Source organism: Nostoc sp. DedVER02 (assembly GCF_034530675.2).
Lineage (GTDB): Bacteria > Cyanobacteriota > Cyanobacteriia > Cyanobacteriales > Nostocaceae > Nostoc.
In genome coordinates this window covers 1-57,671 of record NZ_JAVRCP020000035.1, presented here as the reverse complement: position 1 = coordinate 57,671, position 57,671 = coordinate 1, and the positions used below count along the sequence as shown (strand labels likewise).

General features: G+C 40.7%; 47 protein-coding genes and 2 pseudogenes (1 of these 49 running past the window's edge). 34 read left to right on the top strand and 15 right to left on the bottom strand.

Annotated features, from left to right (window positions below; genetic code table 11):
- Nucleotides 1–410, bottom strand: the beginning of a protein-coding gene (gene ald / locus RMZ41_RS25540) for an alanine dehydrogenase (protein WP_322642442.1). It extends 682 nt beyond the left edge of the window; the window shows 410 of its 1,092 coding nt (coding positions 1–410); the start codon lies at nt 408–410; its stop codon lies beyond the left edge, outside the window.
- A 418-nt stretch (nt 411–828) separates the two neighbouring features.
- Between ald and RMZ41_RS25535 the strand changes: the two genes are divergently transcribed.
- The 6 genes from RMZ41_RS25535 to RMZ41_RS25510 all read left to right on the top strand — a co-directional run bounded on the left by RMZ41_RS25535 (nt 829) and on the right by RMZ41_RS25510 (nt 6,874).
- Nucleotides 829–999 carry a hypothetical protein gene (locus RMZ41_RS25535; protein WP_322642443.1) on the top strand — a complete coding sequence of 57 codons (171 nt, stop codon included), beginning with the start codon at nt 829–831 and terminating at the stop codon, nt 997–999.
- A 326-nt stretch (nt 1,000–1,325) separates the two neighbouring features.
- A complete protein-coding gene (locus RMZ41_RS25530; RefSeq protein WP_322642444.1) occupies nt 1,326–1,619 on the top strand; it encodes a hypothetical protein in 294 nt (97 codons plus the stop codon).
- A gap of 168 nt (nt 1,620–1,787) precedes the next feature.
- Entirely contained in the window at nt 1,788–2,795 is a 1,008-nt protein-coding gene (locus tag RMZ41_RS25525) for a WD40 repeat domain-containing protein (protein WP_409875955.1), read from the top strand.
- Between the two features lie 612 nt (nt 2,796–3,407).
- A complete protein-coding gene (locus tag RMZ41_RS25520) occupies nt 3,408–4,463 on the top strand; it encodes a permease (RefSeq protein WP_322642446.1) in 1,056 nt (351 codons plus the stop codon).
- 92 nt (nt 4,464–4,555) lie between these two features.
- On the top strand, nt 4,556–5,329 hold the full coding sequence (locus RMZ41_RS25515) for a TIGR03943 family putative permease subunit (RefSeq protein ID WP_322642447.1): 774 nt from the start codon (nt 4,556–4,558) through the stop codon (nt 5,327–5,329).
- Between the two features lie 45 nt (nt 5,330–5,374).
- On the top strand, nt 5,375–6,874 hold the full coding sequence (locus RMZ41_RS25510) for an Ig-like domain-containing protein (protein ID WP_322642448.1): 1,500 nt from the start codon (nt 5,375–5,377) through the stop codon (nt 6,872–6,874).
- Nucleotides 6,875–6,896: 22 nt separating this feature from the next.
- On the opposite strand, the gene RMZ41_RS25505 is transcribed toward RMZ41_RS25510, so the two are convergent.
- The 3 genes from RMZ41_RS25505 to RMZ41_RS25495 form a co-directional block, all read right to left on the bottom strand.
- Nucleotides 6,897–7,736, bottom strand: a complete 840-nt coding sequence (locus RMZ41_RS25505) for a sulfite exporter TauE/SafE family protein (RefSeq protein ID WP_322642449.1) — start codon at nt 7,734–7,736, stop codon at nt 6,897–6,899.
- A 112-nt stretch (nt 7,737–7,848) separates the two neighbouring features.
- A complete protein-coding gene (locus RMZ41_RS25500; RefSeq protein ID WP_322642450.1) occupies nt 7,849–9,135 on the bottom strand; it encodes a sulfite oxidase in 1,287 nt (428 codons plus the stop codon).
- 250 nt (nt 9,136–9,385) lie between these two features.
- Nucleotides 9,386–10,840, bottom strand: coding sequence for an aminotransferase class V-fold PLP-dependent enzyme (locus RMZ41_RS25495; protein ID WP_322642451.1), 1,455 nt, complete (start codon nt 10,838–10,840; stop codon nt 9,386–9,388).
- A 982-nt stretch (nt 10,841–11,822) separates the two neighbouring features.
- Here RMZ41_RS25495 and RMZ41_RS25490 point away from each other — a divergent pair.
- Complete coding sequence (locus tag RMZ41_RS25490; protein WP_322642452.1) at nt 11,823–13,364, top strand: hypothetical protein; 1,542 nt, start codon at nt 11,823–11,825, stop codon at nt 13,362–13,364.
- 72 nt (nt 13,365–13,436) lie between these two features.
- On the opposite strand, the gene RMZ41_RS25485 is transcribed toward RMZ41_RS25490, so the two are convergent.
- Nucleotides 13,437–15,569, bottom strand: coding sequence for a flavin-dependent dehydrogenase (locus RMZ41_RS25485; protein WP_322642453.1), 2,133 nt, complete (start codon nt 15,567–15,569; stop codon nt 13,437–13,439).
- Nucleotides 15,570–15,729: 160 nt separating this feature from the next.
- Here RMZ41_RS25485 and RMZ41_RS25480 point away from each other — a divergent pair, with 160 nt between their 5' ends.
- Nucleotides 15,730–15,963 carry a hypothetical protein gene (locus RMZ41_RS25480; RefSeq protein WP_322642454.1) on the top strand — a complete coding sequence of 78 codons (234 nt, stop codon included), beginning with the start codon at nt 15,730–15,732 and terminating at the stop codon, nt 15,961–15,963.
- A 289-nt stretch (nt 15,964–16,252) separates the two neighbouring features.
- Here RMZ41_RS25480 and RMZ41_RS25475 read toward each other — a convergent pair whose 3' ends face one another.
- Complete coding sequence (locus RMZ41_RS25475) at nt 16,253–16,819, bottom strand: exonuclease (RefSeq protein WP_322642455.1); 567 nt, start codon at nt 16,817–16,819, stop codon at nt 16,253–16,255.
- A 332-nt stretch (nt 16,820–17,151) separates the two neighbouring features.
- Nucleotides 17,152–18,813 carry a citramalate synthase gene (gene cimA / locus RMZ41_RS25470; RefSeq protein ID WP_322642456.1) on the bottom strand — a complete coding sequence of 554 codons (1,662 nt, stop codon included), beginning with the start codon at nt 18,811–18,813 and terminating at the stop codon, nt 17,152–17,154.
- A gap of 75 nt (nt 18,814–18,888) precedes the next feature.
- Between cimA and RMZ41_RS25465 the strand changes: the two genes are divergently transcribed.
- The 9 genes from RMZ41_RS25465 (at nt 18,889) to RMZ41_RS25425 (ending at nt 30,635) form a co-directional block, all read left to right on the top strand.
- Nucleotides 18,889–19,227: a 2Fe-2S iron-sulfur cluster-binding protein gene (locus RMZ41_RS25465; RefSeq protein WP_322642457.1), complete on the top strand. Its 339-nt coding sequence runs from the start codon at nt 18,889–18,891 to the stop codon at nt 19,225–19,227.
- Nucleotides 19,228–19,244: 17 nt separating this feature from the next.
- Entirely contained in the window at nt 19,245–19,643 is a 399-nt protein-coding gene (locus tag RMZ41_RS25460) for a hypothetical protein (RefSeq protein WP_322642458.1), read from the top strand.
- 90 nt (nt 19,644–19,733) lie between these two features.
- Nucleotides 19,734–21,773: a glycine oxidase ThiO gene (gene thiO / locus RMZ41_RS25455; protein ID WP_409875948.1), complete on the top strand. Its 2,040-nt coding sequence runs from the start codon at nt 19,734–19,736 to the stop codon at nt 21,771–21,773.
- 189 nt (nt 21,774–21,962) lie between these two features.
- On the top strand, nt 21,963–22,142 hold the full coding sequence (psb34, locus tag RMZ41_RS25450) for a photosystem II assembly protein Psb34 (protein ID WP_322642460.1): 180 nt from the start codon (nt 21,963–21,965) through the stop codon (nt 22,140–22,142).
- A gap of 263 nt (nt 22,143–22,405) precedes the next feature.
- Nucleotides 22,406–24,568 (top strand): tetratricopeptide repeat protein, encoded by a 2,163-nt coding sequence (locus RMZ41_RS25445; protein WP_322642461.1) that lies wholly within the window; start codon nt 22,406–22,408, stop codon nt 24,566–24,568.
- A 289-nt stretch (nt 24,569–24,857) separates the two neighbouring features.
- Nucleotides 24,858–25,592, top strand: a complete 735-nt coding sequence (locus tag RMZ41_RS25440; protein WP_322642462.1) for a choice-of-anchor K domain-containing protein — start codon at nt 24,858–24,860, stop codon at nt 25,590–25,592.
- A gap of 513 nt (nt 25,593–26,105) precedes the next feature.
- Nucleotides 26,106–26,897: a basic amino acid ABC transporter substrate-binding protein gene (locus RMZ41_RS25435; RefSeq protein WP_322642463.1), complete on the top strand. Its 792-nt coding sequence runs from the start codon at nt 26,106–26,108 to the stop codon at nt 26,895–26,897.
- A gap of 269 nt (nt 26,898–27,166) precedes the next feature.
- Nucleotides 27,167–29,161: a serine/threonine phosphatase gene (locus tag RMZ41_RS25430; protein ID WP_322642464.1), complete on the top strand. Its 1,995-nt coding sequence runs from the start codon at nt 27,167–27,169 to the stop codon at nt 29,159–29,161.
- Between the two features lie 205 nt (nt 29,162–29,366).
- Nucleotides 29,367–30,635 carry a protein kinase domain-containing protein gene (locus RMZ41_RS25425; RefSeq protein ID WP_322642557.1) on the top strand — a complete coding sequence of 423 codons (1,269 nt, stop codon included), beginning with the start codon at nt 29,367–29,369 and terminating at the stop codon, nt 30,633–30,635.
- Between the two features lie 103 nt (nt 30,636–30,738).
- Here the strand turns inward: RMZ41_RS25425 and RMZ41_RS25420 are convergent, their stop codons facing one another.
- On the bottom strand, nt 30,739–30,957 hold the full coding sequence (locus RMZ41_RS25420; RefSeq protein ID WP_012407469.1) for a DUF4327 family protein: 219 nt from the start codon (nt 30,955–30,957) through the stop codon (nt 30,739–30,741).
- Between the two features lie 1,009 nt (nt 30,958–31,966).
- Here RMZ41_RS25420 and RMZ41_RS25415 point away from each other — a divergent pair.
- The 10 genes from RMZ41_RS25415 to RMZ41_RS25370 all read left to right on the top strand — a co-directional run bounded on the left by RMZ41_RS25415 (nt 31,967) and on the right by RMZ41_RS25370 (nt 42,806).
- The gene (locus RMZ41_RS25415; protein WP_322642465.1) at nt 31,967–32,377 is read left to right on the top strand and encodes a tetratricopeptide repeat protein; all 411 of its coding nucleotides are present in this window, start codon (nt 31,967–31,969) and stop codon (nt 32,375–32,377) included.
- 27 nt (nt 32,378–32,404) lie between these two features.
- On the top strand, nt 32,405–33,160 hold the full coding sequence (locus RMZ41_RS25410; RefSeq protein ID WP_322642466.1) for a hypothetical protein: 756 nt from the start codon (nt 32,405–32,407) through the stop codon (nt 33,158–33,160).
- 1 nt (nt 33,161) lies between these two features.
- Nucleotides 33,162–33,845 carry an acetyltransferase gene (locus RMZ41_RS25405; protein ID WP_322642467.1) on the top strand — a complete coding sequence of 228 codons (684 nt, stop codon included), beginning with the start codon at nt 33,162–33,164 and terminating at the stop codon, nt 33,843–33,845.
- 3 nt (nt 33,846–33,848) lie between these two features.
- Nucleotides 33,849–34,763, top strand: a complete 915-nt coding sequence (locus RMZ41_RS25400; RefSeq protein WP_322642468.1) for a hypothetical protein — start codon at nt 33,849–33,851, stop codon at nt 34,761–34,763.
- Between the two features lie 38 nt (nt 34,764–34,801).
- Nucleotides 34,802–35,773: a GNAT family N-acetyltransferase gene (locus tag RMZ41_RS25395; RefSeq protein WP_322734486.1), complete on the top strand. Its 972-nt coding sequence runs from the start codon at nt 34,802–34,804 to the stop codon at nt 35,771–35,773.
- Between the two features lie 12 nt (nt 35,774–35,785).
- Complete coding sequence (locus tag RMZ41_RS25390; RefSeq protein ID WP_322642470.1) at nt 35,786–36,217, top strand: FdtA/QdtA family cupin domain-containing protein; 432 nt, start codon at nt 35,786–35,788, stop codon at nt 36,215–36,217.
- Complete coding sequence (locus RMZ41_RS25385; RefSeq protein WP_322642471.1) at nt 36,198–37,301, top strand: DegT/DnrJ/EryC1/StrS family aminotransferase; 1,104 nt, start codon at nt 36,198–36,200, stop codon at nt 37,299–37,301. Before RMZ41_RS25390 ends, RMZ41_RS25385 begins: the two co-directional genes overlap by 20 nt.
- Before the next feature lie 182 nt (nt 37,302–37,483).
- Entirely contained in the window at nt 37,484–41,986 is a 4,503-nt protein-coding gene (locus tag RMZ41_RS25380; RefSeq protein ID WP_322642472.1) for a glycosyltransferase, read from the top strand.
- A 123-nt stretch (nt 41,987–42,109) separates the two neighbouring features.
- Nucleotides 42,110–42,502 (top strand): type II toxin-antitoxin system RelE/ParE family toxin, encoded by a 393-nt coding sequence (locus tag RMZ41_RS25375; RefSeq protein ID WP_322642473.1) that lies wholly within the window; start codon nt 42,110–42,112, stop codon nt 42,500–42,502.
- Complete coding sequence (locus RMZ41_RS25370) at nt 42,480–42,806, top strand: helix-turn-helix domain-containing protein (protein ID WP_322642474.1); 327 nt, start codon at nt 42,480–42,482, stop codon at nt 42,804–42,806. Before RMZ41_RS25375 ends, RMZ41_RS25370 begins: the two co-directional genes overlap by 23 nt.
- 197 nt (nt 42,807–43,003) lie before the next feature.
- Here RMZ41_RS25370 and RMZ41_RS25365 read toward each other — a convergent pair whose 3' ends face one another.
- The 3 genes and pseudogenes from RMZ41_RS25365 to RMZ41_RS25355 form a co-directional block, all read right to left on the bottom strand.
- Nucleotides 43,004–45,232 (bottom strand): tetratricopeptide repeat protein, encoded by a 2,229-nt coding sequence (locus RMZ41_RS25365; RefSeq protein ID WP_322642475.1) that lies wholly within the window; start codon nt 45,230–45,232, stop codon nt 43,004–43,006.
- Between the two features lie 188 nt (nt 45,233–45,420).
- Nucleotides 45,421–45,996, bottom strand: coding sequence for a type IV pilin-like G/H family protein (locus RMZ41_RS25360; protein WP_322642476.1), 576 nt, complete (start codon nt 45,994–45,996; stop codon nt 45,421–45,423).
- A 205-nt stretch (nt 45,997–46,201) separates the two neighbouring features.
- Nucleotides 46,202–46,713, bottom strand: a pseudogene (locus RMZ41_RS25355) (Uma2 family endonuclease).
- 467 nt (nt 46,714–47,180) lie between these two features.
- Between RMZ41_RS25355 and trxB the strand changes: the two are divergent.
- The gene (gene trxB, locus RMZ41_RS25350) at nt 47,181–48,551 is read left to right on the top strand and encodes a thioredoxin-disulfide reductase (RefSeq protein WP_322642477.1); all 1,371 of its coding nucleotides are present in this window, start codon (nt 47,181–47,183) and stop codon (nt 48,549–48,551) included.
- A gap of 220 nt (nt 48,552–48,771) precedes the next feature.
- Here trxB and RMZ41_RS25345 read toward each other — a convergent pair.
- A pseudogene (locus RMZ41_RS25345) lies at nt 48,772–48,990 on the bottom strand (four helix bundle protein); the annotation flags it as partial.
- Nucleotides 48,991–49,195: 205 nt separating this feature from the next.
- On the opposite strand from RMZ41_RS25345, the gene RMZ41_RS25340 reads away from it, so the two are divergent.
- The 3 genes from RMZ41_RS25340 (at nt 49,196) to RMZ41_RS25330 (ending at nt 51,347) form a co-directional block, all read left to right on the top strand.
- The gene (locus RMZ41_RS25340; protein WP_322642558.1) at nt 49,196–50,092 is read left to right on the top strand and encodes an ABC transporter permease; all 897 of its coding nucleotides are present in this window, start codon (nt 49,196–49,198) and stop codon (nt 50,090–50,092) included.
- A gap of 75 nt (nt 50,093–50,167) precedes the next feature.
- On the top strand, nt 50,168–50,377 hold the full coding sequence (locus RMZ41_RS25335; protein ID WP_322642478.1) for a hypothetical protein: 210 nt from the start codon (nt 50,168–50,170) through the stop codon (nt 50,375–50,377).
- 61 nt (nt 50,378–50,438) lie between these two features.
- Nucleotides 50,439–51,347, top strand: coding sequence for an ROK family protein (locus RMZ41_RS25330; RefSeq protein WP_322642479.1), 909 nt, complete (start codon nt 50,439–50,441; stop codon nt 51,345–51,347).
- A gap of 196 nt (nt 51,348–51,543) precedes the next feature.
- On the opposite strand, the gene RMZ41_RS25325 is transcribed toward RMZ41_RS25330, so the two are convergent.
- Nucleotides 51,544–51,966 (bottom strand): hypothetical protein, encoded by a 423-nt coding sequence (locus RMZ41_RS25325; RefSeq protein ID WP_322642480.1) that lies wholly within the window; start codon nt 51,964–51,966, stop codon nt 51,544–51,546.
- A gap of 137 nt (nt 51,967–52,103) precedes the next feature.
- Complete coding sequence (locus tag RMZ41_RS25320; protein WP_322642481.1) at nt 52,104–53,741, bottom strand: CTP synthase; 1,638 nt, start codon at nt 53,739–53,741, stop codon at nt 52,104–52,106.
- A gap of 84 nt (nt 53,742–53,825) precedes the next feature.
- Here RMZ41_RS25320 and RMZ41_RS25315 point away from each other — a divergent pair, with 84 nt between their 5' ends.
- From RMZ41_RS25315 to RMZ41_RS25305, 3 genes are all read left to right on the top strand, one after another.
- A complete protein-coding gene (locus RMZ41_RS25315) occupies nt 53,826–55,601 on the top strand; it encodes an N-acetylmuramoyl-L-alanine amidase (RefSeq protein ID WP_322642482.1) in 1,776 nt (591 codons plus the stop codon).
- Nucleotides 55,602–55,783: 182 nt separating this feature from the next.
- Entirely contained in the window at nt 55,784–56,194 is a 411-nt protein-coding gene (locus tag RMZ41_RS25310; protein ID WP_322642483.1) for a hypothetical protein, read from the top strand.
- Nucleotides 56,195–56,205: 11 nt separating this feature from the next.
- Nucleotides 56,206–56,649 (top strand): type II toxin-antitoxin system VapC family toxin, encoded by a 444-nt coding sequence (locus tag RMZ41_RS25305; protein WP_322642484.1) that lies wholly within the window; start codon nt 56,206–56,208, stop codon nt 56,647–56,649.
- 282 nt (nt 56,650–56,931) lie between these two features.
- Here RMZ41_RS25305 and RMZ41_RS25300 read toward each other — a convergent pair whose 3' ends face one another.
- Complete coding sequence (locus tag RMZ41_RS25300; RefSeq protein ID WP_322642485.1) at nt 56,932–57,636, bottom strand: hypothetical protein; 705 nt, start codon at nt 57,634–57,636, stop codon at nt 56,932–56,934.
- Nucleotides 57,637–57,671: the final 35 nt, after the last annotated feature.

Sequence of the window (57,671 nt, the reverse complement as noted above, 5' to 3'; positions counted from 1 at the left end):
GCAATCACGCTCATGGGGGTGAGCAAAGGGAGTTTGTTAGCACCAGGTTGTTCTACAGTTTCGTAAGCGATCGCAGTTGTGCCACAATCAATTAAATGCTCTGTCAATTTGCGATCGGCTGCTAAATGTAAATACGTAAATAATATTTGCCCTTTCTGCAAAAATTTATATTCTGATGTCAACGGTTCTTTGACTTTTACAACCAATTCCCGATTCCAAGCCGTCTCTGATGTGGGGACAATTTCGGCTCCAGCACTTCTGTAATCGTCATCTGAGAATCCAGCGCCATTACCTGCTTGCGTCTCAACGAAGATGCTATGACCATTTTCTCGCAGCACCCGCACACTAGAAGGACTTAACCCTACACGAAATTCCTGATCCTTATTTTCCTTCGGAACGCCGATTTCCATATAAAACCTCTGATAATTTTTTTGTTTAACTTTAGCCTGCGAATCGCAAGCATGCTACTGACTTAATTACAGATAGCTGTATTAGAGATAGTTAATCTGTGTTCTAAGTTTCTTAATTTAATCTGAGTAGCTTCAAATTCCAGCCCTTGACTATTACCCCAGTGTTTATACAATATATAAAGAATAGTAACAATTTATTAAAAGGGTAATTGTATAGCTCCTTACTAAGAAGCTTTTGCTGAATTTATCAAGTCATCTTGGTATTCAAGCACTGCAATTAACTCATAAGTTACCAAGTGTAGGGTAAAGGTTAAGGGAAAAGAGCCAGTCAATTCCTTTAACCTTTACCGCTTATCCACAACTTCTGTTGTCAAGTCTCATATCAACTCCCGTTTGCCGAAAAAAAGGTTTCTTAAAAATGACACAAACACAACCAACGATTACACCTAAACTAGAGGAGCCAAAGTTTGGCTTTAACGAGTATGCTGAACGCTTAAATGGTCGAGCAGCTATGATAGGCTTCGGTTTGCTGCTGGTGATTGAATATGTCACCAATCAAGGGGTGCTATCATGGCTGGGTCTACAGTAGTACTACCAACCAGCAGAAGGTAGAAGTTCTAAGCTAGTAGTTAAAGGAGTTTCAACCAGCTGGAACAACCAGTTGGTTTTGACTTTGACAATTGATAGCGAACTACTTTGTCTTAGAATGTAAGCAAGAGAGGAATCGAAATACCTATTAGTGATGGAAATATCATAGACTTGCAACTACTATAGGCAAGGCGATTAATGAGTATACTTCCTACCCTACTAAAGAAAATCATAATTAGTATCTGCCTTAGATGAGAAAGGCAAATTACGGGTGAGGTATTCTTGGTAAATATACACAAAAGCTGAACTGGAACCAACCAAGCTGTGATGAATGCTGTATTACCTCGTTTTTTGAAGTCAACCTACCGAAAAGAGCCACTAATCAGTGTATTGGTGACGATGGGCACTATAGATGCCCTGATTGGCGGATTGAATGATAGCTGGTCGTTGTTCGCTTTTGGTTTGGGAACAACAGGCGTAGCGCTAGCCTTTAAATTGTGGCGTTCCCAGCAGCGCCGGACTCTACCAGAAGAACCTGTAGTGCAACATTATTTGCCCTCTCGTTCTTCTAGTGCGCCTTTACCAATGTTAAGCGTTTCTAAGAAAAAACCACCTCTTTAAGAGTGCTGAGTAGGAGAGATGCGAAAAATCTTTGTCTGTACAGGAGTTATGAGTTGATAATTCATAATTCTAAGTTGTTTGTTTCTATATATAAAGTGAGGCAAAAGTGTGAGTAGTGAGGGAAGAGGTGGGGGTAATGTTCTGCGTCCGTATATTATCCTGGCATTTATGGCAGCTGTTGCCCTTCCAGTGACTACCTGGGAAGGATTTTATATTCATCAAGCTCATGCTGCCGTTGAAGTAATACCAACCTCCCAAACTACTAATAGCTTTAGTAATGCCCAACTACTTTACACACTTAGAGGACATAACGGAACTGTTAAATCTCTCGCTTTCACTCCAGATAGCAGAGTTCTTGCAAGTGGAGGTGCAGAAAACGAGGGGATTATTCGCCTGTGGAATCCAGTAAATGGCAAAAAGTTAGGGAATATTAACAAAGCACATAAAGCAGCCGTAGAGTCTTTAGTGATTTCACCAAATGGGCAAACCCTTGCTAGTTGTAGTGATGACAACATAATTAACCTCTGGAACCTGAAAAATTTTAAATTTACCCGCTCTTTTGTCGGACATACCAGCAATGTATTATCTTTAGCTGTGTCTCCTGATAGTAAAGTTCTCATCAGTGGAGCTTTGGATGGGATTCGGATATGGGATTTGCTACAGCAACGCCCTCTAGGGACTCTGGTAAGCTTTGATAATTTGATTTATACTCTGGCTATTAGCCCTGATGGACAAACCTTGGCTAGTGGTGATAATAAGGGTGTAATTAAGCTGTGGAGCTTGACTACTGGTAAATTAATTAGTGAATTTGTCGCTCATTCTAATGTTGTTAGCGCTGTCATCTTTACACCAGATGGAGAAAAATTAGTTAGTGCTAGCCGCGATCGCACTGTCAAAGTGTGGAATATTAATACTGGAGAATTAGTCCGTACCCTCACAGGACATAATAACTGGGTAAATGCGATCGCCATTAATCCCGATGGACGAACCCTTGCTAGTGCCGGCAGAGATGGAATTAAGTTGTGGGATATAACTTCAGGTGAGTTAATAAATACACTAACTGGACATACAGACTGGGTAAGTGCGATCGCTTTTAGTCCAAATGGTAAAATTCTTGCCAGTGGCGGATTCGATCGACAAATCAAAATTTGGGGAACTCCACAAAAACTTAATTAACAGTAAATACTAGAACCCTAATTTTTTAAATAAGTTGGGGTTCTGAATGGCTTTTTGACAAGGTGATAAGTTATGGATAAAGAACAAGGTCTTGCAAGCATTTACCGGGTTTGCTAAACTTTTGTCTTGCCTTTTTAAAGTTTTTATAGTAAAAAATCAACCAAAGCTCAGATTAGATTTTGCTATAACTACCCAAAATCAATAATTGTAGCAAGCAAGAGCGATGTCTATGATGGGCTACGCCTAAGCTAATTGTTGAATAACTGTGAATACTTGATGAAAATACAGCCGAGCTAATATCTTATCCAGCAAATTACTGTAAGTATAAACATAGGTAAATTCAAATTATGTATGCAGCTACTTGCCCTCTAAAATCGGAACAAATTCTGAACTTAGGCAATCTTAGAACTGGTCATCGTCAGTAAATGCACTCAGGTAAAAATTACTATCTTGGCTGAAGCAAAGGTTTGTAGCGCTTAAACGCTATTTAAAAGGTAATATAACTTGCTACTTAAATGATGTTTAATTGTCCCGAACTGCTTTTGATCCCCATTTCGATAGAATTACTAGGCAGAACCCTAAAACTAAAAACCGCTTTTGACTGCGACGCACATGAATCAACTCAACAATGGTTTTACGATATTTCTAAGTCTGCTAGTCGAGGCGATGCCTTTTTTGCTTCTTGGGGTTTTATTCTCCAGTTTGCTGCTATTTTTTGTTGATGAGCGCAAATTAGTAGAAAGAATGCCCAAAAATCCTCTGCTGGGTGCTTTAGTTGGCAGCATGATTGGCTTTTTATTTCCGGTGTGTGAGTGCGGGAATGTACCGGTAGCGCGGCGGTTCCTGATTCAGGGAGTACCCACACCAGTCGCCATTGGTTTTTTGCTAGCAGCACCAACAATTAACCCAATTGTAATTTGGTCAACTTGGACAGCGTTTCGAGATCAGCCAGAAATAGCAGTCTTACGAGTCGTATTTTCCCTAGCAATTGCTACAATTGTTGGTTTTGTTTTCAGTTTTCAAAAGGACTTAAATCCTATAATCCAACCTGCGATCGCTCGGTATATGAAGTTTAATCCACTTGCGCAGCCTGAAACCAAACGCCGTGGTAAACGTTACCAAGTAGAACAGCAAGAAGCAATACCAAATATCTTGCAATCCGGGACTTATATCTTAGGAGGAAAAGCCAGTGTACCTCTGCGGATAGATGCTAATTTTGTACAGGCGACTACCCCAATTTCTAATACCAAGAAACCCCTTGCAGATAAACTACGCCTAGTAGTAGATAATAGCGTCCAAGAATTCCGAGAATTGGGCGGAGTGATGATTTTAGGAAGTGCGATCGCAGCTGCTATTCAAGTCCTAGCTCCCCGCGAAACGATCCTAACTTTGGGTGCTGGGCCTATTAGCTCGATTGTAGTCATGCTGATATTAGCAGTAGTGGTGTCAATTTGTTCTACAGTCGATTCTTTCTTTGCCCTGTCTTTTGCCTCAACTTTTAGTAGTGGTTCATTGTTGGCATTTCTGGTATTTGGGCCAATGATTGACATCAAAAGCGTTGGTTTAATGTTATCTATTTTTAAGCCCAAAACTGTCTTTTACTTATTTGCTTTAGCAGCACAATTAACATTTGTGTTAACTCTTTTCCTCAACTTGCATGTTTTTTAAAAAATTATTTGTCATTTGTCATTTGTCCTTTGTTTAATGACCAATGACCAATGACCAATGACTAATGACCAATGACCAATGACCAATGACTAATGACCAATAAAAATCCAAAATTTAAAATCCAAAATCTGTTATTCCCTTGGCTGGATGCCCTAGCAATTGCAGCTTGGGGCATTTTGATGTTGAGATACTGGTTAACTAACAAGCTGAACCTGTTGATTCACCCAAATTACATTTGGTTTGTGGTTGTAACTGGTATCGGCTTGATAGTTATTGGTTTCTTCAAAATGCAGGAACTTTGGCAGCGCCGTCGCCATGATGTTACGCCAAACGGCCAGCATATTAGTTTATTTCCCCCTGGTTGGGGCAGTGTTTTATTATTAATTACAGCAATTCTTGGTTTTATCATTACACCGCAAGTTTTTGCTAGTGACAAAGCACTTCAAAGGGGCGTAACGGCTGATTTATTAGGAACTACACGTGTCAAACCTCAAGCTTTTCGGGCTACTGTTCGTCCAGAGGAGCGATCGCTTGTAGACTGGGTACGCACTGTCAATGTCTATCCAGAACCAGACACATATACAGGTCAAAAAGTCAAAGTTCAGGGATTTGTCATCCATCCGCCAGATATAGGAAAAGAATATTTGTTCTTAGCCCGATTCGTCTTAACTTGCTGTGCAGCAGATGCTTACCCAGTAGGATTACCCGTCAAACTCCCCAACAATCAAGAACCTTATTCTGCTGACACTTGGTTGGAAGTAGAAGGACAAATGATGACAGAAAATTTGGCAGGAAAACGCCAACTTACCATTGCCGCTACCTCTCTTAAAAAGATTCCTCAACCCCAAAATCCTTATAGTTATTAGTTATTTGTTGATACCCAATTCCCAATTCCCAATTCCCAATTCCCAATGACAAAATCTAAAGCATTTATCCAACCATTGGATCGGATAGCGATCGCACTGATGCTACTGCTAAGTGTGCTGATTGGGTTAATTATATTGCAAGGTGATGTGGTAACTGCTCGTGTGCGGGATTTTACCTGGCAAAATCAACAGATTGGGGCGGAAGATAACTCTTTCACCCTCACCTTCAGCCGCCCAATGGAAACAAAAAGCGTAGAGAATAACTTGAAAATCGAGCCACCTCTAGCAGGTAAATTCAGTTGGGCAGGACGGCGAATGGTTTATACGCTGCTAACACCAGCACCTTATGGCACGAATTATAAATTGCAGTTACAGGGAGCCAAAGATAAGTTTGCACAGCAAGAAGGTAAAAATCGGTTTATCCAGCCTTTTACAGGGAGTTTCCGCACACGCGATCGCGTCATTCTTTACATAGGAACCGATAAAGAAGAACAGGGACGATTAGTTTTATACAACTTAACCCAAGAGCAAAAAAAGATACTTACTCCCAAAGACTTGATAGCAATGGATTTCGAGTCATTTCCAGAGGGGGAGAAAATTTTATTTTCGGCTCGCGCCAGCAATAATGAAGACTTACTTTCAGCCCAACTATACACAGTGACAACAGGTGTTTCTAGTAAATCTGGACAAGAAGCACAACCAGGAGGCAAAGTAGACCTAGTTTTAGATAGTAAAGATTATCAAAACCTGAAATTTGATTTATCCCCTGATGGGCAAACTATTGTCATCCAGCGCGGAAACAAAAATAATCCTGGCGACTTTGGACTATGGTTTATGCCAGCAACCAGCGACGGTTCAGCAGAAAAACCCACCCCTAAACGTCTGAAAAGTCAGCCAGGGGGAGACTTTATGATTACCCCAGATAGTAAAGCTGTAGCAGTTGCTCAAGGACAGGGAGCAGCAATTTTACCACTGCAAGGTGATGCCAGTAAACCCTTAGATTTTCTGCCACAATTTGGTTTGGTACAGGCTTTCTCTAAAGATGGCTCTCAAGCAGCGATGGTAAAGTTTAATACAGATTACACACGAGATTTGTTTTTGGTGACAAATCAAGGTGTACAGAAACAACTATTAAAAACAACAGGCTCAATTGTCAGTTGCCAATTTGATATTGCCTCACCCACCCTCTACTGCTTGCTAACACAGCTAGTATCCAAAGAACAATACATAGAACAGCCTTATGTGGTGGCAATTGATCTGAAAACTGGACAACAGAAACCACTGCTAGTACTGCCTCCCGCTCAACGAAATGTGCAAATGAGTTTATCTGCTGACGGTTTAGGCTTGTTATTTGACCAAGTAGTACCGCAGACAAGCCCCCCAGCATCATTACCCAAAAATACTTTAAAAACGGATGATGGAGATGTCATTGCTACTAGTAGCCTGTGGTTAATGCCTTTGTTGCCCATTGCTGATGCTGCAACTGTTGAAATTAGACCAGAACAACTCCCCTTAGCTGGGTTTCATCCCCGTTGGCTACCTTAAAGAAGTTTAGATTCCCGATTTATTAAACAAGTCGGGAATTTTGTTGGTAAAAAGCTAACAATTTCTCATTGATTGGATCTGAAACTATAAATTGATAATTTGTCCAAGCTTCCCAAAAAAGATAGATTGATAGTACGCCTAAGAAGATACGAAGCACTAAATTTACAGTTGAATCTGGTAGTTTTGGCAATGTACGAGTACTCATTTGAACGCCTAAAAGACCACCACATCCTAAAACTAGACCTTGAGTAAATAGAATATTTCCTTCTAATGTATGCCCTGTGCAGGCAGCTAAAGCAGTTATAACAATTACACCCAAACTAGTCTGAATTGCAACTTTAATTTCTTCTCCAAGTAGCAACATTTGAAGCGGTACCATGATTGTACCGCCACCTAAGCCAAATAAACCTGCTAAAATTCCTGCTGCTCCACCAGTGCCAATTTTAGAAACTAATGGGTTAAAAATTGGTTCTGTATTCTCTTTCTCTTTGAAAGCTAGTTGTTTACGAAGCTCAATCAAATAAATGTTAGCAAGTAGTATTATGCCAAATGTAAACAGTATTATATAAGATGGGATTTTATTGGCGAAATATACACCTATTCCAGTAGTTAAAAAGGCGGGAATTCCTAAATAAATTACTCGTTTAAAGTCAAAGTAACCCATCCACCAATTCTGCAAACTTCCAGAAATTGAAGTAATCACAATTGCAAGGCTACTAGTAGCGATCGCCTGAACGGGAGTATAACCTAGTGTGACTAAAAGAGGGATTGTAATAATACCACCACCTATTCCTAAAAGTCCAGCTATAACTCCAGATATTAAACCCCCAGCTACTAAAATCAACCAACTAAAATCAATCATAAATAGGAATTGGGAATTGGGAATTGGGAATTGGGCATTAATTACAGACGCGATTAATCATGTCTCTACTCCCACCTTTTGTACAGACACAATTAATCGCGTCTCTCATCTCTTATCCCTGTACTGTCACTGGGTGGCTAACAACGGCACCGTAGAGCAAGCCAGAATCATTCCACGGAACTGTACTCGGTTGTGTATTACCTAAATTGTCGGTAGCACGAGCTTGGATAAAATATTCGCCAGGAGTTGGGTTCCATTCAATGTCCCACCGTGTCCATGCAAATGGAAAGTTTGGTTCTCTTAGTCGAGCAAATTGCCAAGTTTTACCACCATCTAGACTGACTTCTACACGGACAATTTTTCCTTTCCCAGACCAGGAACGTCCACGTAGTAAATGGGTTTTAGCTGAAAGTGTAGCGGGCCAAGCCAACTCAAAAGCGCTTTTAACATTTTGATAGGTAATCAGCTTACCTTTATATGGTGCGATCGCTGGGTAATCTGCACCAATCAGCACCATTTGTTCTGTTACCCACTGGGTATATATCGGTGTTTCAGAAACCTCAATCCGCTCTATCCATTTAACGTTGGCGTTTCCTCCCCAACCAGGAAATAAGGCACGGCATGGCTGGCCATGATCTGGAGGTAATGGTTCTCCGTTCATGGCATAGACGACGAGGGAGTTATCTGCTAATGCTTTGGCAATGGGAACTACATTACTGAATTTGGATTTATTCGCCTTCTTTGAATCCAGCGAATCAAAATCTGCACCTTCAACGAGTACATCTTTGGCTGTGGATTTCAATCCAGCCTGCTCTAATAATAGGCTCAGTGGTACACCAGTCCACTCAGCCACACCAATAGCCCCAAGCCTCCACCGGGTTCCAGGGAGTGGTATGTTGTAAGCTTCTTCAAAGAACCGCCGACCATTAGCAGCACACTCTATGGCACAAGTGACTGAGATGGACGGCATACCAATGATTTCATCGTAAGTGAACTCACAAGGCGCAGAAACCCCAGTTCCATGAATTTGCAAACGCCACGTAGATGGGTCAAAGGGTGGAGGTGTACTGCGGTTGTGAACATAGAACCAATCATTTGGCACTAAATAACCACGCTCATACATTGCTTCCCAGTTCATCTCTAATGTGCCTTTGCTATGAGATATATACCCTGGTGGCAATGGTTTAAGTATTTTACTGCCTTTAGTTTTAACAGCCGCTTGACTGTGAGCAGGCGCAGGTTTAGCTAAACCCCCAATGGCTGTTGCACCAACCATTGTGGCTAATATTTTCAGAAAGCGTTGACGCGAAATACCTGCATCTGCACTTTTTTGCCAGATGCACTCATCAACCCGTGCGTGTAGATAATCCTCCTGGTCAAAGAGGTTTTCATCGCTCAAGCTATACTCCCTTTTAATTCATAATTTGTAATTAGCAGATAGAGATGAAGGAGGGCAATGGGGAGATAAGGAAGATGAGTCAGACAAGAAAGACAACAAAAATAATCCATGCCCAATACCCCATGCTCCATGCCCTAAAAAGACTAGTACAGGTCGGCGTAAATAAACAACCCATTCAAAATCTCTGAAAGCCTTATACTGTCTTCATTTTTAATTTTTAATTTTTAATTTTTAATTCCGCCTTGCGGTACTAGCTATTTATCGCTGTCCAAACACCAGTGATTTCATCTTGTGTGTAGTTGGGTAAATAGTGGTCAAATCCGTTTTTAGCTATTTGAGCGATCGCATCAATAAAGCGATCGCAGTCTTGCAATGTATTATATACTGCAAAACTAGCGCGGATAATACTAGGAATGTTGCGCGTAATTCCTCTGTCTACTTCTTGAGCAATTTCGTAGTCTCGCTCATCCGAAATATTCTTGAGTTTGCGAATGTATTCATAAGTGCAGAAAGCCCCAGCCCTAACGCCAATGCCGTATTCTTGTGCCAAAATTTCTGCTACTAAGCGTCCATCAAACCCATCAATATCAAAGGGAATAACATGGGCTAAATTATCTCCTGGGATATGTAATTGAACTTCAGGAATCAGCCTAAGCCGTGTATATGTGAATTCAACTAGAGAGTGTTCATACTGAGCAATGCGATCGCGCCCTACTGCTTCGATAATTTCAATGGCCTTAGCAATTGCGATCGCACCCATTGCATTTGGTGTTCCAGGGTCATGGGCGCGTTCTGTATAAAAACGCTTGATTTCTAGGTTTCTGGTGATATAAGGCAGGTTCCCGCCACCAATTTGATAAGGATAAGAACTATCAAAAAATTCCTTTGGCCCCAGCAAAACGCCAGTTCCATAAGGTGCATACATTTTGTGTCCAGAGAAAGCTACAAAATCTAAATGACATGGGTCATCATCAGCACGCATATCTACTCGTTCGTGCTGAATTAACTGACACACATCAGCAAAAATCTTAGCGCCGTACCGATGTGCTAAAGCTGCAATTTCGTAAATCGGCGGTCTATAACCTGTAATTGTCGAAGCACCTGTAATTGTTACTAACTTAATTTGCTCGGCTTCGGGAAGGTTTTGGTGTGCCTTGAAGATATCTTCAATTTCTGCGACACTTACACTTCCATCTGGCTGGGTTCTGTACTGCACAACTTCGTCTCTAGTAACCCAAGGTAGCAAGTTTGATGAATGCTCAATATCAGAAACTAAGATTTTTCCAGGTTTTTTTGCCCAAAGTGTAGCAGCCCCATTAATTGCTTCTGTTGTATTCTTCGCAAAGATTACATAGTTGTTTAAAGATGACCCTACAAAGTCTCGAATGACGTTCCGGCTAGCGTCATATTCTCGTGTAGTGATGATGGACTTTTGCCCAGAACCTCTATGCACGCTGCCATAAGTATCAAGCATCTCATCCACATGCTGCTTAAGGGTTGCAAAGGGAGTGGTAGTAGCTCCATTATCCAAGTTGACATACTCAACATAGCTTCCTTTAAGAGTCTTCACCTGAAAAGATAGAGACTCATCTGTGAATAACGGTCTAATTTCTTTGTCCCAAAAACTGTCAAAATTTTCTGCAACTAGCGGTAATTGGACAGCTTCTTGCTTTGTATTTACACCCATTGCAAGTATGTCGGTCATCTTTAGCACCCCTATTTTAAACTTGGAATTTCTAGAAAAGCCTAACTGCAACACAGCTTTTATAATGCAACAATCACATTAATAGTTAGTAATCATAGTCTTTATAACTACTTTGCTGCTAGTAGAAAACTCGGTTGCTACAATTATTCTTTAATAAATTAATAAAAAACGATATCCGTACTAACCCGTAAATTAAATGTTCTTTATGTTAATTAAAGTACTTTGTAACAAAAACTTATAAGTATTAAAGTATACTTTAAACAATTTTCTTGCCGTCATTAAACAAACTTGATGTATTGAAGGCAATTTGAGAGAACAGCCTCTAACTAACTAAGGCTAAAATTGCCTACTAGAAATGTTTTGAGCGATAAAAAGGTCGTTCTAAGTTGAGATTATGCTTTAAAAAAGTTTCATAAATACACTGATATAAATTATTACTGCTTTAAAATCACTTTATGCGTGTTTACCCGTGCATATCAGATTTTCGTAATATTTTAGTCTTAGCAGAAACTCTTAGTTGTTTGCTGATATTAAATAGCGATCGCTCAAAATAACAGAACGCTCGTTAAATAGGAGATACTTGTACTGACATCTATACCTAAGTAATAAATAATTCAAAATAAAATGTAGTGAAGAATACATTTTAAATTAATATCTTAAGATAGATGCGATTAGAGAAAATAAAGTGTATGCTGATGGCGCATTTTCATGTAAAAAAACTTCTGTGGGACAGAGCCATTACTCTATTAATCTCCCCTGCTCCCTGCCCTGTTCCCCCGTGCCTCTTCTTGACGGGGAAGAGCATCATAGTGTTATAACGGCATCAGTCTAAATACAAAATGGGGAACACCAATTGATGATTAATTGCTGGTGCCTGGAGAGAGTTAAACTTAGCTTCTAGAGCAAACCCTGATTAGACAAAGTTGATAAGCAATGCTAATGCCAGCACTGCTGATATTTTTAGGCAGGTGGGTCAAGAGTGATGAATGAAGCTGACACCTCAAACAAGGGGGCTGTGATGGAATCCCTAAATTCTGCTAATTCGCCACAATCGGAGCAGGCGAGTTGTCCCTTTTACTCAGTTGTGCCTAATGACAATATGACAGTTAAACAACTGCCACTGCTCATGCCAGCTGAAGATAGACAATTTTCAAAAGATACCACCCAGCAGGACTGGGTTGCAGAGCCGGAAAGCGGCAAGCAAGCACTTATTGACTCAGAGTTTCAAAACCTGCTGGCATTGAACCAAGAATTACGGGCGGCTAATAATAACTTGTATGAACAAGTGGAGCAGCTAAAAGACAACCTAGCTGAGTCTGAAAAGGTTTTACAGTGGCAGAAAACGCGCTCCAGCGTTACTGAGTCCATGTTCAACCAACATACTCAAGAATTGGCTGCGGCTCAAGAACAGATAAAATCCTTATTTCAACAATTAGAAATTGCTGTACAAACTCTTCAACGCCAGGAAATTGTTGCTGATAGTTATAAAGCACAGCTACAAATTAGCCAGCAACGCCTTGCCCAGCTAGAGCGAGAATGTACATTGTTACATACTAATAACAGCGAACAATCTGAGCAGTTATTACAGTCAGAAACTGTTTGTCGGGAATTGCGTACTAGACTGATGCGACAACAACGCCAGACGCTGCAATTTAAAGCGGCTCTAGAAAAATGTTTAGATACATCGGTTCCTAGCTATGACTCCTTAGAAGATACTGCAAAACACCCCAAAGACATAACTAGCAGACAAGGAAGATTTTCTAGAAAAGCTCGGTCTTTGTTTCCTAATGCCCAGCCAATTCAACCTTGGTCAGCAGAATCAGAATCCTTGACTGACAATGAAGATGATTCTTGGGGCGAACCCTCAACACCAATCCCATTCCAAAGAAATGAACCGACTCCACCGCCATCATCTTCTTGGAACTGGTCAGTTAAGCAAAAGACCCCAAAACCAGCAGAACCTCCTGCCCCGTCTCCAAAAATTGACGCTCCAGCTACACCAGAAGCTGTTTCAACTTCAGGGTCATCCAATTTAGATCAGCAATTGGATAGTCTAATCCAAATGTTTTTCATTTCCCAGCCTGAATCTGCATCACCACCGCCTGCGGCAAAAAAAGATGTGGATGCTGTGGATGCTAATAATGCCCCTATCTGGGAAACTTTAGCAACAATCCTAGAAGATGATGAGGAAGTAGAAAATCCCCGGGAGGCGTATTTAGAGGTAGAAATCAATCCCCCTGCAACTACCTCCACTTCTGGGACGGCAGATTCTGTAACTTCACCAGCCAATAACTTACTAGTTTCTTCTACCTCCTTCCACACTGAGCCGCCTGTTGGAGAAACTGAAGATTACTGGTCAGAAGTTTCTCAATTGTCAGAAAATGATTTTCCCCCAGACTTACTAAGCGATAACACTGATGATGCCAATTCACCTTCACCAGTAGTTTATCCTCAGCGTCCACCCAAGGGGCGTAAGTCATTGGCATCTGTGGAACTACCTAATTTTCGCCCCAAAGGTCAATAGAGACGCGATGAATCGCGTCTGTACAAGAGACGCGATTTATCGCGTCTGTGATTAATGCCCAATGGCCAATGCCTAATTAAGAATCCTGGCTTCTGATTTCGGAATTATGGCTTCTGGATTCGTTTTTGTTACTTGAGAGCGCGATCGCGGTTTGCCTGTGGCGATCGCATAATTAATCGCCAGCAGCCACAGCCACAAGCCCGGATTCCGGGGTTCTAGCCAATGACCTGCCCGATTCAAAAAGCGTCCGAACCAGGGACTTAGCAAAGCGCTAACGAGGGCATGACGACCAAAGTTGAAATAACTACCAAGCCATCGCATTAAATCTCTAGGGCCAGCAAGTTCCCAAATCCATAAAAGTAAGGCAGGATTTTTCCTAGCAGCTTTCAGTGCTAGGCGGTTAAAGGTTAACCAATCACACCTATCTTTGATGAAGTTATCTGCTACTTCTTGGGGTTCGTCTGCTAACAGTCCAAAGAAGGTGTTGAGCATAGAGTTAATGCGCTGGGGCGGTAAAAATTTTCCGGTGGGAACCATCATCCCTTTGGAAAATAGCCAAGTCACGGAAACGTTACTTTGGTAAGCGCGAATCTTATTCAAGTGGCGGAAACTCAACAAGTCATGTTTGAGAGCAATATCCAATAGGGTTGTTAAGCGCTCTAAGTTACGAACTAGGGAACCAAAACCGGTGAATACTAGGGGAGATTGGAGCGATGCAGCATCACCGATCGCAATTAATCGATCGAAGGCAACTGTGCGATCGCTACTTCCCACACTAAAATGTCCTGGTATATACCCAAATGTCGGCTTCTTCCACACTAATTTGTCCATATCGCACCTGCGATACTCTGGCAAAATCGTGAAAAAGTCCTCGTACATCTCTAGCAAGGAACCGGGATTTTCAGCATTGACTTCGTGGTAATGAAATAAATAAATCGTCAGTTCATCATCTGCTCCAGGAAACAGTTCCCAAATTAACTGCCTTCCCCGCGAAATATCTCCATGACTATAAAGTACATCCCCATATTGGGAATCCCATACTCCCGGCTCAAATCCGCTCTCAATTGCCGCTCCTACCGTCGGACATACACTATCAAAGGCACGACCACCATTTAATTGCCAAGCGATGGGTGAGGCCGTTCCCATTGCATCTATTAGCAGCCTTCCACTTACTTGTTTTTCAACCTGGCTAGGTAAGTGCTTGACTTGCAATAGAACTTGTGATATATCAATATCTGCACGGATAAACTCTGTTTCATCCCAAATTTCGCCGCCTGCGGCTTGCAGTTTTTGCCCACACATAAGGAGCCATTTTTCGGAATCTAAGCCTAAATTTAGGACTGTGGGTGTGTGCAGAACGGGCGATCGCAGTTTGGATGGGTTATTCGCATCAAAAAACTTATTGAATCCATCTTTGTATTCTCTGGCAATGATGGTTTCTAACTCTACGGGGGTGACTAAACCCAGGTCAAGCAAGCTTTGAATCTCATCGCGGGAAATATTCCATTCTCGGTTCATCTTGCCAAAAGGCATTCGTTCCACCAGCAGGACTTTATATCCTAGTTTTGCCATCAATGCTGCATGAATCGCGCCTAATGCGCCACCGATATAGATGATGTCGTACTGGGGAATTGGGAATTGGGCATTGGGAATTGGGGATGGGACATTGGTTATTTCCCCTTGACTCTGCTGCGAAAACACAACCTGACGCGGCTGCTGCGGATTTCGTACTCCTTCACGCCATCGTTGTTCCCACCAGTAGGCGCGTGTTAAATCGTATTCACCGTTGGGCATTTTCTGAAAATACTTGACAGTGAGCGGATAAGCAGAGGCTAACGCGGCAAAAATCGATTGCTGGGATAAATCAATTGTTGGCGGTTCTGGGTAATGATGCGGAAAACGGTTTCTGATTTCTTTACTTAGGCGTTGCAGAATTTGTCCCTCATTAGGAAAGGGTTGTTCTGCCCAACGAAAAACTTTTAAATAGGTAGTTCGTTGCACCGACCAGATAAATACCGAAAGTTCCGCAGGCAAGTTTTCGGAAACAGCCGCCCCAGCAGATGTAGTAGCACTGGGTAATTTGAGGCGAAAGCCTTCCGAAGTAAGCACTTTTTCTCCATTTCCAGGTTCAAAATCTGTTTGTAGCCAGCTACGCACAGTTTCTATATCTGGAGTTGGAACTTCTAAATAAAGGATCTCTTTCATTTTTTCCTGACATCTCACATCAATCTACTCACTAAGACAGATTTTCTTAAGGCACAAAGTAAGGTAAACTCCGCCCTATTAGTTTCATAAAGATTCAGTGAAGAAATTTTAAGAGTTTGTCAAATTTATTGTTCATTTTGTATTTCTGTAAACCCACGCCATGAATTATCCCATTCCAGACAGCCCCCAGGAAATTTTTGCTCTGCGACAACAGCCGATTGATGAGGAACTTGTTGCTGCTGCGATCGCTGGCGTAATTAAAGTTGTCCGCGCTCAGGGGCAATCTTTGGAAGAATTAACCGCTCAGTTGCTAGCAGACGATCCACTGCTGGATCGGGAACAACGTCGCTGGTTGAGCCAATTAGTTGCCCAATCTTGGGAAAAGTTCTCTTAAACCCTTGCTTTAGATGAAGTTTTTGTGGAAGCATTAGATTTTTCGGTCTGCACCTAAGTATTGAAATATTGGCGATGCCTGAGTTGGGCTTTGCCTACGCACTTCAGGTATTAAGAGTAACAATAATTGTCTGTATGAGATGGTGATTGAGTTGCTGTTTTGGTATTCATGGTACAGAAGCCACTAAATTAACCATATCAGCGTTTTACATTGCTAATGAATTTGATAAATGCGATCGCATGACTATTAAAACTTACGCAAACAATATGTACTTTTGTGTAAGTCCTAACTATCTTTCTTCTCTATCTAAATTTGCTTGCAAGAGATTACAGAACAACTTTCCTTGCTGAATAGCATCATTTAAGGCAATGTGAGCCAATGGAAGATTTTCTAACCATGTAGATGGTAGATTATCCTTGCCAGATTTGCTGTAGCTTTGTTTCAAAAATGCCATCGCATAGGATCGGATATCCAATGCCGAAAATTTAAAGGGGCTATCACCCACAAAGTTGATCAAGTACCAGTAGACAAACATAAAGTCATAAGCAGCTGGATAGCCAACAAAGATCGGTTTCCCTGGTAAAGCTACAAGCCAAGAGTGGTAAGACTCCATGACCTTCAAAGGGGGCTTGAGATCGGCTCGACTGGCTGCCCAAGCATCTGGCTGCTTTGCCCACCATTTCATAGTTTTGGGGTGTCCTTGTGCCCCTGGCAAGGTTTCTAAATTAGCTGTAAAAGTCGCAACTAATTGTTTGTCTGCGGTATATGCAGCTGAGGCAAGACTAAGCATGGAGTGGGGCCCAGGGATAGGGCCATCCGCTTCTATATCAGTGCTGACGTAGATTTCGATTGTCACCTTCTATCCTGCCTGTCTTTTATCAGTGTCGATCGCCATTGCCTAGATTTTACCAATACACGGGTTTTGGTCGTTATGCTCGCCTGTGGCAAAAAAATTACTTTGAAATCCAAAGGTATTGATCAGATAATTACTAATTCGTAATTCGTAATTCGTAATTCGTAATTAAATAGGTACAAGCCCGTTGATTCATCAATGGAAACATAAAAATGCTTAGTATCTTCAGTTAGACCGCCGACTTCAGTCGTGGGGTAAAAATTACGAATTATTGTGACTTATGGGAAGCGATCGCACTTTGGCGATCGCTTCCCTCACACTACATATCCCTTTTGTCAACTAGAAGCTTTCACCACCGCTGACCCTTGGGAGTGCAATAACAAACCATATTCCAAGCCCTCCACCACTGCTTGATAGGAAGCCTCCAAAATATTGGTAGAAACCCCTACCGTTGTCCAGCGTTGACGACCATTGCCTGATTCTACCAACACGCGGGTTTTCGCCGCAGTGCCCGTGTGTCCGTTAAGAATCCGCACTTTGTAATCTGTCAAATCGAAGGTTGCTATTTGAGGATAAAAATTCACCAAAGCCTTGCGTAAAGCCGCATCCAACGCCGCAACCGGGCCATTACCTTCCGCCGCTTCGAGAATATTTTTGCCGTCAACAGCGAGTTTGACTGTAGCTAGGGCGTTACTAGTTTCTTTCCCCTCAATCAAGTCACAGTGGACTTGAAAACCTTTGACTTCAAAAAACTTCTGACGATCTCCCAAAGCTTCGTGCATCAGTAGCGCAAAACTCGCCTCTGCTGCTTCAAATTGAAATCCTTCACTCTCCAAATCTTTGAGACGCTGAAGAATTTGCTTGGCTTCTGCCTTTAGCTGATTGAGGTCAATCCCAAAACTTCGGGCTTTGGCTAAAACATTGCTCAGTCCAGACTGTTCAGAAATCACAATGCGGCGATGGTTCCCGACTTGTTCCGGCTGAATGTGTTCGTAAGTGAGGGGATTACGTTCTACAGCTGATACATGAATACCACCCTTGTGGGCAAAAGCCGAAAGTCCTACAAAGGGAGCGTGTTCATCAGGTGCAAGATTGACAACTTCACTCACAAAACGACTCGCTTCTGTAAGTTGTGTTAGCTGGTCTTCTGTGATACAACTGTAACCCAGCTTCAGTTGTAAATTGGGAATTAACGAACAGAGGTTAGCATTACCGCAACGTTCACCGTAACCATTAATTGTCCCCTGTACCATCTTTGCCCCAGCCATCACTGCGGCTATTGCGTTAGCAACCGCCATTTCGGAATCATTATGAGTATGAATTCCAATTTGGGGGATTGTCCTTTGTCCTTTGTCCTTTGTCATTGGTTCTTGACTAATGACTAATGACAAATGACTACTGACATCTTGAACAATTTGGCTAATTTCATGAGGTAAAGTACCGCCATTGGTATCACAGAGGACTAGCCATTCAGCACCAGATGCGATCGCAGCCTCTAATGTCTGTAAAGCATAATCTGGATTGTGCTTGTAACCATCAAACCAATGTTCGGCATCGTAGATAATCCGACGACCTTGAGAACGGAGGTACTCGATGGTGTCACGAATCATCGCCAAATTTTCTTCTAATGTCGTCTTCAGGCTAGTTGTGACATGTAAATCCCAAGACTTACCAAAAATCGTTACCCAGCGAGTTCCCGCCGCCAAAATATCTTGTAGCATCGGTTCGGTTGCGGCAGTGGAGTTAGGCCGGCGAGTCGAACAAAAAGCCACAATTTCAGCTTGTTTTAGCGGATCTTCTTGGAGTTGCCAGAAAAATTGTACATCCTTGGGATTAGCACCAGGCCAACCGCCTTCAATAAAGGGAACTCCCAGTTGATCGAGTCTCTTGGCAATGCGTAACTTATCTTCTATCGATACTGATAGCCCCTCGCGCTGAGTGCCATCCCGTAATGTAGTGTCATAAAGCCAAAGTTGAGGTGAGGAATTTGTGGTCATAAAACTGGGACCGACGAGACAACTTTCGAGGCAATGTGTCAATATACAACAAAAAGCCTGTTTTACAGTTTAAAAATGCCTAAAGTACTAGCTGAAGGTAAAACAATTCAGTGTGTAAGCGGAAGCAATCTCCGAACAGTTTTACTGCAAAATGGTATTAACCTCTACAATGACGGTGCTAAGGTAATAAACTGTCGCGGCATTGGCAGTTGTGGAACCTGTGCGGTTAAGGTAGAGGGCGAAGTCTCAGCAGCGAATTGGCGCGATCGAACCCGGCGTTCGCTTCCTCCCCATTCTCCTACAACAGACTTACGTTTAGCCTGTCAAACTCAAGTTTTAGGCGATGTGCAAGTGACAAAGTTTGATGGATTTTGGGGACAAGGTTCTCGAATAGTGTGGACACCAAAAGGTTAAAAAGGAGTTAAGACAATATGGGTAGATGGACACCCTTAATTTTAATGGCTGGTGGTTTAGCCATTCTGCTTGGTACATTACTAGGCATCAATTTTCCTATGGGCGTACAAACCGCTAACGCTCCCGGTGGCAAAGCAGCAAAAGTCCTGCCAGCTAATATCAATGTTAATAGTAGCGCGGGCAGCAAAAATGAAGAAACTGCAACCGAAGGAAATGAAACAACCGAAACAAACGAAAACAGACGCACTATTGTAGCCCCAAGACCTGACAACAGAAGCAGCGTTGCTCAAAATCCTTCTGATGACTCAACATCACCTGCTGACAGTACAACAGACGGCAATACAAATAGTTCAGAAACAAACACACCATCAAGTGATTCCAATCAAAGCAACGAACCAATTCGCGCCTTGTGGTAAGGATATATGTCTTTAGTTACGAGTTATAGGTTATAAGTTATGAGTTAATTAGTTATGTACTAATGACAAATGACAAATGACAAATGACTAATGACTAGTGAGATCGTAATTATTGGTGGCGGTGTTATTGGTTTAGCGATCGCCGTTGAACTAAAACTGCGCGGGACAAATGTCACCGTGCTTTGTCGTGACTTTCAGGCTGCCGCTACCCACGCCGCCGCTGGGATGTTAGCACCAGACGCGGAAAACATCACTAATGGGGCAATGCGTTCATTGTGTTTGCGATCGCGTGCTTTATATCCCGACTGGACGCGCAAACTAGAAGAACTAACCGGCTTAAATACTGGCTACCGTCCGTGTGGTATTCTCGCACCTGTCTTTGAAGAAAGCAGGGGAGCAGGGGAGCGGGGGAGCAGGGGAGCAGGGGGAAAAGAGGAAGTTCTCTCCTCTGCCTCTGTGCCCCTCTGCCCCTCTGCTAGCGAAGAGTCCCCTGCTTACTGGTTAAATAAAGAGGCAATTCATCAATATCAGCCAGGGTTAGGAGCAGATGTAATTGGTGGCTGGTGGTATCCTGAAGACGCGCAAGTTGATAATAAGGCTCTAGCTCACGTATTGCGAACGGCAGCTGAGTCTCTTGGCGTTGAACTCAAAGACGGTATTACAGTCGAAGGATTTTTACAGCAGCAAGGGCAAGTAGTTGGTATACAAACCAATGTTGGAGTGATTCGCGCCGCGCACTATGTTTTAGCTTCCGGTGCTTGGTCAAATGAGTTATTACCGCTACCAGTGCGTCCCAGAAAAGGACAAATGCTGAGTGTAGAGATACCAAAATTTACCCCAGAATTGCCCTTAAAGCGGGTTTTGTTTGGGCAGAATATTTACATCGTACCAAGACGCGATCGCCTAATTATCGGGGCAACAAGCGAAGACGTTGGCTTCACCCCTAACAATACCCCAGACGGCATTCAAAAATTATTACAAGCTTCTATCCGGCTGTATCCTCAATTAAAGCATTATCCCATCCAAGAGTTCTGGTGGGGATTTCGCCCAACCACTCCTGATGAGTTGCCCATCCTTGGTACTAGCCACTGTCAAAATTTAACCCTTGCTACAGGTCATTACCGTAACGGGATTCTACTCACACCCGTAACAGCCGTATTGATTGCCGATTTAATCTTAGAACAAAAGCCCGATCCTCTACTTGCTGATTTTCACTATTCCCGCTTCCAATCCCAGCCATCTACCTTCACCCCAATGCTGACTCACTCTGCCAATTTCTCCAACGGGCATCATATCTCAGACGCGATGAATCCAGACGCGATGAATCGCGTCTCTACAAATTCGCCGTTAATTATTGCTGGCAAAACCTTTCAATCTCGCTTAATGACGGGAACTGGTAAGTATCGCAGCATTGAAGAAATGCAGCAAAGCGTCGCCGCCAGTGATTGCCAAATTGTTACCGTAGCAGTCCGACGGGTACAAACTAAAGCCCCTGGGCATGAAGGTTTAGCTGAAGCTTTGGATTGGACAAAAATTTGGATGTTGCCCAATACCGCAGGTTGCCAAACTGCTGAAGAGGCAATTCGAGTAGCCCGTTTGGGGCGAGAAATGGCGAAATTGTTAGGACAGGAAGATAATAATTTTATAAAGTTAGAAGTAATACCCGATCTTAAGTATTTACTCCCAGATCCTATTGGAACGCTGCAAGCCGCAGAACAACTAGTTAAAGAAGGCTTTGCAGTATTACCTTATATAAACGCTGACCCCATGTTAGCCAAGCGTTTAGAAGAAGTAGGTTGTGCAACAGTAATGCCTTTAGCATCACCAATTGGTTCTGGACAAGGGCTAAAAACAACCGCCAATATCCAAATCATCATCGAAAATGCAGGTGTGCCTGTGGTAGTAGATGCTGGTATTGGTTCACCCTCAGAAGCAGCCCAAGCAATGGAATTGGGAGCAGATGCCTTGTTGATTAATAGTGCGATCGCTCTTTCTGCAAACCCAGCAGCAATGGCTCGTGCCATGAATTTAGCAACAGTTGCCGGTCGTCTAGCATACCTTGCTGGCAGGATGCCCATCAAAGATTACGCCAGTCCTAGTTCACCTCTAACTGGGACAATTACTAATTAGGGAATGGGTAAGAAGCAGGGGGCAGGGGGCAGGGAGCAGGAAGCAGGAAGATTAGTTTTCCCCTCTGCCTCTTTTCAATTCCCAATGCCTAATTCTCAATTCATAATGTAACGATTTGTCTAGCAGTTTCAGAGCGGATTTAGCATTTATGTAACATTAAATGAACGATAAAGATAAAGGAATCAATTCATGCCCTATACCAACGAAGAAGGCGGCCTTCTGAATAATTTTGCCCGGGAACCAAAGATTTATCAAGCAGAACCTCCCACGGAAGGGCAAAAACGAACTTATCTCTTAGTAGGAATCGCCGCTACAGCTTTGGTTGTCGGCTTGATTGTAGTCGCCTTCTTTGTTTCTAAGAGCAGTTAATCGTAAAACATTTTAATAAAATTTCATCTTCTTGATAATTTTTCAGGTTCCGATTTTCAAAGGGGCCTGCTTTTTTATTTTTTGTTAAAATTGAACTGGCAATTAAAGTATATAATTATACTTTATTATTTTATTTAGACCTGAAAGCTTAATTTATTCTGAGCCGTATAACATCCACTTAAAAATCATTTTTATTATGACTTTAGCTCACTTGAATGCACCCAAAACGGTGATATGTACTGTGTTTTGGCTCTTTAGGCGTTATGAGCGTGAATGATACTACACACAAGAATAATTCTAATTGGAATCGGCAAGTATACCACCGCCTGAAACTTGCCCTGAGTCTTGGCTTACGACGACAACTTTTTTTAGCGGTATGTGATGATTTACACTTAAGAAATCAAGTAGCTGCTCGTTTGCATTCTACATTGGCTTATCCTGTTGGACAGGTGCTATATCAGCAATCAAATGCCCAAGAAAATAGCACTCCAGCTTATCCGCGATTAGTTACATTGCGTTTGAATTTAAACGATCCCAATCCTATAGTTCAGATAAATCAATGGTTAGCTAATTATCCACCGCCAACCGTTGGAGGTTCAAAAGATACCCCTGGAAGACCTTTTCCAGTACCAGCATTTCAGATTGTAGGCGTGGAGCATCTCACTAAGCAACCAGTAGCAACACAGCGTTTATTTTTACACTATCTGCGTTTAAGCGAACAATTTTTCTCTACACAAGAATCCAGTCGATTCCTAGAATCTAACTTGCTGTTGTGGATACCGCGTCCTTGGTTATCTGCCATCAAGCAATCAGCACCACAGTTTTGGCGTTGCCGGACTGGTGTATTTGTGTTTGCTGGAGAACCCACACCTGCAATTCAAAATGCAGGCTATCCAGAACGTTTTTCTAGTTCCAAAAGTTTGGATTTAGGGAATATTGAGCAGTCGATTCTAGATGAATCACTTAACCAAGCAGAACTCAGAACGGCAGCAACTGAGTTTAAGTTTGAAAATAATTCCGATTTCTCAGCAGAGATACAAGACAACAGTGTACATCAAACCCCAGAATCTACTAATAGGTCTGGTAGTGTGAATAATAATCAATCGCTGTCGTCTTTATCTTATATTAGTAGCGAGTTAACGGAGCTAGTAATAGCAACAATCGGCACAAATCCTAGCAAAAATATTGAGGATTCTTTACAACCACAGCAGATTTTGTTGGAGATTGAAAAATTACACGAAAATCTTGTTTCAGGGGAGATACTGGCAGAAGCTTATCATCGCTTGGGCACTTTATATCGCCTTCGTATTGAGCAAGGAGAGTCAACCCTCGAAAACCTGATGGTTGCAATTATTGCCTATCAGGAAGCAATTAGCTTTGACGAAAGCTCACCACAACTTCCAGATATATTAAATGATTTGGGTACACTCTACTGGATGCTATACCGCACACCACCCAATTCTGAGGAGGGACAAACTTATATAGAGCAGGCAATAGAATTTTATCAGTTGGCGTTAAAGATGATTTCACCACAGACGCATCGGGAAACTTACGCTCGTGTGCAAAATAATTTAGGGACGGCTTATGGTGATTTAGCTCGTTTTTCTCACCCTTCTGAAAATTGGCAGCAAGCGATTTCAGCTTACAATGAAGCCCTCAACTATCGTACAGCCGATATGGATTCATTAAAGTATGCGGCTTGTCAAAACAATTTGGGTACTGCTTACTGGCATTTAGGGCAATATAATCAACCGATTGTGCATTTAAAGAAAGCGATCGCAGCTTACAACGAAGCACTTGTACACTACAACCCCGAAGAGGAGCCGCTCAAGTATGGCATGATTCAAAACAACATCGGTACTGCCTGCTGGAATCTGGCACAATACGAACAACCTGCCCAAAATCTCCAGCTAGCAATTAATGTCTATAACAAAGCTCTTAAGTATCGCACTCCAGCTAATGTTCCTAGTGCCTGCGCCGCGACACAAAATAATCTAGGTACTGCCTACTGGCATCTAGCAAATTTATCTCAGACAACTAAAGAGGCACGGCAAAAGTATCTAGAATTATGCATCAGTACTTACGAAGAGGCCATATCCTTGGCTCACTCTCTGAGCGGTACTCCTTTAAGCTTTGATTTACTCGCCTCTTATAATAACCTGGGACTGGCACATTATCAGTTAGTAATAGATAAGTCATTTAATGGTGACAAAGCAACACGTTCTCAACACCTAGAAATAGCCTTAGACTACCATTTGCAAGCCTTAAACGCATTGAGCAAACAATCAGAGGTTTATCAAACAACTTTCACTTATGTGGTGAAAACTATTCGCGCTTTTCATGATGAATTAGGGATACAGGGGCAAAATCTGGCTTTATCTAAAGTTCCTAGTCAGTTGTTGCCAGATATTTTATCAAAGTTATAGGGAAAATGCTGAAAACCCGTGCATAAGAACTTGATATCAACTTGACAATTAGCTAGGGCATCAACTAAGGTAGCGACAGCAAAGAGTTTATCTAATTAAAAAATGATAAAGTATTTAAACAATCTATAAAATAAGCTTATTAAATTACATTTATTAAGCTTATTTTATAAAAATATAAATATCTTACAAGAAATCAAATAATAATGTTGCCCTATTTTCCGTAAATTTACTAGCTTAGACTAGATATCTAGTTTAGAGAAACTCCACTATAAGAATTGAAACCTAAGTTATGAAATTAAATTTAGTTTTTGCAATAGCTATATCTAGTTTTTTTGTAAGTACCACAGCATTTGGTTTCTCCGATCAAGCCAAAGCTCTCACTTTTTCTGGTATCTCTACTGGAACGTGGGGACAACCTACTCCAGGAAGCACCGATACCAATCCCACATATACAGGCGTGGGAAGCAACACATTTACTTGGGGCGATCCTAATGTGTGTTCATCAGGCTCCAGTACTCCTGGTGGGTGTAAAATAACAGGCTCAAATAAACTTACTTTGAATGGAAATTCATTTTTAGCAGAGATCAACTCTGTATTTAAAATAGCTGATTTGACTTACTTTAATGGAACGGTGCTTAACGGTACAATCGTTGAATTTGTACCTTTAAATCTTAATGTATCCTTTAATTCTGCCACTGGAAACAGCAAAGTTTTTGACTTTAAATTGCGTCTATTAAATACACCTAATGATGCAATAGATCCTGAAAAAAATGCAGACTTTGTATTTATAGATACAAATTTCAGTAATGGCAATTTTACCTTTGAAGGCAATAAATATACGTTTGAGTTAACTGGTTTTAACTCAAATATTACCCAAATAAGCATTAAAGCTCTTGAAGGAGGTACAACTAAAACAGGTATTTATGCCAAAATCAAACCCATACCTGAACCTTCGCTGATGACAGGCATATATATGCTAGGGATATACATCACATCTCGGAAAAAATTGAAGAAGAAATGCTAAAAACTTAGGCGGTTAGAACAAATGCTCTTATTCATTCTTAAGGATGTAATTACACTAGAGAATTTTGAAGTTCCAATATGAGGTTTATAGCGGTTTTCGGACTCTGCGGTAATTCTTACCAAGGTTACATCTGTTTTCTTAAGTTTTTTAACCCGTACCCTTAACTGGCTCCTGTACTCCAGGAAAGTGAGAACCGCTATATACCTCCATATTCCTCAACTTATTGATAGTAATTGAATTGTCAGGATTAACCACGATGACGGTAGGGACTGGACTTTAGTTGGTCGCTATTCCCTAAATATTGTCTCAATTTATGAGGCAGAATCGCCTGGATTTATCGGTACTTATGAAGAATGTGAATTTTTTTTGATGAAGATTGAAGAGGAAGTTCCTTTTCACTGCGAAGACCTTGACTATCAAGATCCCAGGAATCACCCAAACTGGGGCTGATGTGAAAAAATGGAGATTTTACATTGTCCAGATAAGCTGTCCAGATAAGCCCCATTCTCTAGAGTGAAATTAATTAACTTCAAGTGGCAGCAGCTAATTCTCAGTTTAGGTTGTCTGCTACTGATTATTGGCTGTAAAAATTTCTATTCCACCAATAACCTAGATGCTATAACTCTTAAAGTGGCGACAGATCCAACCTTTGTCCCCTTTGAAATCCAAAAAGCTAACGGGGAATTACAAGGTTTTGATATTGATTTGATTAATGCAATTGGTAAAGTAGCAAGTTTTGCAGTCCAGTTTGAAAGTCTGCCCTTTGATGGCATGATCTCGACCTTGCAAGCTAAAAGAGTTGATGCAGCAATTAGTGGCATCACCATTACCGCCGAACGCCTGAAAACAATTGCTTTCTCACGACCTTATTTTAAAGCCGGACTAGCGATCGCTGTCCGTGAAGATAACCAAAATATTCAAGACTTCAATAGTCTCAAAGGTAAAAAAATCGCTGTCCAAATTGGTTCCACTGGGGCAGATTTTGCCAAAACCATCCCCAACGCCAAAATTAGCACTTTTAATTCTGGCCCAGAATTTTTCCAAGACTTGCTTAATGGCAATGTTGACGCTGTGGTTAGCGATGCTTTCGCAACTTTGTATGCGATAAAAAATGGCAACCTCAAAGGCATCAAAGTTGTTGCCGATTTGCTTACCGAAGAATACTACGGGATTGCTACACCGAAAAACTCTCCCCATCTGGATGCAATTAACAAAGCTATAGGGACTTTGTTATCCAATGGCACTTACAAGCAAATTTATCAAAAATGGTTTGACGCAGAACCTCCGCAATTACCAGACTATTGACAATTGGGAATTGGGAATTGGGAAAGAGGCAGAGGGGCAGAGGGGAAAGACTTACTACAACTTCTCCCCTGCTCCCCTGCTTCTTACCCATTCCCCATGCCCAATTCCCAAAATTTATCTAATATGCGTCACAATTAATACTGCCACCAAAATTCATTGATAAACTACAATCTCTTATATGTCTACTTTAGTCAGGGACAGCCAATTGTGGCACCTTGGATGTTAGTGGCTAGAAGCACCTTGGAGCGGGAATTAAAGGAACTTCCACTATGCTGATTTGCCCTCAGTGTAAATTTGAAAACCCCAAAAGCAACAAATTCTGTCAAAGCTGTGGCACATCCCTGACCCACAAAGTTTGTCCTGAATGCAGTGCTGAAGATGTACCTGTCAATGCACTACGTTGTCATAACTGTGGCGCGGAATGTGGAACAGTGTTTTGGGCAATTATTGCTAAAAAAACGCCTAGCGAAGCTTTGGGAGTACAGAGAGAGCCAAAAGATGTAGGAGTAGTGGGAGACGAGGAAACAATATCCTCTTTATCTTCTCTATCCCCTACTTCCCAGATTGCATTAGGCTCCTATTTAGACTCTCAAGAGCGTTATCAATTGTTAGATCCGCTACCTACCCAAACGGAAAGTAGCACCATTACTGATGTAGGTGTGAGAGTTCTAGACTGCCAGCCGTATCAAATATCATGCATTGAGGCAATGCTAGCAACTCAGCAATCAGATTTGCTAACGCCATCAATAGAAGCGAATGGAATTCCTCACCTTGCTAAACTTTATATTGCTTTACAGTCCCAATGCCAGCGCGAGATACCACTGATTCATGATGCATGGCAGCAGGGGGATACGCAGGTAGTAATAATTGAAGACCGCTCAAATTGGCAGCCTTTACTCGATCTGTGGCAAGAAGAGACAACAAGTTCGTTAAAAATTTTGCACTGGTGTTATCAAATGACCCAACTTTGGGCTTTGTTGGAACCAGTAAATTGTCGTCAAAGCCTTTTAGATTTGGCGAATTTGCGATTGGATGAAGACCAAACGCTGGCGCTGCAAAGATTGTATCTTGAATCATCAAGTCCTTTGCCCACCACGGAATTGTCAGAAGATGCCGAAGTTCAACCATCTGCTATTCCAGAGGAGCCGTTTACCATTCAAGCTTTAGGGCGGGTTTGGCAGGCACTATTTAGGCAGTCTCAACGCACTCAATTTGGTTCTGTAGTTCAGATGTTGGGGGATTTAGATGTAGGTAAGATTCACACGATCGCACAATTGCGATCGCGTTTAGAAGAAATATCTATTGAACTGGAAGCACTAGGAACCGCAACTTTGCCCCCAATAAAGGAGAACAATACTACTGTGCCGACAATGCCGCAATCAGACGAACCAGAAGACATCATTAGCAAAATTGATGATATGCCGACTGTTGTGCTGGCGATGCAGTTAAGTAGTTTGGAAGATGCAGGACGTACAGATGTAGGTCGTCAACGTCATCACAACGAAGACTACTTTGGTATTGAAACCAAAATTCAGAAGTTGGAGTTTTCTAAAAGTCGAGTTCTGGAAGGGCATGGTTTGTATATTCTCTGCGATGGTATGGGCGGACATGCTGGCGGCGAGATAGCCAGTGAGTTAGCAGTCAACACCCTACGGCAATACTTTCAAGAACATTGGATTACTAACCAACTGCCAACAGAAGATAGCATTCGTGAGGCAGTGTATTTAGCTAATGAGGCGATTTATAAGCTAAATCAAAAAGATGCCCGTTCTGGAGTAGGGCGGATGGGTACAACTCTGGTAATGCTATTAATTCAAGATACTCAAGCAGCAGTTGTCCACGTAGGAGATAGCCGTCTCTATCGTTTGACGCGCAAGCGTGGGTTAGAACAAGTCACAGTAGATCACGAAGTTGGACAACGGGAAATTACGCGCGGAGTGGAAGCAAGCATCGCTTACGCCCGCCCGGATGCCTACCAACTCACCCAAGCCTTGGGGCCTCGTGATGAAAATTCAATTAATCCCGATGTCGGCTTTTTCGAGATTAATGAAGATACTCTTCTGCTGTTAGCATCGGACGGTCTATCAGATAATGATTTACTAGAAACCCATTGGCAAACTCATTTAGAACCCTTACTTAGTTCAGGCGCTAACTTAGAACAAGGTGTTACAAACTTAATTGATTTGGGAAACCAACATAATGGTCACGACAACATTACTGGTATACTAATTCGGGCAAAAGTACGTCCAAATCTCGAAAGTTAATCATAAATGGGAATGGGGAATAGGGCATGGGGCATGGGTAATAAGAAGAATCACCAATTTCTAATAGGCATATATCTTCAAATTAACCTTAAAGCGCAAGAAACCAGGGGTTAAAACCTAATTTACGTATAGTTTAATGCCCAATTCCCAATGCCCAATTTCTAATTCCCAATTCCCAATTCCCAATTCCCCAATAGGTTGTATTGTGGTTAGTCTGACTCTGCTAGAACCGAAACAAAAAACGCCCCTCCAGCAGTGGTGCTTTGAGAACTCTTCCATAATTCGGATTGGTCGAGCGGCAGATAATCACGTTGTTTTAACTGATAGTTTAGTTTCACGCCATCATCTAGAACTTAGATACGTCGATTTTGCCGATAATAATGGTGGTTGGCGGCTAATTAGTCAGGGTACTAATGGGACTTTCCTCAACGGTATCCTTGTGATTCAGAGTTCGTTACCAGATAATTCCCTTTTGCAACTGGCACAGGGAGGCCCAATACTACAATTCCAAATTCAGGAGGTAACATTACTGGAAACTGGTTTGCGATCGCCACAAATGCAAGAGACTGAAGAAAACGCTGTTGCAACAGTCTATTCAGCCCAAGGTAAATACACTTGCACGCACGAGGGTAACTCCCCAAACAATCTGTTTTGCATTCACTGCGGTCAACCTCTCTCTGTACAACAGAAAATTCGCCATTATCAGGTGTTGCGAACTCTCGGACAAGGAGGTATGGGTACTACTTATCTCGCTTGGGATGGGTCTGGTCAGATTGGGAGTACCCCACGACTGCTGGTGTTGAAGCAAATGAATGCTGATATGGTAAAAATTGCCAAAGCTCAAGAATTATTTGAGCGGGAGGCGTATACTCTTAAATCTCTTAACCATCCGGGAATTCCCAAGTATTACGACTTCTTTGTAGAAGGCGGAAAAAAATACTTGGCAATGGAACTAATTCAGGGACAAGATTTAGAGAAACGTGTTTATACTACTGGCCCAGTTACACCAAGCCAGGCGATCGCTTGGATGATTCAAACCTGCGATATTTTAGAATATCTTCATAGCCAAGAGCCACCACTGATTCACCGCGACATTAAACCCGCTAACCTCATGGTGCGAAGTTCACTAAATCGCATAGTAGTGCTGGATTTTGGCGCAGTTAAGGAAATTGGCACAGCGCCCGGTACTCGGATTGGTGCAGAAGGTTATTGCGCTCCTGAACAGGAACGGGGACAACCTTTGACTCAATCTGATTTGTATGCAATTGGGCCAACGTTAATTTTTCTGCTCACAGGCGAAAACCCTTTTAAGTATTACCGCCAACGAGGGCGAAACTTCAGGTTTGATGTGGCAAAAGTTCCCACCATTAGTTCCCAATTGAGAGATGCGATTGATCGCGTTACAGAACCATTGCCACGCGATCGCTACCAAACTGCCAAAGAATTAGCTGCGGCGTTAGCTGCTTGTCAATAGGGAGGGCGACTGGGTATTGACGACTGGGTATTAGGGAATGGACACTGAGTATTAGCAGTTAAAATAATTATTTCCTAAGTCCCCAGTCCCCAGTACCCATTACCTATTCTTCATCCCAAGTTTCTACAGCTAGCAATTCACTAACTGGGTCTTGCATACTAAAGCCAAAGTCAAGCAGTTCTTGTTTCCAGTGCTGCCATTCATTACCATAGAGCAAAGCGATTTTCCAGATGCTATCGCTTGGCTTGATAATATTAGATTCTATGAGTGATTGCACATTGCGCTGCAATTTCACCATTGGGTGAATCACTTGCTGAGTCATAACCTCGATTGAATTCAGATTTTGTTGGTAAATACTTGATTAAAACTGCTTCCCATTCTGCAATTGTTGCCGGATCGTAGAGTGGTGTAATTTTGGTAAAGCTAGTCTTAACTTTTTAAGTATACCATAACAAACTCTACTAAATTACTAGTAAATTCGGTTTTGTACGGTAATTACCACCACAAAACTCTAATTATACTAAGCAGCCTTTAAACTTTTTGCAGAAGTTAGTCCAAATTGTGAACACCGAGCAAAACAATTAGTCCTTTAGGAAGTTGCACTTATGTAGTGTAACTGAGGACGACTACGAAAATTCTATTTCTTTGGATCGTTGAAAAATATGTTTGCTTGTTGATAAAGCCAGATGATACAGGCTAGTTTGAAAGTTTTTGACTGACAGGGAAATTTGCAATTGGGTAGAAATATCCACTGTTTCTATTTATCAAAACAGAATTCAGGAGTGAGGAGTCAGAATTCAGCATGAATTCTGTACGACTGGCGGATGAATAGACGGCGTTTTTGCACCCCCACTAAATCGTTCGCACAGCGTCTCTGAAAGAGAAGATTTAGTGGTCAACAAGAAAGTGGCGGGTCTGAATCCCCCACTAATTGATTCTGACTCCTGTATTCTGACTTCTGAGGTTTTTCTTGGATTAAACGTGATTTAGGATATCGCAAACATCTGGCATTAGGTAGAATAATCGCAAATCTTTATATACTCTTGATGTTCTCTCTAGTGAATCAGACCTGGAGGGTTGGCTCTGTGCAGTATCTAAGAGAGGGTTTTGTTTTGAAGTGTAAGAGCGATGCCTACGGCGGTAAACTAGGCATGGCAAAATTGGCACTACAGCATGGGCTTACCATAAAGTTCCCTCGTCTCCAGAGTCAGCTTTTAAAGTTTGTGTAAAAAATTTTTCGCCAAGATGTTAGTTTCCCTTGAGCAGATGGGTATCCTCAAAACGAGGAGGGTTGCTGACACCTAACTATTGAGCGCAGCAATAATTGATACATGCCTGGTTCAGGGGAAGAATACCTAATCGTCCGCAAAAAGCAGATTGAGCGGCGACAAAAGATTTTAACGATAGTGTCGATATTCTCGTTTTTTGGGTCTACGGTATTTGCAGTCATTCCAGCAATTCAACAGGCTAGCCAACCCAAGCCAGCAACTGCGTCTGTTTCTGCGGAGTCATTATTACAGCAACAGGCGCGGGGTTATGAGTTGGTTTTACGGCGGGAACCAGAAAATCAACTTGCTTTAGAAAAACTGTCTTTGCTGCGCTTACAACAGAAGGATACTAAAGGTGCTATGGAGCTTTTAGAGAAACTGGTGAAGTTGCACCCTGAACGGAAAGATTACAAAGTTGTATTAGAGCAGGTTAAGAAGCAACAGGCTCAAAAAGAGGGGAATGGCGATCGTTAATTCCAAATTCGTCCCATCATTTTAGTTATGAAAAACAGTGATTATGTAAGATTTTCAAATCTTTCCTTTGATGATTTTAGGAAAATGGCAAAGGATTCTTCGCTTACTAGCTATGAAAAAATAGGGTTTCCCAATTCTTATCGAGAGGGAAAAGAAAAATTGATTTTTGAGGATATTATCACAAAACTTACTTTATTGAATTCAGAGAATAAAGTTGTCTTAGATATCGGACCAGGTTGTAGTGAATTACCAACTATGCTGGCTGATATTTGTGAAAAAAATAATCATAAATTAATCTGGGTAGACTCACCAGAAATGCTGTCGAACTTGCCAGATAAAAACTTTATTAAAAAAATTCCTGGTTATTATCCTTATTGTGAAGAGTTATTTAGCGAGTACCAAAAAGGTATTGATATCATTATAGCTTACAGTGTTTTCCATTACATTTTCATCGAATCTAATATATGGGATTTTATCGATAAGTCACTTGAACTAATGGCTTGTGGTGGAGAAATGTTGATAGGAGATATTCCCAATGTATCTAAGAGAAAACGCTTTTTTAGTAGTCCAAGAGGAATAAAGTTTCATCAAGATTTTACTGCTTCTCAGGAAATACCAGAAGTAATTTTTAATAAAATTGAGCATCATAATATTGATGATTCAGTAATTATTTCTTTAATTAATAGATCCAGACTTCAAGGATTTGATGCTTATATACTTCCTCAACAAAATGATTTACCTATGTCAAATAGGCGCGAAGATATCTTAATTAGGAAACCTTAAAATGACTTCATCAAAAAACAAAAAACTGATTATTATAGGCGATAGCGCTTTTGCTGAAGTTGCCTACGAGTACTTTACCTATGATTCTAGCTATGAAGTGGTAGCTTTTAGTGTAGAACAAGAATTCCTTCGCAAGGATAAATTATTTGGTTTACCCGTTACTCCCTTTGAGTCACTAGAAAAAGATTACAATTCTGACGAATACCAAGTATTTGTAGCAATAGTTTACACACAATTAAATAGGTTAAGGTCGAGATTATGCTTTGAAGCCAAGCAAAAAGGATTTAAGCTTGCCAGTTACATTAGTAGCAGAGCTTTTGTTTGGCAAAATGTACAAATTGGAGAGCATTGCTTCATTTTTGAAGGAAATGTAGTTCAGGCATTTGTTCAGTTAGAAGAGAATGTAATTTTATGGAGTGGAAATCATATCGGACACCATTCTTATATTCATAAGAATTGTTTTATCTCCTCTCATGTAGTTATTTCCGGCTTTGTTGAGTTAGGTGAAAATTGCTTTTTAGGTGTAAATTCTACTATTAGCAACAATGTAAAAATTGGCAAGGATTGCTGGATAGGTCCCGGTATTATCATTACTAAAGATGTGCCAGAAGGCTTATTATACGGACCAGTCAAACCTGAGCCGGCAAAAGTTAATGCTTTGAAGTTTTTCAAAGTCAAGGATTAGAAAATGATTTGGAAAAAACTTGGCTTAGTATACGTGGCAAATGGTAAGCAGGATTGGGCAGTTTCTCACGCTTCTATTCCTACCACTATGATGCTAGATGAGAGTCAAATCAGAATATATGTCGCATTTTCAGATCAAAATAAAGTTGGAAGAGTTGGATTTGTGGATATTGCAGCAAGCAACCCACTTCATATTTTAAAGGTTTCAGAGAAGCCAGTATTAGATATTGGCGAACCTGGTACTTTTGATGACAATGGAGTTACACCAATTAGTATTCTTAAATATGCGAACAAATTGTATCTGTACTATGTAGGTTGGCAGCTGGGTGTTAAAGTTCGTTATTTTCTGCTGATGGGTCTTGCAATTAGTGAAGACAACGGAAATACCTTCAAAAGTTATTCTAGAGTTCCTATATTAGAGCGAAGTAATAATGAGCTTTTTGTTAGAACGGCTGCACATGTCCATCTAGATAATAATAAATGGAGAATGTGGTACGTGGCTGGTGACAAGTGGATTGACATCAATAATAAAAAAGTACCAACCTATAATATGCGCTATCTAGAATCTAAAGATGGTGTCAACTGGGGTAAGTCAGGTACTGTTTGTCTAGATATTGCTAATGAAGACGAATACGGATTCGGTAGACCTTTCGTGATTAGAGAAAACGGTATTTACAGAATGTGGTATTCCATTCGCACTATTAGCAAGGGATATCGACTAGGTTACGCTGAATCAACTAACGGACTGAATTGGATTAGAAAAGACAAGCAAGTAGGTATTGATATATCAGAAAATGGCTGGGATTCACAAATGATTTGCTATTCATGTATTCAAAAGACTAAATATGGAACTTATATGTTTTATAACGGCAATAATTATGGAGAGACAGGCTTTGGTGTTGCAGTTCTACAGGATTAACAGTGCAATAATAGCTAAAACATATCATTCATTAGTAAATGGTAGATAAAAATTATCTGAGAGTTTTTCCTTATACTGACAGCGATGCTGAACTATGGGACAAGTTCATTGCTGAAGCTCCTATGGCAACTTTTCTTCATACTCGTCGCTATCTTTCCTACCATGCTGATAGATTCCAAGATGTATCTTTACTAATTAAAGATGAAAGGAGCCAATTGATAGGTTTATTTCTAGCAGCAGTTGACCCGATTAATAGTAAACGAGTAGTTAGTCATCCAGGAATTACCTATGGTGGAGTACTACATACTGGTCACTTGCTTGGTGAACAAATGATTCAGGCATTTAAAATAGTATTAGAGTACTATAAGAACCGAGAATTTGAGCAATTAAGGTATAAAGCAATACCATATATTTATCATCAGTATCCATTGGCTGATGACCTATATGCGCTTTTTCATCTAGGTGCAGTGCGCTATCGTTGTGATCTCTCCTGTGCAATAGACTTAACTAATAGAAGAGAACCAAGTCAGAGAAGGCAACGGAGTTTAAAAAAGGCATTGAAACAAGGAATTAAAGTAAAAGAAGGTGCTGAAGACATTGGTAATTTATGGTTACTTATTGAAGAAAATCTAGCCAGAAAAATGGGTCAGTTACCAGTTCATTCCTTAGATGAAATTACCTATCTTCACTCCCTTTTTCCAAAAAATATTAATTTTTATATTGCTATATCTAATTCTGAAATTGTTGCAGGTGTTGTATTATTTTCTACTTCTACAGTTGTACGAACACAATATATTGCTTCGAGTTTAATAGGTTATGATCTATCAGCTTTAGATGCAATTTTTGAATTATGTATTGAAAAAGCTAAGACTAAAGGTTCTCGTTATTTTGATTTTGGCACCAGCAATCAAAATGAAGGAAAGTCTCTTGCTGCTAGTCTTTATAAATTCAAATCAGAATTTGGAGGTAGTGGGGTACTACACGAATTTTATGAGATGACATTAAAATAGTGAGGATGATTTATGAGTATTAAAAATTGCAAAATTATTGAGCTTCCCAAGATTCAAGATCCTCGTGGAAACTTAACATTTGTCGAAAGTGATAGACATATTCCATTTAAAGTCAGAAGAGTTTTTTATTTATATGATGTGCCAGGTGGTTCTATTCGTGCGGGTCACTCTCTTAAGAATTGCTACCAGTTTTTAATTGCCATGTCAGGTAGTTTTGATGTCATTATTGACGATGGGTTTACTAAAGAACGCTATCACTTAAATCGCTCTTATTATGGACTTTATATTCCGCCTCTAACCTGGCGTGAAATTGATAACTTTTCTTCTGGAGCGGTTTGTATGGCGTTAGCATCAGAACATTATGATGAGTCCGATTACTATCGAAACTATCAAGATTTTCTAGCATTTATTATGAGAGAAAATAATGAAAGTTCCATTTCTTGATTTAAAAGCTCCTTATCTGGAACTAAAAGAAGAACTTGATGCAGCTTATCAGCGCGTCATGGAGTCTGGCTGGTATATTCTTGGTCAGGAAGTAGAAGCTTTTGAAGAAGAGTTTGCAGTTTACTGTGAAACTAAGTATTGCGTTGGGGTAGGTAATGGATTAGAAAGCTTGCATTTAATTTTACGAGCTATGGAAATAGGTGCAGGTGATGAGGTAATTGTTCCAGCTAATACTTATATTGCCACTTGGCTAGCAGTTTCTTATGCAGGAGCAACACCAGTAGCAGTTGAACCAAATATCAATACTTATAATATTGACCATAAGAAAATAGAAGCAGCTATTACTTCCAAAACAAAGGCAATCATAGCAGTTCATCTCTATGGTCAGCCAGCAGATATGGATTGCATCAATGAAATTGCTAATAGACATAATCTTAAGGTTATTGAAGATGCGGCTCAAGCACATGGCGCACGTTATAAAAATTGTCGAGTTGGTAGTTTAGGAGATGCAGCAGGGTTTAGTTTTTATCCTGGTAAAAATTTAGGGGCTTTTGGTGATGGGGGAGCAGTTACTACCAACGATGCTAAATTAGCTGATAAAATTCGTCTGCTCCGTAACTATGGCTCTCGCGTTAAGTATGAGAATGAAGTCAAAGGATTTAATTCACGATTGGATGAATTACAAGCTGCTTTCTTAAGAGTGAAGCTTACGAAATTAGATGAATGGAATGAACGACGCAAACAAATAGCTATATACTATCTAAAATCATTGCAAGAAGTTGTAGATTTAAAATTACCCTACGTCCCAGAATGGGCCGAACCAGTATGGCATTTATTTGTAATCGCTCATTCTCAAAGAGACAATCTAAAAAATTATTTAGATACTTGTGGCATTGGTAGTTTAATTCATTATCCTATTCCTCCTCACTTGTCTAAAGCTTACATTAACAATGAATGGACTAGAGGGATACTACCAATTACAGAAAATATATCAACAAGGATCATTAGTTTACCTATGGGATCTCATCTTTCTAATAAACTTTTGGAGAAAGTAATAAAAGTATTACAAAAGTGGGCTTCATAAAGTAAATCATAAATCAGGTAGCATCTATTTTTGGAGTAAACGTAATTACTTTGCGTCAAGAATCCTACTATCTGGTTGATCTAAAAAAGCCAAACTTCCAAAAGTGGAGGTTTCCGTAAATCAATGCATCTCTAATGAGTTGATTTACTAAATTATTTTAGGTATACAAAGGAGACAATACTATGTCATTAGCAGAGTTTGAATCAGAAATATTAAAAACTATAGATACAGGTGATTTAAATTTAGCTCTAAATCTAATTATTCACTTTGCTCATAAGATAGCCTATGGAAAAGCAAGTGTAATTACGATAACTAATGTATTTGGATCAGTTATCTTAGATCAACTATGTCAACGCATTGGTAGCGAACTTCTTAAAATTAAAAAACCTTTTCTAGAAAATCAATATAACCCAAATGATGAACTTATTATATACATAGCTACTCAACTATATAAAACTGGAGGACACACTGCCGTTATTGAGGATTTGATAAAAGCTCGACCAGAGAAGAAACATTTAATTCTGATTACTGATACCTTTAATTCAACTGATCGTCCAGTAGTTGAAGATAGATTTAGACCCTTGAATATGCAGATGCTTTGGGCAACAGAAGGCACATCTATAGACAAGTTGAAGTGGCTTCAGGAAGCTTTGATAGCCAATCCTGCAAATCAAGTATTTCTATTTAATCATCCACAGGATGCTGTAGCAGTAGCAGCAGTACAGCCAAATTTAACACCAAACTTAATTTTTTATCATCATGCTGGTCATCTTCTTTGTCTTGGCGTATATCTTTCCTATGCACAACATATAGATAGTGACCCCGGTTCTTTCTATAACTGTCGTCATAATTTAGGAATTTCAAACAATATTTATCTTCCCTTAGTGGTTGATAACATTCCCGAGAGATATTCCTCTTCTTTTGTTTCAGATGGTCAACTAAGAACTTGTTCTTCTGGTAGTGAAAATAAGTTTAAAGAAATTCCTTATTTATATTCTTATATTCATGAAGTACCTAAAATACTTGCGTCTACTGGCGGATTTCATATACATATTGGAGATTTATCACAGCATACACTTAGTGTTATAGAAAGAGAGCTAGGGGAATTTAGAATTAGTTTAGAACGATTTATTCACATTCCCTGGGTTAAAAGCTTAGGGAGAGCAATGTCCGAACATAAAGTTGATATATATTTAGAGTCATTTCCTTTAGGGGGTGGTCGAGCAGGTATTGAGGTCATGGCATCTGGTACACCAATTGTAGTTCATAATAATTATCGCTCTCGTCAACTTTGTAGTACGGATATTGCTTATCCAGAAGCTTTCCGCTGGCAAACACCTGACGAACTTCATAGACACTTAAGAAATATTAGTTCTGAAGTCTTAAAGACAGAATCTGTTTATTCGAGAAGACATTATCAAAAAAATCATATACCCAAAATATTACCGAAATTACTAACAAAAGTTGAATTAAGGCAAACAACGCCTATACCAGATGAGCTTAAACCATACTACAAAGATGATTTACAATCATTTTTCGATCAGTTCTTTGCTATTACAAACCAATCCGTAATTGAAGATGTTTTATCTTTAGGAATACAGAATAATCAATTTGTACAAACTAATTATAATAAAGAAAATCACCTGAGTAAAAATAATATTAGAATTAAAGTAGAACAAGAAATAGCAAATAGATCACCTTTAGTTAGTATTTGTATTCCTACTTACAATGGTGAAAACTTTGTTGCCGAAGCAATTGCCAGTGTTTTATGGCAAACATATCCTAATTTAGAAATAATTTTATCTGATGATAATTCTACTGACAAAACGGTTGAAATTGCTAAATCATTAAAGCACAAAACATCTTTTGATTTCTCAATTATAGAACATAGCCAGTATGGATTAAGTCATAATTGGAATTTTTGTATTTCTCAAGCTAAAGGAAAATATATAAAATTTTTATTTCAAGATGATTTATTAGAGCCAACCGCTATTGAAGCAATGGTTAATTTGGCTGAACAAGATGAAGAGATAGGTTTGGTTTTTTCACCTAGAACAATTTTTGGTAATACTGGTGATACTAATTATGATTCAAATTTTTTAATACATCACGAAGCTAAGGATGTACATAAAGCTTGGTCAACATTAAACCTGATTCAATCAGGACAGGAACTTTTGTTAGATCCAAATATACTTGATAATCCAATTAATAAAATTGGAGAACCAAGTACAGTGCTGATTAGAAAAGATGTATTTGACAAAGTAGGATTATTTAATTCTGAATTTTGCCAACTTGTAGATTTGGAGATGTGGCTCAGAATTATGAGCCAATACAAAGTTGCTTTTGTTGACAAAGTTTTATCTCACTTTAGGATACATTCACAACAACAAACTCGTCGAAATGTTGCCTTAAAGGATGCTATCTTCTTAGATTACCAAAAACTATTTCAGACAATTTACAGTGATACACGGTATCCTCAAGGAACGAGGCAACAAGCTCTTTATAGATACGCAGTTTTGAGTGACCAAAATACTGAATTGTGTCAGTTGCGAAAACAAATAGCAGAAGAATGGTTAAATATTTCTGATGAACAGATAAAAGATAGCTATATAGGTCTGCTAGGTAAAACATATCAGATGTTACTGAATAGTAACATCAAATATGAAAGTCTAACTGAGGAAGAAGAAATTTTTGCTAATCATATAGTTAAAAATATATCTCAAGGTTTTGATCAGCCAAAAGCAATACAGCATTTACTAGCAGCTATGCTGTATCGTCGTGCCGATCAGTTACCATTGCAGCATGACCTCTCTCGCATACCTCGTTGGTTACTTAATGACTATCTGCAATTCCTCTTTTCATCCCCAGTCAATTTTCAAGAACCGGATGATGCAGAGAAATACTATTACTATATGCAGGGGTGGATTGATTACTTACACACATCAATACTAAAAAATCCTGATTCTCTCTTGTGGCATGAAATAATTAATAGCTTTACTTCCATTGCTAATTTTATCCCCCTATATTTTAATGAGCATAATCTTAAAGATATCTATGTTAAACGTGGAGAGATTATAGAGTTTTTGTTAAAGCTTAAGGGTTATGAGGTAGATTACGAGTTTCCTGATAGACCTACAGCTAGAAAAAAAATACGGTTGGGTGTCCTGGCTGCATATTTTCTACCTGGCTCTGAAACATTTGCTTATCTTCCTGTTTATGAGTATATCAGTAGAGATTTTGAAGTAATTTTGTACTCTCTTAATCAAACTGGTCATCAACTAGAGCAATATTGCCAAAGCTGTGCAAACTCTTTTAAGGTATTACCGCAAGATTTAGGAGAACAGGTAAATATTATTCGGGCTGATGATCTCGATATATTATTCATTGCTACTAATGTGACAGCAGTAACGAATCAAATCTGCCTCTTATCAATGCATCGATTAGCTAGAATACAAGCCACAAGTGGCGGATCTGTTGTTACTACCGGAATGCGACATATTGATTATTACATCTCTGGTACATTAACCGATCCATCAGTAATGGCACAAGAGCAATATCAAGAAAAATTGGTAAAATTAGAAGGAACTGCTCATTGCTTTAGTTATGGTAATGAACAAGAAAATGCAACTGTTAAAATTGATCGAGAAAATTTAGGTATATCTCAAGAAACAGTTATTTTTATCTCTGGTGCTAACTACTTCAAAACTATTCCTGAACTGATTGATACATGGGCAAAAATTATTTTTGCAGTTCCAAAATCCATTTTAGTACTTCTGCCATTCGGCCCAAATTGGTCAAATGCTTATCCGAAAAAAGCTTTTGTGAATCACTTGAATAAAGTATTTTCAAAGCATGGAATACCATCAGACCGCTTGATAGTCCTAGATCCTCAGCCAGTACCAAATCGACAAGAGGTTAAAGCATATTTCGGTATTGCTGATGTGTATTTAGATTCTTATCCATTTGCAGGAACAACTTCTTTAATAGAACCGTTACAGGTTAATCTGCCAGTTATCGCTAGACGGGGAAATAGCTTTCGTTCTGCAATGGGGGCTGCAATGGTGCAAACACTAAATGTCCCTGATTTAGTGGCGGATAGTGAAGAGTCTTATATACATTTAGCGATCGCACTCGGAACCGATCCTGAATTACGCCAACAAAAGAGCGCCCAAATTAAAGAAAAAATACAAGGTAATCCTAGCTTTTTAGATAGCCGCTCTTATTCAGCTAAAATAGGCGGACTTTTTCAAGAACTATTTAGTAAATATCTTGCAGATACTCTAAGTCAAAATTTCCGCTTAGGAGATATTAACCTAATTATTTTCCCAGACTGGTCACAGCCCGAAGACTTGCTATATCAAGATTTAGCAAGTGTCATTTCTACCCTCACTACTCACCCAGATAAAAGCCAGATAACTCTTCTCATAGATACTCAAAATATTTCTGAGGAGGAAGCAGATATGCTTTTATCGTCTTTAACCATGAATTTGCTCATGGAAGATGATGTAGATATAACTGAGGGGCCAGAAATTTCTCTGCTAGGTAAGATAAGTGAGACACAATGGAAAACTCTTTTGCCTAGAATTAATACTCGAATTGCTTTAGCAGCAGATAATCAATCTGCGATCGCACAAGCCAAAGCAGAAACTCTTCCATTCTGCGATTTAGATAGCTTAAGTTTGTAGTAATTACTTTAGCGCTTAAATTTCTAATTTACCTAATCTTGCCCCTCCCAACTTACCTCGGAAGTGGCGCGGGGGACATTTCATGCTATTGTCTGACTTGTTTTATAGTAAATTTCATATAAAATGGACGATGACGAGGATATTATAGAAATTCCTTTACGACCTCTGGTTTGGATGGGAGACTCTCTCAAAAATATCCGTTCATTTCCTGAAGAAGTGCGTGCATCAGTAGGTTATGCGCTGCAATTGGTGCAAGCAGGAGAAACACCAATGGATGCCAAGCCTTTTAAAGGGGTTGGAAGTGGCGTGTATGAAATTGTCAAACGCTACGATACTGATACTTACAGGGCAGTCTATGCAGTAAAAATTGGAGAGAAAATCTATGTCTTGCACGCTTTTCAGAAGAAATCAAAACAGGGAATTAAAACCCCACAGGCTGATGTTGACCTGATTAAACAACGCTATAAGGACGCAGTGGCAAGGGAAAACAACAATGACACAGGAACCCGTTTTTGAAGAAAGCAGTGGCAACGTATTTGCTGACCTCGGTTTGTCGAATGCTTCAGAATTTTTTACGCGCGGCAAAATAGGGATTGAGGTACTCCGCCTCCTCTCTCAACGCAACTTGAAACAGCGTGAAATTAGCGAACTTCTTGGCATTCCCCAACCAGAAGTATCTCATTTGATGAAAGGAGAGTTTCAACGGTTCAGCGAAGGCAAACTCCTCATTTTCCTAAAGCGACTTGATACGGAAATAACCTTGCATCTTCGCCCTCGTCATAGGTCGGGCCAATCTGCTGAAACTGTGATCTCGCTATAGGGCAAAATTCGCCTAAGCGGGTTAAAAACCTTGCTTTTTCGTTAGTCCACGGAGGTGGACTTTGCTTGTGTAGTGGAAAATCATATATCGCTTTTCATTTGGATGCAGTACACTCTAACCTCTCTCCAAACATCTCTTTTAAAAGGAAAGAGGCTTTGAATCTTACTCCCCTTCCCTACAAGGGAAGGGGCTGGGGGTTATCCATCCAATTGAGAACCGCTATAGTTCTGCCACATTTGTTGGTAAGCCTTCTCCATTTCGCGGGTAAACTGCTTACCATTCCACAGAGGCGCTGTTTGTCGAGATGCTTTCAATTTCAAAGCCACCTGCTGACGTAAAGTTTCGTCTTTACCCAAGCGGACACCCCACTCGATATACTCTTCATCAGTCCAGGCGATGCCTTCTGTGATTCCTGCATTCATCATCATGGTGTAGCTATTACGCGCTGCAAATTGTTCGCCGACTCGCGTCACCAAGGGGATACCCATCCACAATGTTTCTAAAGTTGTTGTTGCTCCGTTGTAGGGAAATGTATCTAAGACGATATCAGCAATGCCTAAATTAGCACGATGAACTGACTCTGAATTAACTTGTGGTAAAAATCGTAACTGAGAACAATCTACACCTTCTTCTTCGGCAATTTGGTAAAAGAAGCGTTTGATTGTTTCCTCCTCAGCAAGTCCCTTAATCAAAAAGTAACTATTAGGTACTTGTTTGATAATTTGCATTTGCCACCTTGTTGTTTCTGGATGGCGTTTATATCCTCTTTGGGCGCTGAGATATACAATAGCATCCATAGGGATATCCAAGTCATCGCGGCGGAGAGTAGGCACACCAACTTCAAAACCATCTACTGCTATGTAAGTTTGAGGTAATCGCCAGATTTTCTCAGTATAGTAATTTTGGGCATCATCTGGGAGTACATAAGGATCTGCAATAAAGTAATCAATTGCAGGTATACCTGATGCATCCCACCCCAGCCAAGTAACTTGAATTGGGGCTGGCTTGAGTGCCATCACTTCACTTGTAATATCTAAAGTGATACTATCAATATCAATCAAAATATCAATTTCGTCTTGATATATCTGGTCAGCAATTTCTAGACCATTCCTACCTAATTGGTGAGCTTTTCCTGCCTGACTTAGATACCATTCTTGAAGATAATCATTTACTAGTGTGTAATTAACAAAATAAGTATGAATATCAAATTTATCTCGATCGTGATGCTGAAATAACCAGCGAGCTAGCCAACCAACAGAATGATTCCTTAGAGCGTAAGATATATAACCAAGTTTTAACTTTTTCGGATGGTAGGTTAAAGATTGATTATTAATAATTTTACGAGCATAGTTTTTCCCTTGTGATTGGGAAAAAGGATGAATATAGTTCTGAAAAATCTCAGCTACTTTATTATGAATAGCTCTAAAATCAGCAGGGGCATCTTTAATGTGAGGTATTGCAAAAGATGGCGTAAGCAACCGTAATATTCTTCCTTCTTCTAAAGGAATTTGTTGAGCCTTAATAAACTGTTTATATACATTTTCTAATTCTTCGCAAGTTGTACATATCTCTTGCCAATATCCCCCTGCTGACATTAGGCCCCTTAACAGCAGATGGAGCGCAAAAATTTTATCAGCCAAACTTTCTGATAAAGAATAACATAACCTAGCTGTCTCTATACCTTGAGAATAATTACGAGCATCTTGATAAAAAGTCGCTAAGTGCCGCAAAATTTCTACATTATCTGGCTCCAATCGTAAATATAATTCTAATAGAGATGCTGCTAGTAAAGGCTGCCGCAAAGTATGACCAATTTGCATAGCAGCAGGAAGCAGTATACAGAAGCATTGATGAGTATCAGAGAAATAAGGAAGGCTAGCTTCTATTAAATTTAGATTAATTGGATGTAAGTGAGCAGTATCTAAAAATTCTTTTAAAACTTCGATTAATAGTTCGGTATTAATTTCTATATTTTCTTTTGCATTTAATCTTTCAAGTAATCCCCACTCTTGTAAATCATCAATTTCTGCAAATTTTTGCAATTTGAGAGAAAGTAGAATAATTTGAAGTAAATTATTGATATTGCTAGGATTAATTTCTCGTATATGCTGGCGAATTAACCAAGCCAGAGAATACTCTGCCAGCGTTTCACGCCTTTGTGCTTCTATTTGCAAAACCTGAAATAGTTCATTTGTCCAAACTTGTAACTGTTCTTCGTCTGCCTCTGTCATTGGCAGCATCCAAGTCATTTGAGCTTCTGCCTCTTGCCCTTGTAATAGCAATAGTAGTCCTAAATGCCAATAATAAGAAATAGTATTTGGTTCTATTGCTATTGCTTGTTCATATAACTTTGCTGCTTGCACATAGTTTTCTTGAATAAAGTATTCTTCAGCCTGATCTTGCCAATTATATATCTCGGTAATCATTGTGTTTATCAGAGAAAAAAGTAGGGGCAATCTAATTGTGAATAAATCACAAAAATGAAATAAAGTGGATAGAAGAATCTACCCACTTGGGAAAATACGTAATTTAGCTTAATAAAAGCAGATGTGACAAGTTAACTTTTATGTCAAGTGGTGTAGATGAGTGAGATTTAGCTTATTCACTCAGTTCTCTACTTAGATAAGCTGATAAAGTTGCTGGGGCAAGTCGGTGTATTACTAGTGGCATTGAAACTATTGGCGATGGTGGCATCTGGAACTGCACCACCGTTAACTCTAGCTTGTGTAGCTTCACATAAAAGAGCTATGGTGGTAGCTTCACTGGTAGCTGCTTGCGTTGTTACACCCACATTACCCATATAAGTTTTGAGAGGTGCAGCCGCAAGTACTGTTCCTGCTTGGTTACTGACTTGACTACCGTTACCCGTACCACCACCCAGGATTGTGTAGATGTAATTTGAGGTTTGGGTTGCAATACCAAGACCTAATGTACCAAAGTCAGCTTGAGCCGCAAATTTATTTTGTTCTAAGTAAAAAGCTTGCTGCGCGCGGTTCATTGAGCCTGTATAAGTTTTAGCTTCTGACTGCTTGGCTTTGTTAGCTTGGTTCAAGAAAGAAGGCAGTGCGATCGCAGACAAAATACCAATGATAATAATTACTACTAGTAATTCAATGAGTGTAAAACCCTCATTTTCTTTCTTTTTGTCGAGGATGTGGTGAAGAAATTTAGCTTTTAGTTCGGTTTTCATAAGTGTTTTCCCTGGGGTAGGAAGTGCTTGTGTGTTCTAGATATAACTTACCCAACTGCGATCGCTTTCCTATCACCTTCAGAAAAAAAGTTTGGCAATATCTGGTTACACAATCCAAAATCCTTGTATCCCAATTGACACAGATATAACTAAGTCCCTGGTGTTTACCAAGGGCTAGATTCTTAATTTCATTTGTGAGACTACTTCATTCAAACTCAGGTGGCCACAGTTTTGATACTGTTAATTCCCAACCCGGTTGCAAGTCTGGTAATGTAAGTGTGTCTCCATTCTGCAACACCACTGGAGTTTGGTTTAATCGGTAAGCTGTTACTGTCAATTTATCAGGGTTAATCAGTATGCCGACTACACTTCCAAGTTGCAAGAATAACTGAATCTTCTCTTCAAGTGGTTTGATTCTGTCGCTTTTAGATTTAATCTCAACCATCAAGTCTGGAACTAACTCTACAAAGTCGCGCTTGGTTCTTTTTCAATCTGTCAGCGCGAACAAAAGACACATCAGGCGATCGCAGGTTTCTTTTTTCTAAATTGTCTTCTTCTATAATTTGGCAAGATAAATCCGGCGCTAGAACCAGTCACTCTCCCTAGCTTGCGAGACATTACCCAGTTATTTAAAAATGTAATTAGACAAGTGCCAATTTCCTCTGACTCGTAATCTGATGGCGGAGAAACTATGATTTTTCCGTCTCCCAACTCCATCTACCATTCTGGATGCTTAGTTTGTAGTTGCTCTAAATCGGTGAGAGTGAGGGAAATAATACACCCGGATTTCTCACCACACCTCTTAAAGCCTACGCTTGTGCAGAGGTGCAGGGGAGCAGGGGAGAGTTCAAATACCAAGTTTTTCCCCTCTGCCCCTCTGCTCCATCAAACGCCTGAAGCTTGTGAGAAATGCGGGTACACTAAATAAGGATTTGATATCTATCATACGTACCTTAACTTCCAAAATTTACAATGTATTGTATTCAAATAAAAACGGTTGTATAGTTTGCCATAAATAGCTATCAGGAAATATCTGCAAGAGCAGTCTTAGCGCTTAAGAGGATGTTTGGCAAGTGTTGAGCATATAGTACCGTAAGCATTTGGCGATCGCTTACCATCTGGCATAGCCAATCACAATTTGTTATGCTATATTAAGCGTAGTCGTTATGAGTTCGTATATTTTCATGACTAACCCAACTGTAGAAAATTTGGTAATTATCGGTTCTGGCCCAGCAGGCTATACAGCCGCCATCTATGCCGGACGCGCTAACCTGAAACCCGTTGTCTTTGAAGGTTTCCAAGCCGGGGGTTTACCTGGCGGACAACTAATGACAACAACGGAAGTTGAGAACTTTCCAGGGTTTCCCCAAGGGATTACTGGGCCGGAACTGATGGATCAGATGAAGGCGCAGGCGGAGCGCTGGGGAGCGGAACTATATACTGAAGATGTTACATCAGTTGATTTGAGTCAGCGTCCATTTACAGTGCGATCGCAAGAAAGGGAAATCAAAACCAACAGCATCGTTATTGCTACCGGTGCGACAGCAAAGCGTTTGGGTTTACCCAACGAACATGAATTTTGGAGTCGGGGTATCTCTGCTTGTGCAATTTGCGATGGTGCTACACCGATTTTTCATGGTGCAGAATTGGCTGTAATTGGTGCTGGCGATTCGGCGGCGGAAGAGTCTATTTACCTCACCAAATACGGTTCTAAGGTGAATATGTTGGTACGCACCGATAAAATGCGGGCTTCTAAAGCTATGCAAGACAGGGTTTTGAGCAACCCAAAAATCCAGGTACATTGGAACACTGAAGCCGTGGATATCTTCGGCAATGGCCACATGGAAGGGGTGAAAGTCCGCAATACTAAAACTGGTGAAGAAAGCGAACTGCACGCTAAGGGTTTATTCTACGCCGTTGGTCACACTCCCAATACCTCTTTATTTAAGGGGCAACTAGAACTGGATGAGGTAGGTTACGTTGTTACTAAACCAGGTTCTGTGGAAACCAGTGTAGAAGGCGTTTTTGCAGCTGGCGACGTACAAGATCATGAGTTTCGGCAAGCAATTACGGCTGCGGGTACTGGTTGTATGGCGGCGATGTTGGCAGAACGTTGGTTGTCATCCAGTGGCTTGATTCAAGAATTCCATCAACAGCCAGAAATAGCAGACAATGAATTAGAACATCAGCCAGCCAAAAAGACTGAAGCTGAAGAAGAAGCTGGATTTAATTTGGATGCGACGCGCCATACCGGAGGATATGCTTTACGGAAATTGTTCCATGAAAGCGATCGCTTACTCCTAGTTAAATACGTCTCTCCTGGTTGTGGCCCTTGTCATACCCTGAAGCCAATTTTAAACAAAGTGGTGGATGAATTTGACAGTAAAATTCACTTTGTAGAAATTGACATCGACAAAGACCGAGATATTGCTGAAAATGCTAATGTGACAGGAACGCCAACAGTTCAATTGTTCAAAAACAAAGAACTGGTGAAGGAAGTCAAAGGCGTGAAGCAAAAGAGCGAATATCGCCAGTTGATTGAGAGCAATCTTTAGGAACTGGGGACTGGGGACTGGGGACTAGCAAAATTAGAGACTCTTTTATCTATCTGAGAACTCCGTTCATCTACTTGATAAACCCAATCCCCAATCCCCAATCCCCTATCTACCAATCACCTAATCGAGTACCGTACTCTTCTTTACCCTGTTGTTGGGAACGAATGAAACGACAATAACCGTTAAGACCTTTTTCAATCTGGTCTTTAAGCTGACTGACTCAGTTTAATTGTTCCTTGCTATAGTAGCCTAAGCTTTCAGCAATAATGAAGGCACTTTTGGTTTCAGTTAAGGAGCCGCGAGCAATGTACATAAAACGCAATCTATCTAAGTAGTGATAACGTCCATAGCCCTCAGCTATGTTCAGTAAAACACTGTAAGCTGCTCTTCGTAATTGATCGCTCAAATTGTAACGCTCACAATCAGGCAAACTATTTGCTAACCTATAAGCCGCTTATAGCAACTTAAGGCTATCTTGATAGAAGTCTAAAGACTCAAAACCCCTATCTGCCATATCATCTCAATCTAAAGTCCCTCAATTTTATGGGAGATTTTTAGCCAGTCCCCAGTCCCCAATCCCCAATCCCTACTCCCTAATATGTAAAATGGTCAGCGTATCAAGCTTTGATCCAGGCGATCGCTTTATGGCCATTACAAAACGGCGACTACCGACATTTTTACAGTTTGGCAAAAGTTCTAATCTTTCCCAAAAACTCATGGTCATTGGGTTAGCCATTACCCTATTTTTCATTTTACTGGCATTCTTCGCTCCCCTATTCCAGGCTTGGGGATGGCTGCTAAACCCGAAAGATTTTCTCTCTAATCCAATTCACGAGCCACCCTCGGCTAAACATTGGTTTGGCACTAGTCGCTTGGGTTATGATGTCTTTTCCAGGACATTGTTCGGCGCTCAAGCTGCTTTGCAGGTAGTGATTTTGGCAACGGCGCTGAGTATGATTATCGGTGTGCCTTTGGGGATGCTGAGTGGTTATCTCGGCGGAAAATTGGATAAAGTGTTGCTGTTTATGATGGATAGCATCTACACTCTACCGGGGCTACTGCTGTCTGTGACACTGGCCTTTGTGGTAGGGCGGGGGATATTAAATGCAGCGATCGCTATTAGCATTGCCTACATCCCCCAATATTACCGCGTTGTTCGCAACCACACTGTTAGCGTCAAAACGGAAGTGTTTATCGAGGCGGCTCAAGCAATGGGCGCTTCCACTTGGGTTGTGCTTTCTCGTTATCTATTTTTCAATGTCATTCAAAGCGTACCCGTTCTATTCACACTCAACGCTGCTGATGCAATTTTGGTGTTGGGCGGTTTGGGGTTTTTGGGGCTAGGGCTTCCCGAAGAAGTGCCAGAATGGGGACATGATTTAAAACAAGCCTTAGAAGCTTTACCTACTGGGATTTGGTGGACTACACTTTTTCCTGGTTTAACTATGACATTCATGGTGGTAGGGTTATCACTACTTGGTGAAGGGTTAAACGAATTTGTCAATCCCCGATTACGGAGAGAAAATGGAATCCGAAAATAGTTAGTAAATAGTGGACACTTATTAGTCAACCGACTAATCATTGATAACTAGTAATTGATAACTGGAGAGATTTGGGTGAAAGATAACCTGACATTAATTGCCGCCGCTACTGGCGGATTTATCCTTTCTGTTGCCCTTGCTGGCATCTTAAGAGGTGCGCCGATTACAGCTTGGCATGAGCAATCGAGTTTTCGCACCACGAATTTTGCTAATTTACAGAAATCAGAGTTGAAAGCTTCGCGTCTTCTTCCAGGGGGAGACGCTACGCGAACAGATCGGGGATGAAAACTACTCGCACCCAATAATAGGGAATAGCTGTTCACCAATTACCAATGACAAATGACAAATGACAAATGACAAAATTCAAGTAATTGGCATTGATGTAGGGGGAACAGCAATTAAGCTGGGGCGGTTTACAGCCGATGGTACTTGTCTGCAATCTTTGACTGTGGCGGCTCCTCAACCGACAACGCCGGAGGCGGTGCTGGCGGTGCTAGTAGATGCGATCGCCCAAATCGATCCAGATAATCAAGCTGTTGCTATTGGTGTTGGGACTCCTGGCCCCTCCGATGCCGCAGGACGCATTGCCAAAATCGCCATTAACTTACCTGGATGGCTCGATGTGCCTTTAGCAGACTGGTTAGAAGCTAAAACTGACAAACCTACTGCGATCGCTAACGATGCCAACTGCGCTCTTTTAGGAGAAGCTTGGCTAGGAGCCGGTCGCCACTTGCAAAATCTAATTCTGCTAACTTTAGGAACTGGGGTTGGTGGCGCAATTATCCTAGATGGCAAACTATTTGTTGGACATCAAGGAGCCGCAGGGGAATTAGGTTTAATTTCATTAAATCCTGATGGGCCAATTTGTAATAGTGGCAATCAAGGCTCTTTAGAACAACATGCCTCGGCTACCGCTATTCGCCGCCGCACTCTCAAGGAACCTATCGAATTAGGTATTCTTGCCCAACAAGGAGATCCCGAAGCATTGACTTTTTGGCAAGAGTATGGTAAAAATCTGGGAGTTGGTTTGACGAGTTTGATTTATGTACTCACACCGCAAGCGATCGTCATTGGTGGCGGTATAAGTGGCAGTTTTGAGTTTTTCTTACCAGCAGCGAAGGCAGAAATTGAGAAGCGAGTTCAGCCTTTATCACGAGCGGGTTTACAGATTTTGCCAGCCGAATTAGGAAATTTTGCTGGGATAGTTGGTGCAGCAAAGTTGGCATGGCAATGCTATATAATTCGTAATTCGTAATTCGTAATTTGTAATTCTTACCCTATGCACGCTACTTGGAGAAACCTTAAGACCGAGGTGGCTCATAAATGCGGGGCTTGAATAAAGATGTCGAGCCTTTTTTATTTTTCATAACTGAAATGAAATTAGTTGCTCTGTACTTTTAATTATTAATGACTAATTTTCTAATTAATTACGAATTACGAATTAGTTAATTCTAAGACAAAGAATATCCTGTTGCCTTGTAAACGTATTTCACAACTTTTTCATAAGATTCAGGATTACTCACAGGGTTGATGATGATGGGAATAGTACCATCTGGCAACCAAAAAGTTATCCTGCCATTCGGTTCATGACAAAAGGAACTGATGCAGTTGAGATTAATTACATATTCGTTTTTGTCGTAAAAGATTTTTACCCAATGGGCATGATCTAATTCTAACCTCGTCACACATTCTAAATAATCGAGAATTTTTTGATAGTCTTCCAGGTTATTTTGGGGGTTAATTACTATGGGAATGGCACTATCAGGTAGCCAAAAAGTAACTCTGCCATTTACTTCATAACAAAAAGCATGGACACGTTCAAAGTTCACTACATATTCTCTCCTCTCGTAAAGGATTTTCACCCAGTACGCCACAACATCTCCTCAAGTCAAAAATTTACGAATGATGCACCCTATATGTCCAAATCTACCGAAACCTTAAGTTAATGTTGCTCTGTACCAATTAAAAATTAATTTTTAATTTTTAATTTTTAATTTTTAATTTTTAATTGTTATGACACCTCCAATGGTGTAGGAGTACCTGGAATTGATAAAGAAAGAGCGATCGCTGCTTGAATAAATCCTTTAAATAAAGGATGAGGGCTACTAGGGCGCGATTGAAATTCTGGATGAAATTGGCAAGCAAGAAAGAATGGGTGCTTGGGTAATTCCACAATTTCAACTAACTGTCCATCTGGAGAAGTACCGCTAATTACATAGCCAGACTTTAATAAGAGATCGCGGTAAGCATTGTTGAACTCATAGCGATGTCGATGTCGTTCATAAATTACATCTTCTTGATAAAGCTTGAAAGCTAAAGTATCAGGGAGAACACGACAAGGATATAACCCCAAGCGCATTGTACCCCCTAAATCGACAACATCCTGCTGTCCTGGCAATAAATTAATTACTGGATCGGCTGTATGAGGGTCAAATTCAGCACTATTGGCATCTGTTAATCCCCCTACGTTCCTAGCCCACTCAATTACAGAACATTGCATTCCCAGGCATAAACCCAAAAAGGGAATTTGGCGATCGCGGGCGTATTTAATGGCGGCAATTTTGCCATCTACCCCCCGAACACCAAAACCTCCTGGCACAACTATGCCATCGACACCCTGAAGATGAGTTTCGGCTGGTTCATTTTCCAAATCTTCTGAGTTCACCCAACGCAGGCGCAGTTTGCCATAAGTGGAGATTGCAGCATGGTTTAGTGCTTCCACTACAGATAGGTAGGCATCACTTAACTGCACATATTTCCCAACGATGGCAATTTCTAGCTCATTCTTGGGAGTATGTAACCGTTGTACCAAGGTTTGCCACTGCGTCAAATCTGGTTTGTGCTGTTCCATTTGCAGCAATTTCAAGACTTGTTCTGCCATTCCTTCCCGTTCCAGATTCAGGGGTACTTCATAGATACTTTTGGCATCTTGGGAAGTAATGACGCATTCTTCGGGCACATCGCAAAACCCCGATAATTTTTGCTTTAATCCTTTGGGTAAGGGGCGATCGCTCCGACAAACTAAAATATCTGGTTGAATACCAATGGATCTCAGTTCTTTAACTGAATGCTGTGTTGGCTTAGTTTTCATTTCACCCGCAGAAGCAATCCACGGTACCAACGTTACATGCATATACAGCACATTTTGCCGTCCCACCTCTTTGCGGAACTGGCGAATCGCTTCCAAAAACGGCAGTGATTCAATATCTCCCACCGTACCGCCAATTTCTGTAATTACTACAGAGGGATTTGTACTTTTAGCAACTCGCAGAATTCGCTCTTTTATTTCATTGGTAATATGAGGAATAACCTGTACAGTGCCGCCATTGTAGTCTCCACGCCGCTCTTTATTGATGACTGCCTGGTAAATTGAGCCAGTAGTCACACAATTCAAGCGCGACATTGAGGTATCGGTAAAGCGTTCGTAATGCCCCAAGTCCAAATCTGTTTCCGCACCATCTTGGGTAACGAATACTTCCCCATGTTGAAAGGGACTCATCGTGCCAGGATCGATATTGATATAAGGGTCAAGTTTGAGAATCGACACCGAATATTCGCGCGATTTGAGCAAACGCCCTAGACTTGCTGCTACAATGCCCTTACCAATACTGGAAACTACGCCTCCAGTTACGAAGATAAACTTAGTCATAGTAGTTTGAATTTCTAACAACTTCTAAAAATACATCCCGTCATTGTGCCACAGTTGTTGTGGTGTAATCTTCTGTGATTTGTTGTGAAAAACCTTTTAGGATTAGTAATATTAGGCTGTATTCTCACATCCTCCGTAGCATTGGCAGAGCCATCTCTTATAGTCGTTTTTCCCCAGACAAACTACCAGACAAGTTCCCAAAAAATCTTTTTTCTGGGGACTGCACCACCAGATGGTGAGGTTTTGATCAATGGTAAGCCAATTACCCGCAGCAAAGCTGGTCATTTTTCCCCTAGTTTCCCCTTGCAGTTGGGGGAGAATCTTTTTACTGTGCGTCGCCAGAATCAAGAGCTTAAGATTAAGGTGATCAGGCTTGCCAATAGCCCGGAACTACCACAGGGGGTAGCCTTTGCGAAAGATTCCCTGACTCCCGCAGTTGACATTGCTAGACTACCGGGAGAACTAATTTGTTTTAGCGCGTTAGCGAAGCTCCCCGAAGGGATCGCACCCCCCAATGCCAATGTATCTGTAACCCTGGCGAATCAAACCATTGCCCTTTTACCCCAACCTCAACAAGCACAACTACCAAATAATTTGGCAGCTTTGACAGGGCAAAATCAGCCTTATGCCCAGTCTAGCGTGAGCAGTTACAAAGGTTGCACCACAGTGGCAACAGCTGCCGATCTGGGAAAACCTCAGTTTCAACTAACGCTGAATGACAAGACAATAACTCAACCAGGGACTGGTAAAATTCAAATCCTCTCAAGAGCAGAGTTGCCAGTTTCTGAGGTTACAGTAGAATCAGGTGTTGCTCGTACCGGCCCAAGCACCGATTATTCCCGACTTACACCACTACCTAAAGGCACACGCGCAACAGTAACAGGTAGGGAAGGTGAATGGTTACGCCTAGACTATGGTGCTTGGATTAATAGTCAGGAAACCCGCATTCTACCTGGTGCAATTCCGCCACAAACAATAATTCGCAGTGTCGGATACCATCAACTCCCTGGTGCGACAGAGATAGTTTTCCCCTTACAAGTTCCCGTACCTGTGAGCCTACAACAAAGTGAGAAAGCGATCGCTCTCACTCTCTACAATACTACTGCCCAAACGGACATTATACGTCTGGATGATGACCCCCTAATTTCTCGCCTAGATTGGCAACAGGAAGCTCCAGAACGAGTAAAATACACCTTTAACCTCAAAAAAGCTCAACAGTGGGGATATAAGCTGAAATATGACGGTACAACCCTGGTTTTGGCTTTGCGTCATCCGCCTAAAATTGGGAACACAAGACGCAAGCCTTTAGCTAATTTCAAGATTGTACTCGATCCAGGGCATGGCGGTAAAGAAACTGGTGCCAGTGGCCCAACTGGATATTTAGAAAAAGATGTGAATTTGGTGGTATCTAAGTTGCTGCGCGACGAGTTGGTGAAGGAAGGCGCAACGGTAGTAATGACGCGGGAGGACGATCGCGAAGTTTCTCTAGCAGAACGTCAGACAATTATCAGTAAAGAAGAACCTGCGATCGCTATTTCCATACATCACAATTCTCTACCCGATGATGGCGATGCCCAGAAAACCAAGGGTTTCGGCGCTTTTTGGTATCAACCTCAAGCCCACAACTTGGCAATGTTTTTACATAACTATGTAGTGAAAAAACTTGCCAAACCTTCTTATGGTGTGTTTTGGGATAATTTAGCGCTCACACGTCCGACTGCTGCACCATCAGTCTTGCTGGAATTGGGTTTTATGAGCAATCCCGATGAATTTGAGCAGGTGGTTAACCCAGAAGAACAGAAGAAAATGGCAAAAGCGATCGCTCAGGGAATTACTGAGTGGTTTAGGAGTGTGCAGTAAATTTGGGGGTACTTTACCCTCATTGTATTTGGTGGAGTGCGATCGCCTTGAAACATTAATAACTCTTCTAAATTTGCGATCGCCTATCTCTAATCGTAATCAGATGTAATGGGTTATACTCTGGATTTGGCAGTATATCAATCAAGTAAAATGAAAGTTTAGTCGTTCCTGCGAGGTGTTTGATGACTATCTTTGATCGCCGCCGTCAACTTCAACAACAAATTGCTCAACTTCCAGATGACCAACTAACTCAGGTTGAGCAATATATAGCATTTCTTGGTTTTCAGAAAACAGTTCCATCTCAATCAGAAGTGACCAAATCACCTTCCACTGGAGCTTCGATTTTGGCATCTTTAGAGCAAGCGCACATTCCGCCTGATTCTCTTCTGGAGCATGAGAATCTAGCAGAACCACCTGAAGATTTTGCTGCTAAGATCGCTGAAATAAAACAACGTGGCGATCGTTCTCAGTCTATTATCCGACGAGGTTCTACAGGTCAAGATTTGCTCAAATTTGCTGGTACTTGGCATGGAGACGATCTAGAGGAGTGTCTAGCATTTCTTGATGCAACCCACTCAAAAGCGAAGTTTTAAGCCAATAATTTATGTATTTGTTGGATACCAATCACTGTAGTTATCTTATTAACAACAATCCTCAAGTTGTCGCAACTGCTCAAAGCTATGCTCAAGATCCTTTTGGGATTAGCATCATTAGCTATGGTGAGTTGCTCTACATGACGGAAAAATCAGAGCGTCGAGAGATCAACTTACAAGTGGTTCAAGCATTCCTGACAGAGATTGATATCTATTTGATTAACAAAGAAATAGCTGAGATATACAGTCAACTGAAGAACCGCATTTTTCGTCAATTTGCCCCAAAAGAAAAAAACAAACGCCGCAGTACCCGCATTCAGGATATCGGTTTTGATGATAATGATCTATGGATCGCCGCAACAGCAATTTATCATAATATTACTCTCGTCTCTGCTGACAGCGACTTCACTAGGATTCAGCAAGTTTACAGCTTTTCAGTCGAATCCTGGATTTAATTGCTTTACCTTAAAACCATATTTTTCACATTGATATTTTTATGTGACTTGATTACGTCCGATAAAGTTACAGGGCAATACCATAACTATAGTAAGTATTCAGGCATATTTTAAGAATATCATTTCATTGCCATACTTAGGACAAAATTTTAGCAGGTTTTATACCTCAAACCCTGATTCAGCCGTGGGCATGATATTATTTTAAAAGTTCAGATGTGGATCTAACTTTGAAAAAATAATACAAGCCTTTGAAATTGTTCAAAAAAATATGCCGAGTATTGTTCATTGAAATTTCCTCCTGATTAAATTCGTTTTCTCCTGACAATGCTTTTTTCGTGGATTCTTCATTGTTTCTATTTGATGGATTGGAAAAATCTTCTGTGCGGTTAAAGCGATCGCAATTGGTGGACAAGCTACTGCTAATGTTGTGGTTAGAAACGCTGTCACACTCCCAACTACGCCGCCTTTTACAGTATCTTTCAATGTTTCGATAGTGGCTTCTTGTGCAGAAATTTCACCCCGAACTACCCGCAACGCATTGGTTAGTAACGAAAATGGTGCTGCTGTCGCTACACCAATAGCTGCTCCAAGAGGCGCGGCTTCTACCCCTGCTTTCATAGCACCTGTTAGGTTGTCAAAATGCCATTTAGCATCTAATCTCATTTGCTCCTGCGAAGTCATGGGTTTATCGCCACGAGCTAAATTATCTTTGGCGTTTTCCCACTTGATATTTTTGGGATCATTTGAGCCGCCTTTGCTATGCGGTTTGATATGACTAGCGTGCTTATCTGATAGGTATTTTTGGGTATTAACATCAGTAGATTTGCCATCAATCCCTGCTCTTTGAGATGGAGGGATTTTATCTAACATTTCTTGGGCTTGCACTCTGGTTCTTATCGGTTCACCAGATCGAATCCCACCTTTATATAATTTACGGGCTGCACTTAATACCAATTCTTTATGAAGCTGCGCTAAATAAGGCTTCAAGGATAAAGTCGTAAGAAGTAAGAGAAGCAATCATC

Excerpts from the sequence above, each read along its gene's own strand:
- RMZ41_RS25535 (WP_322642443.1), top strand. The coding sequence starts at position 829 with ATGACACAAACACAACCAACGATTACACCTAAACTAGAGGAGCCAAAG.
- RMZ41_RS25530 (WP_322642444.1), top strand. The coding sequence starts at position 1,326 with ATGAATGCTGTATTACCTCGTTTTTTGAAGTCAACCTACCGAAAAGAG.
- RMZ41_RS25525 (WP_409875955.1), top strand. The coding sequence starts at position 1,788 with ATGGCAGCTGTTGCCCTTCCAGTGACTACCTGGGAAGGATTTTATATT.
- RMZ41_RS25520 (WP_322642446.1), top strand. The coding sequence starts at position 3,408 with ATGAATCAACTCAACAATGGTTTTACGATATTTCTAAGTCTGCTAGTC.
- RMZ41_RS25515 (WP_322642447.1), top strand. The coding sequence starts at position 4,556 with ATGACCAATAAAAATCCAAAATTTAAAATCCAAAATCTGTTATTCCCT.
- RMZ41_RS25510 (WP_322642448.1), top strand. The coding sequence starts at position 5,375 with ATGACAAAATCTAAAGCATTTATCCAACCATTGGATCGGATAGCGATC.
- RMZ41_RS25505 (WP_322642449.1), bottom strand. The coding sequence starts at position 7,736 with ATGATTGATTTTAGTTGGTTGATTTTAGTAGCTGGGGGTTTAATATCT.
- RMZ41_RS25495 (WP_322642451.1), bottom strand. The coding sequence starts at position 10,840 with ATGACCGACATACTTGCAATGGGTGTAAATACAAAGCAAGAAGCTGTC.
- RMZ41_RS25490 (WP_322642452.1), top strand. The coding sequence starts at position 11,823 with ATGAATGAAGCTGACACCTCAAACAAGGGGGCTGTGATGGAATCCCTA.
- RMZ41_RS25485 (WP_322642453.1), bottom strand. The coding sequence starts at position 15,569 with ATGAAAGAGATCCTTTATTTAGAAGTTCCAACTCCAGATATAGAAACT.
- RMZ41_RS25480 (WP_322642454.1), top strand. The coding sequence starts at position 15,730 with ATGAATTATCCCATTCCAGACAGCCCCCAGGAAATTTTTGCTCTGCGA.
- cimA (WP_322642456.1), bottom strand. The coding sequence starts at position 18,813 with ATGACCACAAATTCCTCACCTCAACTTTGGCTTTATGACACTACATTA.
- RMZ41_RS25465 (WP_322642457.1), top strand. The coding sequence starts at position 18,889 with ATGCCTAAAGTACTAGCTGAAGGTAAAACAATTCAGTGTGTAAGCGGA.
- RMZ41_RS25460 (WP_322642458.1), top strand. The coding sequence starts at position 19,245 with ATGGGTAGATGGACACCCTTAATTTTAATGGCTGGTGGTTTAGCCATT.
- thiO (WP_409875948.1), top strand. The coding sequence starts at position 19,734 with ATGACTAGTGAGATCGTAATTATTGGTGGCGGTGTTATTGGTTTAGCG.
- psb34 (WP_322642460.1), top strand. The coding sequence starts at position 21,963 with ATGCCCTATACCAACGAAGAAGGCGGCCTTCTGAATAATTTTGCCCGG.
- RMZ41_RS25445 (WP_322642461.1), top strand. The coding sequence starts at position 22,406 with ATGAGCGTGAATGATACTACACACAAGAATAATTCTAATTGGAATCGG.
- RMZ41_RS25440 (WP_322642462.1), top strand. The coding sequence starts at position 24,858 with ATGAAATTAAATTTAGTTTTTGCAATAGCTATATCTAGTTTTTTTGTA.
- RMZ41_RS25430 (WP_322642464.1), top strand. The coding sequence starts at position 27,167 with ATGCTGATTTGCCCTCAGTGTAAATTTGAAAACCCCAAAAGCAACAAA.
- RMZ41_RS25420 (WP_012407469.1), bottom strand. The coding sequence starts at position 30,957 with ATGACTCAGCAAGTGATTCACCCAATGGTGAAATTGCAGCGCAATGTG.
- RMZ41_RS25415 (WP_322642465.1), top strand. The coding sequence starts at position 31,967 with ATGCCTGGTTCAGGGGAAGAATACCTAATCGTCCGCAAAAAGCAGATT.
- RMZ41_RS25410 (WP_322642466.1), top strand. The coding sequence starts at position 32,405 with ATGAAAAACAGTGATTATGTAAGATTTTCAAATCTTTCCTTTGATGAT.
- RMZ41_RS25405 (WP_322642467.1), top strand. The coding sequence starts at position 33,162 with ATGACTTCATCAAAAAACAAAAAACTGATTATTATAGGCGATAGCGCT.
- RMZ41_RS25400 (WP_322642468.1), top strand. The coding sequence starts at position 33,849 with ATGATTTGGAAAAAACTTGGCTTAGTATACGTGGCAAATGGTAAGCAG.
- RMZ41_RS25395 (WP_322734486.1), top strand. The coding sequence starts at position 34,802 with ATGGTAGATAAAAATTATCTGAGAGTTTTTCCTTATACTGACAGCGAT.
- RMZ41_RS25390 (WP_322642470.1), top strand. The coding sequence starts at position 35,786 with ATGAGTATTAAAAATTGCAAAATTATTGAGCTTCCCAAGATTCAAGAT.
- RMZ41_RS25385 (WP_322642471.1), top strand. The coding sequence starts at position 36,198 with ATGAAAGTTCCATTTCTTGATTTAAAAGCTCCTTATCTGGAACTAAAA.
- RMZ41_RS25380 (WP_322642472.1), top strand. The coding sequence starts at position 37,484 with ATGTCATTAGCAGAGTTTGAATCAGAAATATTAAAAACTATAGATACA.
- RMZ41_RS25375 (WP_322642473.1), top strand. The coding sequence starts at position 42,110 with ATGGACGATGACGAGGATATTATAGAAATTCCTTTACGACCTCTGGTT.
- RMZ41_RS25370 (WP_322642474.1), top strand. The coding sequence starts at position 42,480 with ATGACACAGGAACCCGTTTTTGAAGAAAGCAGTGGCAACGTATTTGCT.
- RMZ41_RS25365 (WP_322642475.1), bottom strand. The coding sequence starts at position 45,232 with ATGATTACCGAGATATATAATTGGCAAGATCAGGCTGAAGAATACTTT.
- RMZ41_RS25360 (WP_322642476.1), bottom strand. The coding sequence starts at position 45,996 with ATGAAAACCGAACTAAAAGCTAAATTTCTTCACCACATCCTCGACAAA.
- trxB (WP_322642477.1), top strand. The coding sequence starts at position 47,181 with ATGACTAACCCAACTGTAGAAAATTTGGTAATTATCGGTTCTGGCCCA.
- RMZ41_RS25340 (WP_322642558.1), top strand. The coding sequence starts at position 49,196 with ATGGCCATTACAAAACGGCGACTACCGACATTTTTACAGTTTGGCAAA.
- RMZ41_RS25330 (WP_322642479.1), top strand. The coding sequence starts at position 50,439 with ATGACAAATGACAAAATTCAAGTAATTGGCATTGATGTAGGGGGAACA.
- RMZ41_RS25320 (WP_322642481.1), bottom strand. The coding sequence starts at position 53,741 with ATGACTAAGTTTATCTTCGTAACTGGAGGCGTAGTTTCCAGTATTGGT.
- RMZ41_RS25310 (WP_322642483.1), top strand. The coding sequence starts at position 55,784 with ATGACTATCTTTGATCGCCGCCGTCAACTTCAACAACAAATTGCTCAA.
- RMZ41_RS25305 (WP_322642484.1), top strand. The coding sequence starts at position 56,206 with ATGTATTTGTTGGATACCAATCACTGTAGTTATCTTATTAACAACAAT.